This window comes from Musicola paradisiaca NCPPB 2511, assembly GCF_000400505.1.
Classification (GTDB): domain Bacteria; phylum Pseudomonadota; class Gammaproteobacteria; order Enterobacterales; family Enterobacteriaceae; genus Musicola; species Musicola paradisiaca.
The window spans coordinates 1,863,074-1,920,744 of the sequence record NZ_CM001857.1 but is presented as its reverse complement, the minus strand read 5'-3'; the positions used below and the strand labels follow the sequence as shown (position 1 = coordinate 1,920,744).

Sequence of the window (57,671 nt, the reverse complement as noted above, 5' to 3'; positions counted from 1 at the left end):
GGTCTGGTGCGCGGCGGCGCCGGTACGGCGCTAGTGGGCGATCCGCAAACGGTCGCGCAGCGTATTCAGGAATATGCCGATCTGGGCATCGACACCTTTGTGCTGTCTGGGTATCCCCATCTGGAGGAAGCCTACCACGTGGCCGAACTGCTGTTCCCACATCTGGATGTCGCGATCCCTGATATACCGCAACCTCGGTCGCTTGGTGCTACGGGTGAAATCGTCGGTAATGAGTTTGTCCCGTTGCTGAAAGCCGCTCAAAGCTAAGGTCGGCCATATGCGCAAGACAATAACACTCGTCACCGCACGCCTGACACCCTGGTTGCTGCCGCTATTGTTGGTCGCAGGCTGGCAACTGGCGTCCCGCGCCGGCTGGCTTTCTACCCGGATCCTGCCTTCGCCGGAAGCGATTGCCGTCACCTTTTGGCGGCTCACCCGCAGCGGCGAACTGTGGCAGCACCTCAGCATCAGCACCTGGCGGGCGTTGACCGGGTTTGCGATCGGCGGCGCGCTGGGGTTGACGCTGGGTTTTATCACCGGCTTATCCCGTACCGGCGAACGGCTGCTGGATACCTCAATCCAGATGCTGCGCAATGTGCCGCATCTGGCGTTGATCCCGCTGGTGATCCTGTGGTTCGGCATTGACGAAAGCGCCAAGATTTTTCTGGTGGCGCTCGGCACGTTATTCCCCATCTACCTCAACACGTATCACGGCATCCGCCATATCGACAGCGGCCTGCTGGAAATGGCGCGCAGCTATGGTTTGTCTGGTTTCCGGCTGTTTCGCGAGGTGCTGCTGCCCGGCGCGTTGCCTTCGATCATGGTCGGCGTGCGTTTTTCGCTCGGCCTGATGTGGCTGACGTTAATTGTGGCGGAAACCATCTCCGCCAACGCCGGTATCGGTTATCTGGCAATGAACGCCCGCGAGTTTCTGCAAACCAATGTGGTGGTGGTGGCAATCATTCTCTATGCCCTGCTGGGCAAGCTGGCGGACGTTATCGCGCTGGCGCTGGAACGCATCTGGTTGCGCTGGCACCCCAGTTGGCAAACACCGGAGGAACACGCATGACATTCAGTACGGCAACATCCCGCATCCCCACGCCGGCGCGCCTTAATGCCGGTACGCCACTGCTCATCGATAACGTCACCAAGCGTTATGCCCATCGCACTGTGCTGAAAAATATCCAGTTGCGCGTCCCGGCCGGTCAGTTTATCGCCGTGGTCGGGCGCAGCGGCTGCGGCAAAAGTACCCTGCTGCGGTTACTCGCCGGGTTGGAGCAAGCCAGCCACGGGGAGTTGCTGGCAGGCCGCGCGCCATTGCATCAGGCGCGTGACGATATCCGGCTGATGTTTCAGGATGCCCGTTTACTGCCGTGGAAACGGGTGATCGACAACGTTGGGCTGGGATTGCGCGGCGACTGGCGCACGGCCGCGCATCAGGCGCTGAACGCCGTCGGTTTGTCCTCGCACGCTAACGACTGGCCCGCCGCCCTGTCCGGCGGGCAAAAACAGCGGGTGGCGCTGGCACGCGCGCTGATCCATCGACCGGGGCTGTTATTATTGGATGAGCCGCTGGGCGCGCTGGATGCGCTGACCCGTATCGAGATGCAAGGGTTGATTGAATCGCTGTGGCTGCAACAGGGATTTACCGTTTTACTGGTTACTCACGACGTCAGCGAAGCCGTCGCGCTGGCCGACCGGGTGATCCTGATCGAACAAGGCCAGGTTGGGCTGGATGTGGCGATTGACCTGCCGCGCCCGCGCCGCCGTGGCTCCGCCCGGCTGGCAGAGCTGGAAGCGCAGGTGCTGGAGCGGATTTTGAGCCCGAACAGCCAAGGCAAGCCGCCGTTAGCATCGGCATGGGCGGGGGGATAAGACCCGGCGACGGCGGTTTTACCATGCCGTCGTCATGAATGATCGCCGTGTATCAAGCGACAATATGCCCCGTTAAGCCGCTGGATGGCCGGAACGCATACAGGGAGGCGCGTGTTCCGGAAGCCTTTCTGCATAAGAGAAGACCACCGCGCTCAAACCGGTGACGGCCAATAGAAAGACGCACCATGCCATGCACGGGGCGTCTTTTTCTCAACCATCAACAACATCATTCCGTCGTTCAGGCATCCAGCGCTTTGGTGATTTTCTCAAACAGATCGCCGGAGAGGTTTTCCAACCCTTTGAGGGTTTCCAGCGCCTGACGCATCAACGCCTGACGGTTGCTGTCGTAACGTTTGAGGCGAATCAACGGCTCAATTAACCGCGCTGCGACCTGCGGGTTGCGGGTGTTCAAATCGCTGAGCATCTCGGTCAGGAACTGGTAGCCGCTGCCATCGTTGGCATGGAACGCCGACGGATTGCTGGCGCAGAATGCGCCGACCAGCGAGCGCAGCCGGTTCGGGTTGTTCAGGCTGAACGAACGGTGATTCAGCAGCTCGCGAACCCTGGCTAACACATCCGGCGCCGGGCTGGTGGCTTGCAACGTAAACCATTTGTCCATCACCAGGCCATCCTGATGCCAGCGTTCGTCAAACGCCGCCATCAATGTTTGACGGCAAGGCAACTGCGCGGCAACCGACGCCGCCAGCGCCGCCAGCGAATCGGTCATGTTGTCCGCTGCGGTAAACTGCGCGGCGATCAGCGTATCGGCCTGAGTGCGATCGGCAAACGCCAGATAGTGCAGGCAGACATTGCGCAGCGCCCGTTTCCCCATATCCCGCTGCTCAATGCGGTATTCCGTGGTCTTGTTGGCGCGATAAACGGCCAGCCACTCATCCGCCATTTCCTGCGCCAGCGTTTGCGTCAGCGCATGGCGTACCGCGGCAATCGCTTCCGGGTCGATGGTATCGAACAGCTCCGCCATTTCATTTTCGCTCGGCAGCGACAGGATCTGCGCGGCCAGCATCGGATCCAACTGCTCATCCAGCAGCACGCCGCGAAACGCATCCACCACATGCAGCGGTAACGACAACGGTTGCTGTTGCTGATGGCGCGCCACATTCAACCGAATATGCCCCGCCAGCAGGCTTTGCGCCGCATCCCAGCGGGAGAAATCATTGCTGGCATGACGCATCAGGAACGCCAGTTGCGTATCACTCCAGGCATAATTCAGTTTTACCGGCGCAGAGAACTCTCTCAATAAAGACGGCACCGGCTGGACTGGCACCTGTTCAAAAACAAACGTCTGCTCCGCCTCGGTGATATTCAGCACCGATCCCACCGGCTGGCCTTGATGGCGCAGTGGAATGACCTGCCCATCCGCATCATAAAGTTCGATATCCAGCGGGATGTGTAGCGGTAGCTTGGGCTGTTTGTCGGCGCCGACCGGCGTCGTCTGGCTGACATGCAGGCGATACTGCTGGGCGGCGGCATCGTATTCATCACGCACGCTGACCACCGGCGTTCCGGACTGGCTGTACCAACGGCGGAACTGCGACAGGTCGATATTGGACGCATCCTCCATCGCCTGCACGAAGTCGTCGCAGGTCGCGGCGCTGCCGTCATGGCGATCGAAGTAAAGGCGCATCCCGGCCTGGAAGTTCTCCTCACCTAACAGGGTATGCATCATCCGAATCACTTCCGACCCTTTTTCATACACGGTCAGGGTGTAGAAGTTGTTCATTTCGATAACCTGATCCGGACGGATCGGGTGCGACATCGGGCTGGCGTCTTCGGCAAACTGCGCGCCGCGCATGACACGCACGTTATCGATGCGATTGGCGGGGCGGGAGCCCAAATCGGAACTGAATTCCTGATCGCGGAACACCGTCAGCCCTTCTTTCAGGCTGAGCTGGAACCAGTCGCGGCAGGTCACACGGTTGCCGGTCCAGTTGTGGAAATACTCATGACCAATCACCGCTTCAATACCCAGATAATCCTTGTCGGTCGCGGTTTCCGCCTTGGCCAGCACGTATTTGGAGTTAAAGATGTTGAGCCCTTTATTCTCCATCGCCCCCATATTGAAGAAATCCACCGCCACGATCATATAGATATCGAGATCGTATTCGAGGCCGAAACGCTGTTCGTCCCACTTCATGGCGTTCTTCAGCGAGGTCATCGCCCACCCGGCACGGTCGAGATTGCCGCGATCGACATACAGCTCCAGCGCCACGTCGCGGCCGGAGCGGGTGGTGAAACTATCACGTAGCACATCAAAATCGCCCGCCACCAGCGCAAACAGATAGCAAGGCTTCGGGAACGGATCCCGCCATTCCACCCAGTGGCGGCCGTCGTCCAGTTCGCCGTGCGCCACGCGATTGCCGTTGGAAAGCAGATACGGGTAGCGTGCTTTATCCGCAGTGATGCGAGTAGTAAAACGCGCCAGCACATCCGGGCGATCCAGATAATAGGTGATGTGCCGGAAGCCTTCCGCCTCACACTGGGTACACAGTGCATCGCCTGACTGATACAGCCCTTCCAGCGCGCTGTTGGCGGCCGGGCTGATTTCCGTTTCAATCCGCAGCGTGAATTTTTCCGGCAGATTGTTTAGCGTTAACCCATTCTCCTGTACACCATAATCAGCCCAGGGTGTGCCGTCGACACTGACCCCGGTCAGCGTCAGCCCTTCACCATCCAGCTTCAGTGCCGCCCCTTTTTCCCCTTGCAACACGACCTGGCTGGTAGCCACTACACGGGTTTTCTCCGGGTGCAGATCAAACGCCAGTGCAATATCCGTGATGGTGTAATCCGGTGCACGATAATCGTGCCGATATTTTATTTGTGGCTGTTGACTCATCATTCGTTACCTTTATGGCATGAAATAATATTGACAGGCGCGCCTTATTTGACCTGGCGTTAACAACGTGATTACGTTTCATCTGCGCGACGCCGACGCGAAACGCACGCCGACCAGACGACCTGTTCTTCCCCGCGCTTATCGTCAACTGAGGTAAACAGCAGCGGCATCAACCCGGAAGTCTCCCCTTCCAGACAGAGAGTACGCTTTTACGTCATTAATCGCCTGTTTATTACACAGTTCCGTTATATGACAGCCTGTTACGTCTATTAAAGGGAAGAGTATGGCGGATTGCAAACTTTCCCCTTGTCACCGTTCAGCACGCTATTGCTGAGAATTTATCTCATTTACGTGTTTAGTATAAAAAACATTGTTATTCAATGAGTAATGTTAAAACAGCGGCAAAAACAGATACTTTTTTGTCACAATCGCACGATTGAATCTCGCCTTCACCGCCCCGATATGATGTGATAAGCGCCAGTAAACAGATAGTCCGCATCATTGCGCGGGTTGTCATGTCAGTAAACAGTATTAAACAAGGATGCGGTAACGCATTATGACTTCACACTCTTCCCCGATATTGACGTCACTGCTGGATACGGATGCCTACAAACTTCATATGCAACAGGCGGTCTTCCACCATTATTATGATGTCGACGTCGCCGCCGAATTCCGTTGCCGTGACGATGCGCTGTTAGGGAGTTATGCGGATGAAATCCGCACACAAGTCGAGGCCATGAGCCAGCTGGCGCTCAGCCAGGACGAACTTGCCTACTTATCATCACTGCCGTTTTTCAAATCGGATTATCTTGACTGGTTGCGGTCATTCCGCTTCGATCCGCGCCAGGTTCATATTGTCAACCGCCACGGCAAATTGGATGTCCGCATTACCGGCCCCTGGCGTGAAGTCATTCTCTGGGAAGTGCCGTTGCTGGCCGTGATCAGCGAAGTTGTCCACCAGGTACGCTCTCCCGGCGATCATCTCCAGGCGGCAATCAACCAATTGCACAGCAACCTGCAGCGGTTCCGTCAGCTCAGCGAAAATGTGGATCTGCATCGTTTCCGTTTGATGGATTTCGGTACTCGCCGGCGTTTTTCCCGCGACGTGCAACAGCACATCGTCAATACGCTCAAAGATGAATTTCCCTACCTGATCGGCACCAGTAACTACGATCTGGCGCGTCGTCTACAGTTGACGCCGGTCGGTACGCAGGCTCACGAGTGGTTCCAGGCCCACCAGCAGATCAGCCCGATACTGGCCAACAGCCAACGCGCAGCGCTCGAAGCCTGGCTGCGGGAATACCCGAACCAGCTCGGCATTGCCTTGACCGACTGCATCACCATGGATGCATTTCTGCGAGATTTTGACGAATATTTCGCCCGCCATTATCAGGGGCTGCGTCATGACTCCGGCGACCCGGTCGAATGGGGAGAGAAAGCCATTGCCCATTATGAGGCGCTGGGCATCGACCCTCTGACCAAGACGCTGGTGTTCTCCGACAATCTCAATCTGGAAAAAGCGCTAAATCTTTATCGTCACTTCGACCCGCGCGTTAATGTCACGTTTGGCATCGGCACCCGGCTGACATGCGATATTCCCGGCATCAAACCGCTGAACATCGTCATCAAACTGGTAGAGTGCAACGGTCGCCCTGTGGCAAAACTCTCCGACAGCCCGGGAAAAACGATTTGTCAGGATCAGGCGTTTGTCAGCGCATTGCGCAAGGCGTTCGATCTGCCCAAAATTAGAAAGGCTTCCTGACTTCCTTGCGAACACACGCAGAATCTCTCTTCTATAGTAGGAGGCGACTTTGGATGAGACGGCTCTCTTCTCATATCGAGGAGACCTCAGACAAAGTTTCCTTCATCGCTATGCGCCTTCTTTATATATAGAGCAGACCTCGGATGCAGTTTCCTTCTTCTATATATGTATTCTTCCGAACATCCGCATTATCACACCCGGCGTAATGCCTACCGGATTGCCGCTTCACAATATGGCGCCATTATTTAGCGCCGGATTGCGATAGACGCCAAAGCGGCGGCGATTGGGTAATCTTTAAGCCGACACATTGGCAATCACGCAAAACTTGGCGCCTTCCTGCTATTTCTGCTTGTGTCCTGCCGGACGACAAGTAACATATCGAAACGCCCGTTTCTGGGGCACGGATATTTATCAACCTAATTTGCCAACAGAGAGAATGTTATGAGCGTTGTGCCTGTAGTCGACGTACTGCAAGGCCGTGTTGCCGTTGACAGCGAAGTCACCGTGCGCGGCTGGGTGCGTACCCGGAGAGACTCTAAAGCCGGTATTTCTTTCATCGCCGTCTACGACGGTTCCTGCTTTAATCCGCTACAGGCTGTCGTCAATAATCATCTGGACAATTATCAGAGTGAGATTCTCCGCCTGACGACCGGCTGTTCGGTGGAAGTCACCGGCAACGTGGTCGAATCCCCGGGAGAAGGCCAAAGCTTTGAGTTACAAGCCACCCATGTCGCCGTCGTCGGTTGGGTTGACGACCCCGATACGTATCCAATGGCCGCGAAGCGCCACAGTATCGAATATCTGCGCGAAGTGGCTCACCTGCGCCCTCGCACCAATCTGATTGGCGCCGTAGCGCGTGTACGCCACACGTTGGCACAGGCTATTCACCGTTTCTTCCATCAGAATGGTTTCTATTGGGTATCCACTCCGCTGATTACCGCGTCAGATACCGAAGGTGCTGGAGAAATGTTCCGTGTATCCACGTTGGATTTGGAGAATTTGCCCCGTACCGAAAATGGTAAAGTGGACTTCGGCGAGGACTTTTTCGGTAAGGAAGCATTTCTGACGGTATCCGGCCAGCTCAACGGCGAAACTTACGCCTGTGCGCTGTCTAAAATCTATACCTTCGGCCCGACTTTCCGGGCGGAAAACTCTAACACCAGCCGCCATCTGGCTGAGTTTTGGATGATTGAGCCGGAAGTTGCTTTCGCGTCGCTGGACGATATCGCAGCGCTGGCAGAAAACATGTTGAAATTTGTGTTCAAAGCCGTGCTTGAAGAGCGGGCAGATGACATGGCGTTCTTTGCCGAGCGTGTCGACAAAGAAGCGGTTGAGCGTCTGGAGCGTTTTATCCATTCAGACTTCGCCCAGGTCGATTACACCGATGCCATCACAATTTTGCAAAATTCAGGGCAATCTTTTGAAAACCCGGTCTCTTGGGGAATCGACCTCTCTTCAGAACATGAACGGTATCTGGCAGAGAAACATTTCAAAGCGCCGGTGGTAGTGAAAAATTACCCGAAAGACATCAAAGCGTTCTATATGCGAATGAACAGCGATGGTAAAACCGTTGCCGCCATGGATGTCTTGGCGCCGGGCATCGGCGAAATCATCGGGGGCTCTCAACGCGAAGAGCGTTTGCAACAGTTGGATGCCCGCCTGGAAGAAATGGGCCTGAATAAAGAAGATTACTGGTGGTATCGCGATCTGCGCCGTTACGGCACCATTCCACACTCTGGGTTCGGCCTCGGATTTGAACGTCTTATCGCTTATGTTACCGGCGTTCAAAATGTGCGTGATGTGATTCCTTTCCCGCGCACTCCACGTAATGCCAGCTTCTAATGTCAGAAGAAGATAAGAAAAACAAATAGCTGTAAAAAAAAGAAGGGTTCCTTATGGGAGCCCTTTTTGTTATGTCAGAGTACATTCAGAAAGTTCCCGAATATTTACATTTTGACATTAAATTTTTCTAAAATTTACTCGTTTTCGAACTTGGTATCATTTTAACGGTAGATTAACGAACGAGTGAATGGAAAACTGCGTGCAGACACAGGATGACATCTGAACCACATAGAAAGTTCCGTAAGGTTTTTTAAACAGTGGGAAAGATGTCTGAAGAAAACCAATGAGGGTAATGATGATGAAGCGCAATATTCTTGCAGTGGTAATCCCGGCTCTGCTGGCGGCAGGCGCAGCTAACGCTGCCGAAGTGTACAACAAGGACGGCAACAAGCTGGACCTGAATGGTAAAGTTGTTGGTTTGCACTACTTCTCCAAGGATTCTGGCAACTCTGGCGATCAGACCTACGCTCGTTTGGGTTTCCTGGGCGAAACCAAAATCAACAGCGATCTGACCGGTTATGGTCGTTTTGAATATCAGTTCAATGCTCAGAATGCTGAAGACACCAATGCCAGACAAAGCAAAACCCGTTATGCCTATGCCGGTCTGAAATTTGGCGACTTTGGTTCTCTGGATTACGGCCGTAATCGCGCAGTAGGTTATGACGGTATTTCTTATACCGACGTTCTGCCGGAGTTTGGTGGTGATCAGAGTTACACCGATAACCTGACTGGTCGTAACGCAGGTGTTGCCACTTACCGCAACAAAAACTTCTTCGGTCTGGTTGATGGTTGGGACTTTGCTCTGGGTTATCAATCCGCGCATCAAGATTCTACAAACCTTGCCAAACAAACGGGTGCTGGTTGGGCGATTTCTTCCAGCTACACATCACCCATCGGTGTTGGTGTGATCGGTTCATATACCGAAGCACAGCGTACCCAAGCTCAGACTGCTGATGCACGTGGTGAAACAGCTGAAGGGTGGGCGACTGGTCTGAAATACGATGCTAACAACATCTATGTCGCAGCGACTTATGGTGAATACCGCAATCTGTCCTATGTCGGCAACAGTGGTTTCAGCAACACTGCAACATACAGCGCCAGCACTGCATTCGACAAGACCAAAGTCTTTGAAGCGGTTGCTCAGTACAACTTTGATTTTGGCCTGTCACCGTCTATCGGTTACGTTTCAGCCAAAGGCTTGGATGAAACTGCTGCAGTCCATACTGACGATTACATCACCAAATATGTTAGCTTGGGTCTGACCTACGCTTTCAACAAAAACTTCTCAACTTACACTGAATACGATATCAACCTGCTGAAAGACAGCAATCAATACGGCTTAGCAACGAATGACCGTGTTGCCGTTGGCGTTGTTTATCAGTTCTGATTATCCACCAGCCTCTTGAGGCTGTGTTAAGACAAACGTCAGTCGATAGAATCGGCTGGCGTTTTTTATTTTCCTTCCATGACGACAACAACCGCTTACCCTCTGCTCTTTACTACCTACTTCTTTTCTTTACTGCCTATCTGAATGTTGTACGCGCTACCGATCCTGTCATGCATACAATAGTTTCACAGACAAAAGGATCGGAAATTATCGAAAACTTGCACTTGGCTAATTTATTCGTCATTCATGACCAAAATACAGACTTTAGATGAATTATCCGTGTCAGTTATACGTATTTTCTATTACAAGAAAAACTTATAACCATATGATTAAAAATGAATATTACGTGTTTTTTTCTTAAATCAGAGCGTTATCTATAAAACCTCATGTTTTTCGAATGTGACACACCTCAAAATTAATATTTGGATACATATAAAAACATAGTGTTTCACATACTCGACAATGGAATCATTTGTGCGATGGATAAACATCAGTATGAATGGAACACTGCCTTCGGACACACAAGACACCGGCGCATAAAAGAAGTTCCATTAAGAGTTATCTGTTTTAATGCGACCGGGGCAAAACAATACAATGAGGGTATTTATAATGATGAAGCGCAATATTCTTGCAGTGGTTATCCCGGCTCTGTTGGCTGCTGGCGCAGCCAATGCCGCCGAAGTTTACAATAAAGACGGCAATAAGCTGGATCTGAACGGTAAAATCGACGGTCTGCACTATTTCTCCAAGGATTCTAACAACTCTGGCGACCAGACCTATGCTCGCTTAGGTTTCCTGGGCGAAACCAAAATCAACAGCGACTTGACTGGCTATGGCCGTTTTGAATACCAGTTCAATGCATCAAAAACTGAAGAAAGCACTGGTAACGTTGCCAGCAGCAAAACCCGTTATTCCTATGCTGGTCTGAAGTTTGCCAACTTCGGCTCGCTGGATTACGGCCGTAACAAAAACGTTTCCTACGACGGTATCTCTTATACCGACGTACTGCCTGAGTGGGGCGGTGATTCTGGCTACACTGATGGTCTGACTGGTCGTAATTCTGGTGTTGCCAACTACCGCAACAAAGACTTCTTTGGTCTGGTTAAAGGCCTGAATTTTGGTCTGAGCTATCAGTCAGCACACACTGACTCTACTAACGTTGCAAAACAGACTGGCGCAGGCTGGGCAACTTCCGCCTCCTACACCACGCCATTTGGCGTTAGTGCCATCGCTTCATACGCTGAAGCCAACCGCACTCAAACTCAGGTTGCTGATGGTCGTGGCGACTCCGCCGAAGTATGGGCTACAGGTCTGAAATATGATGCAAACAGCATCTATTTAGCGGCAACCTACGGCGAATACCGCAATGTGTCCTATATCGGTTCCAGCGGTTTCAAAAACGGAACAACCCGTACGGGAACAGCAGCCAGTGCTGCATTTGATAAAACTCAGGTTTTTGAACTTGTTGCTCAGTATGCATTTGACTTCGGCCTGAAACCGAGCATCGCCTACGTTTCTGCTAAAGCAAAAGACGACACACTGTCTCTGAACGACTACACCTCTAAATATATCAGCTACGGCGTGAGCTACTCCTTCAACAAGAACTTCTCAACTTATACCGAGTATGACATGAACCTGCTGAGCAGCAGCAATGTCTACAAAATGGCAACCGACGACCGCGTCGCTGTTGGTGTGGTTTACCAGTTCTAATCCAGTTTCACTTACGTGATGCTGTGCAAAGACAGGGCGAGCCCTGTCTTTGTTTTTTCATTATTTGCGTCCACTTTTTACCTGTTCTCCCTTCATATTTTATTCCCCAATTATTTCTACATCTTTTGATGCAAACGGTTGGCAAAGCCAGATACTGGCGGTACCCTGCTAATTCTGCTTACTCTCAGTCAGGGAATTACCTCGCAATGTTTGAAAAAATTTCTGCCGCGCCCGCTGACCCGATCCTCGGATTGTCTGATCTTTTCCGTGCCGATGACCGCCCTCATAAAATCAATCTCGGGATAGGCGTTTATAAAGATGAAACCGGAAAAACCCCGGTACTGACCAGCGTAAAAAAAGCCGAGCAACTGCTGCTGGAAACCGAAACGACAAAAAATTATCTGGGTATTGACGGCTTGCCTGAATTTGCTCGCTGTACTCAGGAGCTGTTGTTCGGCAAACAAAGTGACATCATCGCCAATAAGCGCGCCCGTACCGCCCAAACACCGGGAGGAACCGGTGGGCTGAGAGTCGCGGCAGATTTTATCGCCAAACAAACCAGCGCCAAACGAATCTGGGTAAGCAACCCCAGTTGGCCGAACCACAAAAATGTGTTTTCCGCTGTCGGGCTGGAAGTCTGCGATTACGCTTATTACGACGCAGAGAATCATACGCTGGATTTCGATAGCCTGATTTCTTCTCTCAGCGCAGCGCAAGCAGGTGATGTGGTACTGTTCCACGGCTGTTGCCATAACCCCACCGGTATCGATCCGACGCGGGAACAGTGGTCACAACTGGCGAAGCTTTCACTGGAAAAAGGCTGGTTGCCATTGTTTGACTTCGCCTATCAAGGCTTTGCCAGGGGTTTGGATGAAGATGCGGAAGGTTTGCGTATCTTTGCCGCCAGCCATAAGGAACTTATCGTCGCCAGCTCCTATTCGAAGAATTTTGGTTTGTACAACGAACGTGTCGGCGCCTGTACAATCGTGGCGGAAGATGCCGCTACCGCCGATACTGCCTTTAGCCAGGTGAAGGCCGCTATTCGCGCCAACTACTCTAACCCGCCGTCACACGGCGCTGCTGTCGTCGCCACCATTCTGTCGAACGACGCTCTGCGTGGTCTTTGGGAGCAAGAGCTGACCGCGATGCGCGAACGTATTCATCGCATGCGTCAATTGTTCGTCAATACACTGCAAGAAAAAGGTGCTCAGCAGGATTTTTCCTTTATCACTCACCAGAACGGTATGTTCTCGTTCAGTGGTCTGAATAAAGATCAGGTGATTCGTCTGCGCAATGAGTTTGGTATTTACGCCGTTAATTCCGGCAGGATTAATGTGGCCGGAATGACACCGGGAAATATGGCTCCGCTGTGCGAAGCCATCGTTGCCGTGCTGTAAGGCAGTAGACCGCCTCCTGAACTGGGAGTTAAAAACGGCAGCAAAAAGCCAGCGAGAGTTCGCTGGCTTTTTCTTTTCCACAACCGGGCATATCACTGTCGTTGATAACTATCACATATCCCGGACAAACGGGTTTGTCCGCCTTTCCTCACCGAATGTCGAGGTCGGGCCATGGCCGGGGATAAACGTAATATCATCGCCTAATGGAAACAACTGGGTTTGTATCGAATTAATCAGCGCGTCATGGTTGCCACCGGGAAAATCGCTTCTCCCCACGCCGCCGCGGAAAAGAACATCGCCGACTTGGGCCAACCTCGCCTGTTCATCGACAAAGACTACGTGCCCCGGCGTATGCCCTGGGCAATGCAGCACCGTCATGACACATTCGCCAACACTGATGCGATCACCATCCTGCAGCCAGCGGGCCGGAACCAGAGGCGGACAATCCTGTAGACCAAACATTCGACTCTGCGCCGGCAGCCCATTTAACCAAAAAGCATCAGCCTCCTGTGGGCCAATGACCGGAACCTGATAATGCTCAGCCAGCGTCACCGCCGCACCGACATGATCCAGATGGCCATGCGTCAATAAAATCTGTTTGACGGTAACGCCTACCTGTTCAACACCGCGAATAATCTTTTCCGCTTCCCCGCCAGGATCGACGATCGCCGCCTGAAGGGTTTTTTCACACCATAACAAAGTACAATTCTGGCTAAACGCCGTAACGGGAATAATTTGGTATTTCATACAGCTTTGTTTACCTCAGCGAATAACGATGCCAGCCCCCTGCACATCGCCCTGCTCTCCTACATCACCATTTTTATTACCAGGTACGCGCCGGGCCGGTATCAATATGAACAAAATTGCTTTGCGGATAATACCCCACACCGCCAGCGCCCAGTTTCAACGCGGCCTTACGGATATTGGCCAACTGCACGCCTTCAATATGGAAATCCACGGCTTTCCCCTGCGTATGGTAGCTTTGCTTTGCCACACCCTTACTGCTGGCTCGCAGGTCTTCATTGGTATTGTGAGAACGATAACCAGAGATAAGCTGTACCGGCCGCTGGGTTCCCAACATTACCTGCAACCGATACAACTGCTCGAATAATTTAGGGTCGATAGTTTTTATCTTATTGGCACGATAATCCCGGAAGAAATGGTTCAGTCTGGCAAGCTCATCCTTGTTATAACGGCGTCCGTCAAAAAACTCGGCTTTAAGATGCTCCCCGGTATTGAGATTATTTAAGGTAAGCATACGGGGACGGGACGTGGACAGAGAAGCCAGCGACTGGTCAGGCAATAGTGCAATCCCTAACGCTGCGCCGCCAAGCGCCAACCATTTGCGTCGATGATTATCAATATGTTCCATAAAAGAGCATTACCCTGGGCCAGAAAATAAAAGAAACATAATAATGAAGCGGGGCATTAATGCACCGCAACGAACCTTAACGTCCCCGATAACACCCGTCAACCCGCTTTATTTTCACAATAAAACACTGGGAGCGGCATCACCGCTCCCATCAATCAAACGCTCACTCAGGAATCACTCGAATTCCCGGTACTTACTGCAACAGCAACCCGGCCCGGGATAGCGCCGAAACACCGGATTTGACGGTATCGTCATAATTGTAAATATCTGTGCGAAATTGGGGTTTGCCATCATCTGCCACCCATGCGGTCAGATAATAAAAATTGACCGGTATCCGCTGACGAATGGAAACATACGTCGTATTGCCCTGCTCCAGCGTTGAAGAGATGCGCGCATTATTCCATCCGGCATCCTGCAGCAATAACGCGGCCAGTTCTGATGCTTTGTTGACACGAACACAACCAGAGCTCAATGCCCGGATGTCTTTCTGAAACAGATTATGATTCGGCGTATCGTGCAAATAGATGGCATCGGTATTCGGCATATTGAACTTATAACGCCCCAACGAGTTATTGTCCCCGGGGGCCTGGCGCAGCCGGTAAGGAAAATTGTTCGCGCTCACCATCGGCCAGTCAATCATAGCGGGGTCGATCTGCTGTGCATCCTCGCTCCAGCCGGACAACAGCACATACCCGTGTTTTTGCAAATAGGCGGGATCCTGAATCACCTTGGGAATAATATCCTGCCGCGTCAATGTCGTCGGGACGTTCCACGGCGGGTTCATCACCACATTGCTGAGAGAACTGCTCATCAACGGCGTTTTACGTTTGGGCTGCCCAACGATGACCCGGGACGAGAGAATAACCGATCCATTCAGGTAATAACTCAATGAATAGTTAGGAATATTCACCATAATACCGGTATTCACATTATCCGGCACCAGACGCAGACGCTGAATATTCAGCGCCAACAGGGTCGCGCGGGTTTGCGATGAAACATTCAACCAATCGCGCGTGCGCTTGCCAATCGACCCGTCATCCTGCAACCCTTGCAGACGTTGAAACCGTTTAACGGCCTCAACCAATTCCCCGTCATACCGCAACGCCTCTGGCCCAGAAGGCTGAGCCTCATTGAACAGCGGCATGGAAACATTGCCCTGATTCAGCGCGCCTGTCCGCAACAGAATATCCCGCAATACCGGCAACGCCGGGCTCTCATCACCGGGACGTAACGTCTCGCCGAGCACCAAACGAGGCCACGGACGGTTATCCGTCAGCATGTCCTTTAACGCCTGATGCATCTTGGCATATTGCGAATGCCGGGGAGCCAGCGACGCAACAAATGCCGCGCTACTGCCCTCATGAATGGCTTGCTGCCACTGGGCAACCATGCTGGATGGCGGCGCAGCCAGCGTATAAGACACATTGCCGTACAGCCAATGACTACCGTTCTTCTCCACCCCGGCGACAAATTGCATATAACCAAGCAATGCATCAGACAACACGGCGTCCCGCCCAATCCCCGTCAGTTTGGGATCGGTCAGCCAAGTGACCCAGGTGGTAAATTGAGGTTGAACGCCGGACAACGCCACTTCCGCCAACTGCTGCTGAAACGCGTTGACCGCACGGTGATCGCGCCACAATGGCAACATATGCCGTTGTGCATAGAGCGCATTCAAAGCGGATAGATAATGGAGAGAAACGCCGGCAGGCAACGCTGCAGTCAGTGAGTGGCCGTTGGCCCCAGAACCATCCGTCGGTGCCGAAGCTACGCCGATTGCAGCGGTTTTTGCCGCCTGGACAGAAAACGAAGGAAATAGACTGCTCAGCCAGAGCGCGCTGACCATACCCCAAAGCAGCCCAGGCACTTTTCGTTTAGTCAATAACATCCATTTACCCTCTGTACATCAAACCACATATTCTCTCATCCGGCATAAAGCCTGGTGAAAACAAAATAAACGGCATAAAGCATAAAATAGGTCTGAAAATAGCCTGTCGGAATACACCGGAAAGACCAAAAAATAATCAGCAGCCGCTCTCATTCCCTATCAGACAATAACAATTCAATTGAAGAATATGTCTATTGCTAACTGCCAATATATAAACACAAAAATAAACTTTCCCAAGCTATTTTCAATCTGCTGAAACGAATTATTCCGCCGCCAGACAAGTCATGAATAGTGCATATCACCTGAATAATTCGAGTTGCAGGAAAGCGTTTCAATCAACTTACTTCGGCAAGTGATTAAGGTGATCGGCAAATCTGTCAGCAACAGAGTTGAACGCAGCTGGAGCTTGCGGTCGCCCCAACAGAATTCATCACTCTCGCTCACAGATCCACTATATCCACAATGGCGCGATTAACTGGAACAAGAAATAACCAGATGTTTTCCCCAGTCTGGCGACGGTACCGCCAGATCGGATGCATCAGGCTGTTCGTCATAAGGATGCATCAGGGCCTGATGCAATCGCTGTAGTGGTGCGACATCATCCCGCTCGGCGTGCTCAATAACCTGCTGCGCCAAATAATTACGTAGCGTAAATCGAGGGTTCGCCTGCCTCATCACACGCTGGCGCCTATCATCATCGCAACCATCCGCCGCCAGACGGCGCCGGTAAGCACTGAACCATACATCAAATGCCGGCCTGTCGATAAAAACATCCTGTAACGGCGTCAGCGCACTCTGTTGCTCAGTCTCAGATAACAACCGGAAAACAGAGGAATAATCCGCTGATTCCTTATGCATCAGTTGCAACAGTTCGACCAACAGCGCGTTATCCTGGCTGTCTGCGGTCATAAAACCAAGTTTGGCGCGCATCAATTCGCCAAAGCGCTGCATAAGCGCAGGTTCATAGCCCGCCAGACCTTGCTGCAACTGCGCCACCGGTATCAATTCCGACAACGACTGCGCCAGACGCTGCAAATTCCATAATGCAACCGCAGGTTGGTTATCAAACGCATAGCGTCCCTGATGATCTGAATGGTTGCACACATATCCCGGTTGATAGTCATCCATAAACCCGAAGGGACCGTAATCCAGCGTCATCCCCAGAATCGACATGTTATCGGTATTCATCACGCCATGTGCAAACCCCACCGCCTGCCACTGCGCGATCAACTGCGCCGTCCTCACGACCACCTCGCCGAACCATACAGCATATTTATCCACGTCCGTTTGAAGATGCGGCCAGTGGTGAGCAATAACGTAATCTGCCAGCTGGCGTACACGTTCCGGCTCACGACGATAGTAGAAATGTTCAAAATGGCCGAACCGCACATGACTTTCCGCCACACGCAACAGCATGGCGCCGCGCTCTTCCTGTTCCCGCTGCACGGGATGGTCGCTGGTTACAATCGTCAATGCCCGCGTGGTGGGTATCCCCAGATGGTGTAACGCCTCCGAGGCTAAGAATTCCCGGACTACCGAGCGTAATACCGCACGCCCATCCCCCATCCGGGAATACGGCGTAAGCCCCGCGCCTTTAAGGTGCCAGTCATAGGTGTAGCCATCTTCCCGCCGTTGTTGCCCGAGTAAAATGCCGCGCCCGTCGCCCAACTGCCCGGCCCACACGCCAAACTGATGGCCGCTATAGACCTGAGCCAGCGGCGCCATGCCGGGTAAACTGATTTCTCCTGACCAGATACGCTGGTTGTCACCCTCGAACCAGTGTTGATCGAGCGACAGATCGCGCGCCAGAGGCGCGCTGTGATAGAGAAGCCTCGCGCCCTGCAACGGTGTGGGTTGTAATTCGGTATAGAAACCGGGCAGTTGCCGGTGATAATGATTATCAAACTGCAGATGACGAGACATGCGATCCCCCTTGCCATGTAAACACAGTGTAAAACCGTATTCAGGGAATTAACACGGAATAACCGCAGGGCCTTTACGCCACAGGACGATAAATCAACACATCTCGTTAATATTTATACGTTACCGATGCAAAAAGGCGCGTCTGAAACGCGCCTTTTATCGCGAGGAAGACATCAACTCAACACGAAACGCCTTGCTTATGGCGGGATATCGGCAGCGGTAAATCCAGCGTCTCTTGAGAAAATGCCGGCCACAGGTTGCCCTGAACGGCATTGACTTCAATCTCAAAGGCTTTCTCAAGAAACGATTTATCATCAATGCCTTTTGCCACCACTTTCAAATCAGGGCAATGGCGTCTCATCACACGCAGCATCGGATTGATAATAGAAACTGAAGTCGGTCGGGCTAATAATTTTCCAACAAATCTGACATCCATTTTTACACCATGAATAATGCCGTCATAAAAAGGTTTCAGATTCATTTTCCCGGAACCAAAATTATCCAACCAGAGTGGGAAATCATGTCCGAGCTTATAAAGGTACGAGAAATCCCCCCCTCGTGAAATATCGGAGACGGTTTCATTCATTTCGAGATGTAAAAAGGGAAGCGATTGAAAATCCTCATTCAATACATCGTCTTCAACGAAAATCTCGGCCAGCGAATAATCAATCTTAAGCAGTGCGTTAATGTTGTTATCGATAAACCAGGAAGACTTGCTCTTCAAGATCGTTAGTTGTTCTTTCAGCAAAGCCTTTCTCTGCCTTTGACTTAACGTCCCCGACAAAAACTCCTGCGGCATTGATAAGTTATTGGATTCATTATGAAACCTATTCACTATTTCCACCGCCATCAGCCGGGCATCCAGGCCATAGACAGGAAGAAAACTGTAGTGATTAACATAATCAACTTCAAGCTGGATACGCATAGTGTTATAGCCAGGGTTAAAAGTTAAAAACCCGATAATACGGGCTGTCTGGGCAACCAGACCTGACGCTATTCGCTGCAACAACTCCACTAAAACCCATAAAGATTACTAACGATAACTTCATCCTGGGAAAACGGACAGTCATAACAACCCCCTCCGCGCTCCGAATACACAGTCGAAATTTTTATTAATAATCTCAATCCCTTTTAACGCGAATACCCAATATTACGTTACAAATTCCACTGCTAAGTTATAGTTGAACTTTTTAGCAAAACAATCTGTTTTTCATTTTTCAGACAAAACATCAATATGCTGAACCATCTATTAACGAATGCTTTCCGCTAACCAGACACTCAATGCATCAAAATCCTTACATTGTGCCGGAAATATATTCCCGAGTTCCTTCCCCAAAGCCAAAACCGCATCCGGACGATACGCCACCCCCACCATTTTCTCCGCGAATGTTTCCAGCGGCGTTAAATTCAGGCTATCGGTAAAAAGCTGACAACGGCTGATCACCCCTTTTTCGACATCAAAATGCAGTTCGATACCGCCCCAGTCGAAACGGGTATCCAACACATGGGAGAAATCCGGCGCCTGGCCAAAATTCCATGTCCAACTGCTTTGCCGGGCGAACTGCTCGCGGAATCCCGGCAAATCCGGCAACGCCTCCGGCGATATATACTCCGCGTCACAGCGCTCCTGATAGTGTTCGAAAAACGCCGCGACAATGGCGTTACACACCGCCTCGTGCGAAACGTCAGGCAACAGCTCCGTCAAATTGGCGACACGGGAACGCACGGAGGTAATCCCCTTGGCCTGTAACTTTTTAACGTCCGGATTCAGATAGTTGGCGAGTCGTGACAGGTCGGTATCCAACAACAGCGTGCCATGATGAAACCCACGATCTTTACTTTCACGATAGGCGGAACCGGAAATCTTGCGCGCGCCGTCGGCGGTATTCACCAACAGATCATTACGCCCAGAGGCTTGCGCATCCACGCCCAACATCGCCAACGCCCGCAGAATAATGCCTGTCGATATACCTTTGTCGTAACCCGGTTTGCCTGCCATAAAGGTAAAACAGGTGTTGCCCAAATCGTGAAATACCGCCCCGCCGCCGCTGCTGCGCCGTGCCAGCCGAACGTTATCCTGTTCCATGCGCCCGGTATTGCACTCTTTCCACGGATTCTGCGCCCGGCCGATCACCACGGTATCGGCGTTTCGCCACAAAAACAGCACCCGCTGGGTCGCAGACATCTGACGGAAAATACCGTCTTCCACCGCCAGATTGAACCAAGGATCAACAGACGAAGAAAGCAGCAAACGCAGTGACGACATAACCGACTCCATAACGAAAGCGACAAAATGACCGGCACGTTAAATACGGCGGGCCTGCCAGTAAGCCCGTTTCCAGTACACATTATTCAGGGATGATCGCGTAACGCCACGGCTGGTCGATGCATGGATAAATTCATCATGGCTGTCATAAATGCCGACATGCAACCCGCTGCCGCCACTGCCGGTTCGGAAAAACACCAAATCACCCGGCAACAGTTCATCGCGATCAATCCGGGTACCGACTTCAGTCTGCTCTTCCGTCGAACGGGGCAGCATTAAGCCAAAACGATCCCGGAAGGTGAGATAAACAAAGCCTGAACAATCAATGCCGGCCCGATCCAGTCCGCCATAGCGATAAGGCGTCCCGCGCCATGTGGACAACTGGGCATTCAGTTGCGAACGCACTTCGCCCGAATCGCCCAAGCGGGCATTCTGCTGCGGCCCGTGGCCGCTACACCCCGCCAACGTCAGGCTTATCAACAATAACCAGACCCTCCAGCGCATCATGCCATCACCCTCTATGCGTCAGCAGGCTATTCACTCTCTGGAATGACCCGTCGAACCTTTTCGTCGCTTATCCTATCAACATATTTCAACGCTAATCGCCAGAAAACAGGGGCATTTCACCGCTGTTGACGGGTTGATTTTCAATCACCAACCGCCATCATCCAATAGCGGCCATCCAGGACATACCGCAAGAACGCCACCTCAAAGACCGACGCCAACTGTTCTGGCCGCATGACGTCCTCAGCCGTTCCTTGCGCCGCCAATGTCCCTTTCGACATCAGCCAAACCCGATCAGCATGGTGAAGCGTGTGGTTCAGATCGTGGCTCGACGCCACCACGGTAATGCCCGCCAGGCACAGACCCGCCAACAGCGTATCCAGCGCCACCCGTTGGGCAATATCCAACCCGGTCGTCGGTTCGTCCAACAACAGCAACCGCGCCTGGGGATTGAGCGACGGCCAGACCTGCAACAGCAATGCCGCCAGCCGTACTCGTTGCCACTCGCCGCCGGAGAGCTGGGTCAGCGGCCGGTGCAACTTATCCGTCAGCGACAGGCTGCGCGCGATATGGCTGACGGCGTCGTCGACAGCCGTCTCATCCGCCGACACCGGCTGATGTTGTTGCAAATACTGAAACGCCGGCATACGGGCCAACGCCGGATATTGTTGCGGCAGATAGGCGCGCATTTCAGCCAACACTCCCGCCGACAACGTCGGAAGCGATTGCCCTTGTAACAGGACATCCCCGTGCGGCGTCAGTAACCCCGCCATCACCGCCAGCAGGGTGCTTTTGCCGGAACCGTTCGGGCCGATGATATGCAACAATTCACCGCGATAGCATCGGGCATCCAGGGGATGCAGACGTTGCGGCACCCCCGTCCCCCGCAATTCAAGCAGGACGTCGTCAGGCATAATTATTGTGCCAGCACCTGCTCAATCACTTTCACCAACACACCGTCGTCCGGCGTCATGTCCGGCGAAAAACGCGCGATCACCTTGCCGCGTCGATTGATAAGGAATTTCTCGAAATTCCACAGAATATCTTCCCGGTGCGCTGGCGCCTGCCCGCGGCTCACCCGGCGTTCATAAAACTCGCTGCCGGCAGGACGAACCGCTTCCGGCTGCGCCGCGATCAGCGCCTGATACAGCGGATGGCGGCCGGCGCCATTGACGTCGATCTTGCCGAACATGGGAAACTGCACCCCGAAAGTGCCCCGACAGAACGCCAGGATTTCCTCATTGCTGCCCGGTTCCTGACCGGCGAACTCGTTGGAGGGGAAACCCAGCACCACAAAACCGCGATCGCGATAGGTTTCATACAGATTTTCCAGCGCTTCATACTGTTTGGTCAGTCCGCACTGGGAAGCCACATTGACGATCAGCATGACATTGTTCTGCCAGCTATCCAGCGTCGTGGCGCGGCCATCGATGGTTTGCAGGGGAATTGCGTACAAATCGTTGCTCATTGTCTGTTCCTGTATGGTGAAAAGCCGCTCTTCGGCGGCCGAAAAAATTACGCCCGGCGGCGCAGCAACAGCCAGATAAACCAGGGCGCACCGAGCGTGGCGGTCACGACGCCGACCGGCAACTCCGCCGCCGCCAGCATCGTTCGCGCCACCGTGTCGGCCAGCATCAACACCGCGGCGCCGGCCAGACCACATCCGGTTAATAGATAGCGCTGATCCGTCAGCCCGCACAAGCGCAAAATATGCGGGATGACCAGACCGACAAACCCGATAACACCCGCCAGCGCGACGCTGAGTCCGACCATGTACCCCATCAGCAGCACCAGCACATTACGCCAGTAAAACACCGGGACGCCCAACTGCCGGGCGGCAATCTCACCCAACGCCAGTTGATTGAGAATCTCTCCCCGGCGCGCCAGCCAAAACAACGGCGGCAGCAGCGCCAACATCACGCCCGACTGACGCCAGTCGACGCCGCTGAAACCGCCCATCATCCAGTACATCAATTGGCGCAGGTCAATGCTGGTGCTGAAATAGATACCCCAGGTCATCAGCGCACTGCAGATAATGCCGAATGCCACGCCGGTCAGCAGTAATCTGGCGTTCGATACCCGGGTTCTGGCGATTCGCAGTAGCACAAGCGTAATCAGCATGGCGCCGGCGATAGCACAGAGACTCAATCCCCAGACCGACACCGCGCCTTGACCGACCAGTACCGCCAACACCATAGCGACACCCGCGCCGCTGGAGATGCCCAACAATCCCGGCTCGGCCAGCGGATTATCAAACAATGCCTGCATCACCGCGCCTCCCATCGCCAGGCTGGCGCCCACCAGCATAACGGCGATGGTACGCGGCAGGCGCAACTGCCATAAAAACAGCGACGCATCCGATTCCAGCCACCGTGTCGGCCATATCCAGCGATCGCCCGCGCACAGGCTGACCAACAAGACCAACAACGCGATCAGCGCCAGCCCGAACACACGCTGACGATCGCGTCGACGCTGCCGCTGCTTCAATTGGGAATAACTTACGCCGACTGGCTGCATTGAACGATTACCATCAGAAAGTTTGCAAACAAAAAGGATGAAACCTGATCAGGCGTCAACGATGCCTGCGGATAACCGCTCGCCTCTCGCTACGCGGCATGGTTTGATCATCGTCATATCATGAGGAATATCAAGATCATGTAAAAAATATTCCCTCCTGGCGCCATACACATCCATGGCTCTCGTTGCCGGCAGGGCCAGTCCAGGAAAACAGCCAGTTGCGGGCATCTCCCCCTCTTTTGTGCATCGCCAAGCACATCACGCTTAACCGCATGGCGCTTGGTCAGGCGCAGCACATGAGAGGTTCGTTATCATCAATAATTGACATCTGTCTATTTATTAACCATAACTACCTGCAGACGCCGTCACCTGCGCACTGCTATCCAATATTGGGCGTCGGGCGGACGTTCCGCTCTCGTCGAGGCATAACCGGGAAACACGACGGAGATCCGCACAGCCGCTGGCCGCTACCAGTACAAAGGCACGCATCAGGGAGTATCGTCATGCTGGCATCACTCATCCGGGCATTGTTTACACGTCGCCGCTCACCTCGCGCTTTCCCTCGCACGGACAGCACGGAAAACCTTACCTGTACCGAATGTGAATACTGTCTTTACAGTCACGCCGCCAACCCGCCGTTCGACCAGACGGATGAGTGCCTGCATCCCCTGCAACACTCAACGCCGGAAGCGAAAAACCATGCTTCATAGATCTTGCCTCATGAGTCTTGTCTCTTGAATCTTGCCGCATGAATCTACCGCCGTAGCCAAGGGTACGGCGGTAGTCCAGACGGAGGAGCCATCAGGCGGGCAGTAGGTTATGCCTGGCCAGCCACTGGGTCACAAAGGCAGGAACCACCTTGCTGGCTGGCCCGTAGATATGTTCGTCGAACTGACTTTGCACCTGGCTGGGTTCCAGATTCAACTCTACGGTATGCGCACAGTGGGAGTGCGCTTCATGCACAAACCCTGCGGCTGGATAGACATGGCCGGACGTACCGATGGCGATAAACACATCCGCTTCGCTGAGCGCATGGTAAATGCGATCCATCTCCAGCGGCATTTCACCGAACCACACCACATGCGGACGCAATGGCGCCGGAAACTGACAGCAGTGGCAACGCTCATCTGCTGCGACATCCCCTTTCCATTCAAATACTTGTCCGCTCTGGCTACAGCGTACTTTCAACAGTTCGCCATGCATATGCACGATACGCTTGCTGCCCGCACGCTCATGCAGATTATCGATATTCTGCGTCACCAGCAGGAAGTGATCCCCCAGCGCTTTCTCCATTTCCGCCAGTGCCAGATGCGCGGGGTTGGGCGCAATCTCCGGCTGTTGTAACTGACGACGGCGTTGATTGTAGAAATTCTGTACGGTTTGCGGATCGCGGTAGAAGCCCTCCGGCGTTGCCACATCCTCGACCCGATGCTCTTCCCAAAGTCCGTCCGATGCACGAAAAGTGCGAATACCGGATTCCGCAGAAATCCCTGCTCCGGTAAGTACCACTACACGCGGCGTCTTCACGTTTCTGACCACCAGATAATCAAAATGAAAAATACCGGCACGCAGCCGCTGGCGGCGCAACCGCTCTCGCAGACGAAAACGACGTAACCTCTGACGCGGCTGCATGTCGGCTCCCTATTCGTTACCGCACTAACCTATTCGTTTACCACCGTAAAGTGTAGCAGGGCCGCCCCCCGCACGCCGCCCGCATCGCCATAACGCGCTTTTTCAATCCGCGGCACTCGGGCGATGGGCAACAAGCTGGCGGCGAGGCGCTGCGGCAATTGCTGATAGATTTCGTCAACATTCGACAACCCGCCACCCAGCACAACCAGATGGGGATCGACAATCGTCAGCAGATTGCCCAGACAAACCGCCAATAGCGCCATAAAACGCTCGACATGCCCCACCGCCTTGAGATCGCCCTGTCGATAGGCGGCGATAATCGCGGTAGCAGGCAGGGCCTGCTGATAAAAATGCTGATAAAGCCACTCGAACCCCCGGCCGGACAGATAATTCTCCACGCATCCCCGCTGCCCGCATCCGCACGCCACCCGGGGAATATCCGCCCCCAAGATATCCAGCGCGTCCACCGGCAGACGGAAATGGCCGAACTCGCCGGCGATACCGTTCGCACCGTCGACCAACCGCCCGTTCACCACCAGGCCGCCCCCCATACCGGTGCCGAGAATAATCCCCAAAACCACCGGATACTGCCGGAATTCCTCATCCCAGGCTTCCGAGAGTACAAAACAGTTGGCGTCGTTACTGAGCCGAACATCACGCTGCAATAACCGCCTGAGGTCTGCGCGCAACGAACGTCCCATCGTCGCCGGTAAATTAGCGGTCAACAACGGCCCGTCCACCCCCTGTTCCACACCGGGAATGCCAATGCCGACCGCCCCCACGCCAAAGCGCGCATCCGCCTCATGAGTCAGCGCAGCGATTGTCGCCAGCAACAGGTGGTAATCGTCGTGAGGTGTAGGCACCCGCTTGCGCCATACAGGCCGAAGGCCGGCATCAAAGACCGCCAGCTCAATCTTGGTGCCTCCCATGTCAAAACCGTAGTAGTACATGTACGTCCTCAGAATGGCTGAACGTAGAAAGAAAACGCGCCGCGTCGAACGCAGCGCACAATCATCATACAAGGCGGGTGTTACTGGCCGCTCAATACTCTGGCGGGGTCGATGCGACTGGCGCGCCGCGCCGGATACCAGCTGGCAAGCAGACTCAGTGCCAACGACGTCGCCAGCACCAGCGCCACATCCAGGATATGCAGCTCAGAAGGCAGAAAGTCGATGAAGTAGATGTCGCCGGAGAGAAAACGATGGCCAATCAACGATTCGATCCCACGGATCATAGCGGTCAGACGCAGGGCGGCAATCACCCCGAACACCGTCCCGAGGACGCTACCCAGCAGCCCGGCCAGCAAACCGTACCAGATAAAAATAGCGCGGATCAGACGGTCGCTTGCTCCCAGTGTGCGCAATACCGCGATATCGCCGCTTTTGTCCTTCACCGCCATCACCAACGTCGACACGATATTGAAGCTGGCGACACCGATGACCAGCACCATCGCCAGATACATGATGGTGCGGATCATCTGGATATCACGATACATATACCCGTAGGTGCCAATCCAACTGCGGATATAGACATAAGCACCGGTCGCCTCGCCGGCATCGTGCACCCGATTCCTGGCGTCGAAAACATCCGTCACTTTGATGGCGATCCCCGTCACCGCATCGCCCATATCCAGATATTGCTGGGCATCCGCCAGCGGCACCAACGCCAGGCTGTGATCCAACTGGCCGCTCAGTTGCAGAATGCCGCTAACCTGCAGACGAATGCGTTTGGGCTGTAGCAACTTCATCTGCGGGTCGCTATTGGGGATCATCACCGTTACCCAATCCCCCGCCTTCACGCCCAAGGCATCCGCCACGCCTTTACCGATAATCACCTGCTGCTCGCCGGCGCGAAAACGCGACCAGGCCTGATTCAGCACAAACTGCGGCAACGCGCTCAGCCGGCCCTCTTCTTGCGGCTCCACGCCTTTGAACTGCACCGCGCGTAAACTTGCGCCGTTTTCCAGCAAGCCGGTGAAGCGCACGTAAGGCGCAGCGGCAACGATGCCGGGCACCTGCTCAATTTTGGGGATCAGCGGCTGCCAATGGTTGAACGGCTGTTCGGCCGCCTCGATTTCGCCGTGAGGCACCACCGCCAGAATGCGGCTATTCAACTCACGTTCAAAACCGTTCATCGCACTCAGACCGACAATCAGCACCGCCACCCCCAGCGCAATACCGAGGGTAGAGATGATTGAAATCAACGACACCATCCCGCTACAGCGACGACCGCGACTAAAACGCAGCCCCACCCGCAGCGACAGTGGAGGAAAACTCATCGTGCATCCCCCGTCAGGGTCAATTCCTGTTGTAATTGCCCATCGCGCATCTCCAACTGACGATGAAGACGATGAGCCAGATGGAGATCGTGCGTCACCACCAGAAACGCGGTGCCCTGACGCACGTTAAGCTCGCCCAACAACTCAAAGATTGCGTCGGCGTTACGCTGATCCAGATTCCCGGTCGGCTCGTCCGCCAGCACCAAAGACGGCCGGTTCACCAACGCACGGGCAATCGCCACCCGCTGACGCTCACCGCCCGACAACTCGGACGAACGGTGCTGGCTGCGTTTTTCCAGCCCCACCGCCGCCAGCATCTCCAGCGCGCGCTGATGCGCTTCTTTCGGCGCAACATGGCCGATCAGCAGCGGCATCGCCACGTTCTCCAGCGCGGAGAAGTCCGGCAGCAGGTGGTGAAACTGGTAGATGAACCCCAGTTCACGGTTCCGCAGCGCGGCTTTCGCCGCCGCCGACAGCGAACTCAGCGACTGCCCTTTGAACACCACATCGCCGGAGGTCGGCGTGTCCAGCCCGCCCAACAGGTGCAGCAGCGTGCTTTTCCCTGAGCCGGAACTGCCCACAATCGCCATCATTTCGCCACCCTGCATCTCAAACGTCACATCCCGCAAAACATCGGTGGAGAGTTTCCCTTCCTGATAGCGCTTGCACAGGCGGTGACACTGCAATAAAGGTGAATTATTCATAACGTAAAGCCTCTGCGGGATGGACGGCGGCGGCGCGCCAGGAAGGATAAAGCGTGGAGAGCAACGCCAGCAGCATGGCCACCAGCGCAATGCCAGCCACCTGCAACGGTTGGATCTGCACCGGCAGCGAACCGCCATCGATCAGCAACCCTAACACCGGCATCAGCGTATTGAGCTGACTGGCCAGCGCCACGCCCAGCAACGCGCCCAACAACGCGCCGGTCACGCCGGCGCTACCGCCTTGCACCATGAACACCGTCATGATCTGACGCCGGGTCAGCCCCTGCGTCTGCAGGATCGCGACCTCGCCCTGCTTTTCCATCACCAGCAATCCCAGTGAAGTAATAATGTTGAACGCGGCGACGGCCACAATCAGGCTCAGTAACAGCCCCATCATGTTCTTCTCCATCCGCACCGCCTGAAACAGCTCGCCTTTGCGCTCGCGCCAGTCTTTCCACACCGTCCCCTGCGGCAGGGATTGACGCGCCAGGACATCCACCGCCAGCGGTTGCGCCAGCGACAAGCGCCAACCGGTAATATTCCCCGCCGGGTAGCGCATCAATCGTGAGGCATCCTGCTGATTAACCAACAATTGATAACCGTCTACCTCGCTGTGAGCGTAAAAGGTGCCCGCAACGGTAAACAGACGTTGGCTGGGAATACGGCCCATCGGCGTCAGTTGGCTGGCGCTAGTCACCATCAGCCGCAGTTGATCGCCGCGCTTAACATCCAGTTGTGCGGCTAATTGCTCGCCGAGGATCACCTGATAATCCCCCGGTTTCAGCGCTTGCATACTGGCGTTAACCAGATAGCGCGCCAGCGGCTCCGGCTGTTCCGGATTGACGCCGAGCATCACCCCCACCGCCACGCTGCGGGCGCTCTGCAATACCACGTCGCCGGTGGTCAACGGCGTAATCTGTGTGACGCCTTTGAGCGCATTCAGCGTCGGGGCGGGAAGCGTTTGCGGGTCAAGAAACCCCTGGGGCGTGGTGATCAGCGCCTGCGGCATCAGCCCCAGAATGCTGTCTTCGAGATCCTGTTCAAAACCATTCATCACCGAAAGCACAGTGACCAGCGCCATCACGCCGAGAGTGATACCGATAGCGGAAAGCCAGGATACAAACCGTCCGAAACGATCGGCGGCGCGGCCGCGCATGTAGCGCAAACCGATAAATAACGCGACAGGTTGATACATGAAATCCGTCTGGATGAGGTTGCTAAAGCAAAGTGATCAAGGATAATAATGGGTAGCTCTGCTTTATGGAACCCTAACCCCCTCTCTTCCCGGCTTTTTCTTAGTTGAGACGAGGGCAAGCGCTGATAACTGGATAATGCCTGAACAATATCGCTACTCCTTACCTGCCACTGCAGGCGAACAACGTCTGCTAGGCCAGCTTACCGGCGCCGCTTGCGCCGTTGAATGTGCGGAAATCATTGAACGCCATACCGGCCTGGTGGTACTGATTGCACCAGACATGCAGAATGCGCTGCGACTGCGGGATGAAATCCAGCAGTTCAGCGAATTGCCGATCATGACGTTGCCCGATTGGGAAACCCTGCCCTATGACAGCTTTTCCCCGCATCAGGAAATCATCTCCGCCCGTCTGTCCATCCTCTACCAGTTGCCCACGCTGACGCGCGGCGTGCTGATTCTACCGGTCAACACTCTGATGCAGAAAGTGTGTCCGCATACCTTCCTGCATGGGCATGCGTTGGTGTTGAAAAAAAGGGCAACGGTTATCGCGGGACAAATTGCGCAGCCAGTTGGAACAAGCCGGCTACCGCAACGTCGATCAAGTGATGGAGCACGGTGAATTCGCCACTCGCGGTGCGCTGCTCGATCTGTTCCCGATGGGGAGTGAAGAGCCGTTCCGCATTGATTTTTTTGACGATGAAATCGACAGTTTAAGATTGTTCGATGTCGATACTCAGCGAACGCTGAACGAAGTTGACCACATCAACCTGCTGCCCGCCCGGGAATTCCCCACCGAAAAAAACGCGATAGAGCTGTTCCGCAGCCAATGGCGCGAGCGGTTCGAGGTACGCCGGGATGCCGACCATCTCTACCAGTTGGTGAGCAAAAATATTCTCCCTGCCGGGATCGAATACTGGCAGCCGCTGTTTTTCAGCCAACCGCTGCCAACCTTGTTCAGCTATCTGCCCGCCGGTACGTTGCTGGTTAACACCGGCGATATTCAGAGTAGCGCCGAACGTTTCTGGTTGGATATCCAGCAGCGCTACCAAAGCCGACGCATTGACCCGATGCGTCCGTTACTGCCGCCGGACGATCTGTGGCTGCCGGTGGATGCGCTGTTCGCTGAACTGAAGCCCTGGCCGCGCGTCCAGTTGCGCCAGGAGACCCTGCCAAAAAAAGCGGCTCACGTAAATCTGGGCTATGAAGCCCTGCCCGATCTGGCGATCCGCCATCAAAACAAATCGCCGCTGGATGCATTACGCCAGTTTACCGAACAGTTCGACGGCCAGATCATTTTCTCCGTGGAAAGCGAAGGACGCCGTGAAACGTTGCAGGCGTTGCTATCTCGCATCAAGATCGTACCGGTGGCGATCCCGCGTCTGGCTGCAAGCGCGCGATTCTCGCTGACGATCGGCGCCAGCGAACACGGCTTTATCGATACGCTGCGCCAGCGGGCGCTCATCTGCGAGAGCGACTTGCTCGGTGAGCGCATCAATCGCCGTCGGCAGGATAACCGCCGCACCATCAACGCCGATACGCTGATCCGCAATCTGGCGGAGCTGCGCCCCGGCCAGCCAGTGGTGCACCTGGAACATGGCGTTGGCCGGTATGTAGGATTAACCACCCTGGAAGCGGGCGGCGTGAAAGCCGAATATCTGATCCTGCACTACGCCGGCGAAGATAAACTGTATGTGCCGGTCTCCTCGCTGCACCTGATCAGCCGTTACGCAGGCGGCGCCGAAGACAACGCGCCGCTGCATAAACTGGGTGGCGACGCCTGGGCGCGCGCCCGACAAAAAGCGGCCGAGAAAGTGCGCGACGTCGCCGCTGAACTGCTGGATGTCTACGCCCAACGGGCAGCCAAAACCGGCTTTGCCTTCCGGCACAACCGCGAGCAATACCAGTTGTTCTGTCAACGCTTTCCGTTTGAAACCACGCCGGATCAGGAACAGGCCATCAACGCGGTGCTGAGCGACATGTGTCAGCCGCTGGCCATGGATCGCCTGGTGTGCGGCGACGTCGGTTTCGGCAAAACCGAGGTGGCGATGCGCGCCGCTTTCCTGGCGGTGGAGAACCACAAACAGGTGGCCGTGCTGGTTCCCACCACGCTGCTGGCTCAGCAACACTACGACAACTTCCGCGACCGCTTCGCCAACTGGCCGGTGCGGATCGAAATGCTGTCCCGTTTCCGCAGCCAGCGCGAGCAGACGCAAGTGCTGGAGGAAACGCAGGAGGGGAAGGTTGATATTCTGATCGGCACCCATAAGCTGCTGCAAAGCGACGTCCACTGGCGTGATTTGGGCTTGTTGATCGTCGATGAAGAACACCGGTTCGGGGTGCGGCACAAAGAACGCATCAAAGCCATGCGCGCCAATGTGGATATTCTGACCTTAACGGCGACGCCGATCCCCCGCACGCTGAACATGGCCATGCACAACATCCGCGATCTGTCCATCATCGCTACGCCGCCGGCCCGCCGTCTGGCGGTCAAAACCTTTGTGCGCGAGTATGACAGTTTGGTGGTGCGTGAAGCCATTCTGCGTGAGATCCTGCGCGGCGGTCAGGTTTATTACCTCTACAACGATGTGGAAAATATCGGCAAAGCCGCGCAGCGATTGGGTGAATTGGTGCCGGAAGCTCGCATCGCCATCGGCCACGGTCAGATGCGCGAGCGCGATCTGGAACGGGTGATGAACGACTTCCATCACCAGCGTTTCAACGTGCTGGTGTGCACCACCATTATCGAGACCGGCATCGATATCCCCAGCGCCAACACCATCATCATCGAGCGGGCCGACCATTTCGGCCTGGCACAGTTGCATCAGTTGCGCGGCCGCGTCGGTCGTTCACATCATCAGGCTTACGCCTATCTGCTGACCCCGAATCCCAAGACCATGAGCGCCGATGCCCACAAACGGCTGGAGGCCATCGCTTCGCTGGAGGATCTGGGTGCCGGTTTTGCCCTCGCCACCCATGATCTGGAGATCCGCGGCGCCGGCGAGCTGCTGGGGAAGACCAAGCGCCAGATGGAAAGCGTGGGCTTTCGTTGTACATGGAGCTGCTGGAAAGCGCGGTGGAATCACTCAAGGCCGGGCGCGAGCCGTCACTGGAGGATTTGATCAGCAGTCAGACGGAGGTCGAACTGCGCCTGCCAGCCCTGCTGCCCGACGATTTTATTCCCGACGTCAACACCCGTCTGTCGTTTTACAAGCGCATCGCCAGCGCCCATAGCGACGACGAGCTGGATGATCTGAAAGTTGAACTGATCGACCGCTTCGGCAAACTGCCGGATGCCGCCCGCAACCTGCTGCAAATAGCCGGGCTGCGTCAGCAGGCACAATCGCTGGGGATCAAACGGATAGAAGGTAATGATAAAGGCGGTTTCGTCGAGTTCAGCCCGCATAACCGTGTCGATCCGACGCACCTGATCGGTCTGTTGCAGCGCAACCCGAGCGTCTATCGTCTGGATGGCCCGACCCGTCTGAAATTTATTCGGGAACAAGGCGATAGACAGCAGCGGCTGACATTTGTCGCTGAATTACTTAACGATATGGCGCAGCATACCGGTTCCGCCTAAGCTGATTTTATGCTCTGCTCTAAAATAGAGAGCAGCCACGCCGATATGTAAAAGCGATGAAGATAAAGAAGGCAAGATACGAATGCGCAGATTGATCGCTATTCTGACATTTTTAGCGATGTTAGCCATCGGCTGCGGTGCTATCTATTACCATAATTATCAATCAGATATACAGGATGCCAACGTCAGTGCCGTGAAGGCTGTCAACGATATTGAAACGATCTTTAACGATGCGCAGCGGGTAGTGAATCTTGGGAAAACACTGTTGACGGTGCCCTGCGATACGGTAGTCATCAGAAAACTGAACATGCTGGCCGCTATCGAAAATTATCTCCGTACAATCAGTCTGGTGAGAAACGATATCGTTTACTGTTCATCATTATTTGGGGTTGATAACCGTCCGGCGGCGCTTGAGCGCTTTTACAAAGGTCAACTGGCTTTGCTGCCAGGAAACTCCGTGACCCCCAACAAACCGTTGGTGATGTATATGGAAACCACGGAAAACGGCAGTGTCGCTGCAGGTATTCATGGCATCCACTTGTTCAATATTCTCAATTCGCTGAGTAAACAACGTGATCTGTATTTGCGCGTTGGCGCAACCTGGCTATCCCGGGATGGGATGGTCGCGCCGTTCGACGAACGCACACTCCCCAATTACGTCGAGGTACCTTCCCGGCATTATTATTTTTCCATCCTGTATACCGTCGATGACAATTACACGCTCGTCGACTTCTGGGATCAGGAAAAAATGACGCTGTTGATTGTATTCCTGATTGCGCTGGGTTCCGGCATGCTGGCTTACAAATACACGTCGCGCATTACCTCCCCGGTAGAAGCGCTGAAACGAGCCATTCGTAATCAGGAAATTGTGCCGTTCTACCAACCGGTTATTTCCACCCAATCACGCGAACTCTATGGTTTTGAAGTGCTGGCGCGCTGGTATCACCCGAAAACCGGGTTTATCTCCCCGGATGTTTTTATTCCCCTCAGTGAGCAGAGCGGGCTGATTATTCCGTTAACCCGCCTGCTGATGGAACGTGTGATTAATGATCTTATTTCCTGTCAGGATATCCTGCCCGAGGATTTGCATATCGGCATCAACATCAGCGCCAAACATTGCCAGTACGAAGGGTTTATCGATGATTGCAAGTATTTCATTGATGCGCTGGGCACCCGAAAAATACGCCTGATGGTGGAAATTACCGAGCGCGAAAAAATTGAAATTACCCCCACAACCCTGCGTTTTTTCCAAAATCTCAAGGCAGCGGGAATATTGATTGCGCTGGATGATTTCGGTACCGGGTATTCCAATTTTGATTATCTGCGGCAATTGCAGGCCGATCTGATAAAAATCGACCAATCGTTTATCAGCATGATCGATGAGAATTCCCAGTCGACCCCGCTGGTAAATTGCGTCATCGATCTGGCCCAAAACATGAATCTGAAAACCATTGCAGAAGGCGTGGAAACCGAATTCCAAGCAGAGTTTCTGTCAGAAAAAAATATCGATTACCTACAGGGATACCTTTTTTCGCGCCCCTTACCCTTCGATGAATGCGTGAAAACCTGGCTACAAAAATCGTAGACCGAGACTGATCATCGCCGCATCACGGATAAACCCGCTCAAAATACTCCAGCACCAAATCCGACGACGTCTCAAACTGAACACCGCTCGTTGTGGCGTAGTCGGTAAAAAACGTGAGATGCTCTTTTAGCCACCAGAGATAACTACCATCCCCTTCGCCTTCCAGAGCGGCAAACTCCGGCGTGACCTGATCGAATTGGCACAGACACACATCGGTCATCCGAATAATACAAACCGGTTTTTGCGCCCAGTTCAGCACTACCGTCAACTGGCCGACCTGCGGCAACGGTTGATTGTCATGCTCCCATGCCGCTTTCAGGCTGCAGGAGGCACGTTTTTTCCCTGTCAAAATCAGGTCGGCACATAAATTGGCATGGGTTTTATCGGCACAAAAATGCTCCGCCAGAATACGGGGGATCGCATTGCGCTCATCCGCCGTCAATGTCTGTAAATAGCACGCCAGAAACCGTTGTTGTTCGTCATTCATCGTCAGTTGCTCCATAACAGAAATCGTGCGCGATTATACTCCCGCCACAGGTTCAACGCTGGGGTATGACTTTATTTCCCCAAAATTGGCGTCGACATTCCGCATCGCCCGTTCTCCAGTCAGTTTCCATCCCCCGGCAACGCGGTTGCGCCGTTCTTTCCGGCAAACAACATCCCGTGCGAACACAGGTTTTTACCGCTCAGCATCTTTACAACCCCTGCGCCAGGCGCTAAATTCCGCCCCCTTCTCTATTGGCATGGGGATTTTATGATGTTTGTAGGTTTTGACTACGGAACCGCCAACTGCTCGGTGGCGGTCATGGAACAGGGTATGCCGCGGTTGTTGCCGCTGGAGGGGCCGTCGCCCTATCTACCCTCGATGCTGTGCGGGCCGGGACGCGAAGCTATCAGCGAATGGCTGTGGCGCAGCCATCAGGTACCGGCAGACGGTGAAAACGCGCAGTTGCTGAAGCGCGCCATCGCACACAACCAGGAAGAGGATATCCGGGTAACGGCCGACAGTGTGAAGTTCGGCCTGAGCGCGCTGGCGCACTATATGGATGATCCGGAGGAGGTTTGGTTCGTCAAATCGCCCAAGTCTTTTCTGGGGGCCATTGGGCTGAAAACGCAGCAGGTGGCGCTGTTTGAGGATCTGGTGTGCGCGATGATGCTGCATATCCGTCAGCAGGCGGAGCAGCACCTCGACCAGCCGATCGAGCACGCCGTGATTGGGAGGCCGATAAACTTTCAGGGGATGGGCGGTGAAACCTCCAACCAACAGGCTCAGGGCATTCTGGCCCGCGCCGCCGCACGCGCCGGTTTCCGGCAAGTCGCTTTCCAGTTCGAACCCGTGGCCGCCGGCCTGGATTTTGAAGCGACGCTCGAACAGGAAAAACGGGTGATGGTGGTGGATATCGGTGGCGGAACCACCGACTGCTCCATGCTGCTGATGGGGCCGAACTGGATGAATCGGCGCGAGCGCACCGAAAGCCTGCTGGGCCACAGCGGCTGCCGGGTCGGCGGTAACGATCTGGACATCATGCTGGCATTCCGACAGTTGTGCCCATTGCTCGGGATGAACGGCATCACGGAAAAAGGCACTGCGTTGCCGGTGTTGCCATGGTGGAACGCGGTCGCCGTCAACGATGTACCGGCGCAAAACGAATTCTACAGCGCCGCCTGCGGTAAACTGCTGCGCGAACTGGTGCAAACGGCGCGGGAACCGGCGCAGGTGCAACATCTGTTGACGGTATGGCGGCAACGGCTGAGTTACCGGCTGGTTCGGCTGGCGGAAGAGCAGAAAATCGCGCTGTCGGAACAGCCGCATTCACAGGCCACGCTGTCTTTCATCAACGATGCGCTGAGCACGCAAATCAGCGTCGGCCAGTTGCAGGACGCCATCGAGCAACCGCTGGAGCATATCCGGCTGCAATTGGAGCGCGTACAGGAAACCAGTCACACCAAGCCGGACATCATCTACCTGACCGGCGGCAGCGCCCGTTCACCGCTGCTGCGCACCGCCATTACGCAAAGCCTGCCGGGCGTACCGCTGGCCAGCGGCGATGACTTCGGTTCCGTTACCGCCGGGTTGGCCCGCTGGGCACAAACCCTCTTCCACTAATGTTACGCCTGCGGCGTTACCACGCCGCAGCGTTCAAACCATGCCGGCAGGTTGTACTCCGCCGGCAGTTCAATACCAAAGCGTTCCCGCAGGCAACAGACGTACTCGTCGACGCTGCCCACGCTCTGTTCCGTTTTTTGCCCGTACCGCGTGACGATCAATTTATTATCGGACAGCGTTATCCGGCCTTCCGGCGTCAACCGGGTGCACAGCGCCTTGCTGGTGAACGGCGAGGCAGGCGAATGTTGGTGATAGGCCAGCATCTCGTCGAACTCATGTAACTGTCTCGGTTGCAAAGAAAATTTGTACAGCGGTTGCCACGCCTGCGTCGGCGAACGCTTCAACAGCCGATATTCGCCATAACAATCCTCAACCCGGAAGCTGACGTCACGCTCGTGCGAGACCTGCCCGTCGATCGGCAACGGAACACTGAACGCATCACCGAAGCTGATATCCGCCAGCACCGTTTCCTGCGGCAGTTTTACCAGCACAAACAGATGATCGAACGGCCGCCCGTAAAACCCTTCCTCATTCCAAACCTGCCCGGCCAGCATCTGGACGTCAAACCCCAGCGACTTCAGCAGCACATAAAAACAGTAGTTCAACTCAAAGCAGAAACCGCCGCGGCGCCTCTCGACGACTTTGTCGTAAGTGGCCGGCAAGCCGGGGATAATGGTCTTTTGGAAAATAACGTCGAGGTTTTCGAAAGGAATGTGCCTAAGGTGCGCCAGATGGAGAGCATCAAGCCGGGGGCGCGGCGCCTCTGGCAAGGTTTCCACCCCAATACGTAAGAGATAACGATGAATGTCCGAATGATTCAGCATAAGTATTCCCGGTGCCCGCAATAAACGTCCAATCTATCCGACGGCATCCGGGCCTGATCCCACTGGCAAAACCGAATGCAGTCAACAGGATAATACCCTTTCATTACCTGTTGATAAACGCAATATCGGCGTCGGGTTAACCTGGCCACATCAAGGAATAAAATGCAAAAAATTCAACAATGACAGACAACGCCGTCGCACTGGCGTACCGGAACGATGCCGATGACGTCGGGGTTGTCGACGCCATCGGCATCCGGCCATGATGGACTGCCCGGCAGGCCGTGTCTGCCGGGCATAACGGTATGTTATTGCTACCGTTTATCGCTACACATCATAGCGACAGTTCATAACGACAAGCCGGCTTACCATTGATGTACAGCGCCCGGGTTTCACCCTGGGGTAAACGCAGGTCAACGGATTGCCATGCCGGGCGGAAACGGCCCTGCGGGGTAAACGTCACCTCGATGCGTTGCGCATCGCAGCGCATCTCCCAACGCAGCCACAACGCCTGACCTTCACGCCACCCATGGGTTTCGCCATCATCCTCGAACAGCATCCCCTGATGGCAACCTTCCTGCGACGGGAAGACCAGGAAGGCACGCTGGTCGTCTGCGGCCTGATCGACAAACGCCTCGCGTGCCGATACCGGGATCATCGCCCCGGCCCGGGCCAGCAGCGGCAAGCGATCCAGCGGCGCGTCCAGTTCGACCATCTGACCGCCCGGATACCAGTCGCCGCAGTAAAAATCGTACCAACCGGTGTGGTTATCCGGCAGATAAACCTGACGTCGGCGCTGTCCCGGCTCCATCACACTCGCCACCAGCAAATCCTGCCCCAGCATGAAGTCGTCGCTTTCGTCAAAAGTCCGCGCATCCTGCTCGTGGTCGAGGAACATCGGGCGTAGCATCGGCTCGTCGTCCGCACTGGCTTGCCACAGCAGCGTGTAGAGATAAGGCAGCAGACGATAGCGCAACCGGATGGCGTCCCGGATCATCGGCGTCACCTCCGGATACATCCAGGGTTCATTCACTGAACCGTCGTCATGCCAGGAATGGATGGTAAAACGCGGATGCATCACGCCGTTTTGCACCCAACGCACAAACAGCTCCGCATCCGGTTTATTGCCGGCGAAACCGCCCACATCATGCCCGACGTTATACAGCCCTGACAGGCTCATCCCCACGCCCATCCGGGTGTTGTAACGCAGCGTCTGCCAGCTGGTGCGGTTATCACCGCTCCAGGTTTGAACATAGCGCTGCATCCCGGCGCTGCCGGAGCGGGAAATCAGGTAAGGACGCTGCTCCGGCGCGAAACGCTGCTGCGCTTCCATCGACGCCCGCATCATCAACAACGGCATCAGCGGCCGAATATGCTTAATGGTGATCGGTTCGCCAAAACCGTGACAACGCGCTTCACCGTCCCAGATTTCAAATTCGTTGTTATCGTTCCAGGTGGAATCGATGCCTTTCTCCAGCAATTGTCGGGTGACGTTTTCCTGCCACCAGGCAACGGTTTCCGGGTTGGTGAAATCCAGATGCGAGCCTTCGTCATCCCAAAAACTGGAACGTTCCGGCTGACCGGACTCCGAATCCTGCACAAACATCCCCCGCTCCGCCACTTCCGCGTAACGCGGGTGATCCTGCAACAGACAAGGCTTGATGTTAGCCGCCAGCTTCATACCGGCATCGTGGAAGGACTGCGACATCCGTTCCGGCTGCGGCACCTTGTCGTAGTTCCAGTTAAAGACATAACGTTTATTGCCGATCGAGGTATAGCCGGACGACAGTTGGAATGAATCGCAAGGGATCTCATGCTGACGGCACAGCGCGATAAACTGCTGCAATTGCTGCTGCGCGTCCGGCGCATCGGTGTAGTGCATGGTGGAACCGCTATAACCGAGGCTCCATTTCGGGCCAAAGCAGGTCTTCCCGGTCAGGCGCACGAATGCTTTGGTGACATCGGCGATTTTCGGGCCGAACAGGAAGTAATAATCCAGATCCCCGGCCTCCGCCTGATAACGGCGATAAGGCTGGTGATAATTGTCGATCTCATTGCCCAAATCCATCCAGGTGGAGCTCAGGTTGTCGTAAAACAGCCCGTAGCTGACGCCATCATGATTGACGATGGTAAACGGCAGATGCTTGTACAGCGGGTCGGTCGTCGCCGCGTTATACCCCATGGCATCCAGATTACGGAACTCGAAACGCCGTCCCGAACGGTTGAGATCGCCGGCCTTTTCCCCCAGACCGTAGCAACGCTCTTCAGCGAAACGCCGTTGGTAGTGCGCCACGCCGTCGCCATGCGCATTCAGCTGATAGGCGCTGGTCGGGCGATCGGCCGCCAACGTTTTCCAGGTACCGTCCTCAGCCTGGTATTGCCACTCCAGCCACAGCGGCTGATGGATCGCCACTCGTAGCCGATCCGCCGTGACCCACAGCGTTTCTTCCTGCCAGTCCAGTTCATAGCCCGGCAGCGGAAACCCTTCGGCACTGTCCCGACGACGCCCTTCCCAGGGCACATCCGCCTCGGGCGCAATGCTCCAGGTGCGGTTCAGCCGCAGCATACCGTGCTGTTTGATCAGCACCCGCATCAGCCCCGGCGCCAGCACATACAGTTGAAAGATATGTTTTCCTTCGACGCACAGCTCGATGCGATCGGCTGTCTGCTGATGGAACTCCCAGTTTTTCAATGTTTTCATACGCGGCTCATCCGTTCCGTATTTTCAATATCAGTGCGCGCGTTGACGACGTTCGGCAATGAACGTAATCAGGAAAATCGCGCCAAACAAATCAAAGAACCCCATAGCGATAAACAACGGGTTATAACCCACTTTGTCGGCGGTCACGCCGATCACCAGCGAGAACAGGAAACTGGCGATCCAGGCACTGGCGCCGCGCATCCCGTTAACCGTCGCCATCTGGCCTTTATCAAAAGATTCAACCACTACCGCGCTCAGCATGCAGGAGATGATCTGATGCCCAAACCCGCCGATGGAAATCAGCGCAATCGCCAGGTACGGGTCTTTCGTCATGCTGACCATCGCCAGCGAAATCATCATGAATGCGCCGGTGACGGAACTGGCCACCACCGAATTGATGCGGGAGCAGCCGAACAGCCGGGTGTACAGCTTAGTCAGGTAGCCGCTGGCGATACTGCCGAAATCCGCCGCCAGGAACGGCAACCAGGCAAACATGGCGATTTGCTTCAGATCCATACCGCGTTCATTGGCCAGATAGAGCGGCACCCAGAAGCTCAGCATCGCCCAGGCAGGTTCCGCCATAAACGCCGGGATGGCGATACCATAGAAACGGCGATTCTTCATCACGTTTTTTAACGCGGTAAGGAACGGCTGTTTTACGGGTTCGGGTTCATTGTCCTGACGGATAAAAGCCAGTTCAGACGCACTCAGATTGGGGTGTTTTTCCGGCTGGTGGTAGAAAAACGCCCACAGCCCTACCCACAGCAGCGCCAATACCCCGGCGAACAGGAAGGCGCCCTGCCACCCCAACGCAGTATGAGCAACCACGATGATCGGCGGCGCCAGCATCGCGCCGATGGAGAACCCCACCCCGGCCCAGCCGGCGGCGACCGGACGCTCCTGACGCGGGAACCAGTCGCCGATGGTCTTGGCGTTGGCCGGCGTTGCGGCGGCTTCCGCACCGCCCATCATGAAGCGCAGGATGGCCAGATGGATCCAGCTTGACGCCCCGGCATGCAACAGACACATCAACGCCCAGATGGTGGCGCAAATCATAAAGCCCAGCTTGAGCCCGATGACATCAATCAACCATCCGCACAGCGGCTGGAACAGGGTATACGCCAGTTGGAACGCGCCAACGATCCACGAATACTGTTCAGTGCTGATGTGCATCACACTTTTCAGTTCAGGGGCCAGAATACCGAGCGAGTTGCGTGTGATGTAGTTCACCGTCACGCCTAACAGAAACAGCGCCAGCATCCACCAGCGCAGGTGCTTGAATTTACGTTTTTGGTTAACAGCGGAAGTCGAGGAATTTACATCGAGACTCATAACGTTTTCCTTGCGGCAGATGATAGTGAAACGCGATCGTCGTTCACCATCCAGATGTTCTAAATTTTTCAAACGCGCCTGAATGTCTATTTTTTATTTCTTCAGACAATACGAGAGCCGTGCACTTGCCCGTCCTATTGCCCGGCTCAGACTAGAAAAATTGAAAAGCCGGAGATACTCACTTTTTTGCAAGGATTTTCATGGTAGCGTCCAGAATGTCATTTTCAGACGCTCACCTCCCGTACTGAAACGATTTTTGATTGATGAAAATTTTTTCATTTCTCAAATTGAGCCGGATCACAAAATGAAAAAGAACCTCAAAATACGAGAAATTGCCCAGCAAACCGGCTTCTCCATCAGCACGGTATCACGGGTGCTGGCTGGGAAATCCAACACCAGCGAAACCGCCAGAACCCGCATACTGACCTCGGCCCGGCAGCATGGCGTGATGGACGATCTGGTCAGCGGTCGGCTCTTTATGAACAGCCTGACGGTGTTCGCGCCGGAACGCGCGTTCAACAGCCGCACCGATATTTTCTATCACAAGGTTTTGCAAGGGATTCACGATGCGCTCGATGCCTACGACGTGCGTTTGAAATACTGCGGGCTGGCGGAAAATGACAGTGATGTCACGCTGTTTCTGGAAAAAATGTCCTCACCGGACGCTGAAGGCGCCGTGTTGATCGGTATTGATGATCCCTACATCCATGCACTGGCCGCTGATTTGGGCAAACCCTGTGTACTGATCAACTGCTTTGACCGCAAAATGAAGCTCGCTGGCGTTTCGCCGGCTCATCGGCTCATCGGCGAATTCGCCGCCAACTATCTGGTTGAACAGGGGCATCGGCAGATCCTCACGCTGCTTTGTCTGCGCCGCTATACCATGGAATGGCGTCTGGCGGGGATCCGCGATGCCTATCAACAACATAACCTGCCATTTTCCGATGATGCCTGCCTGCTTACGACCCAAGGGTTTAGCACCTCCGAGGCCGAACTCGCCGTTAGCCGCTATCTTGCCGATACGCCGCAGGATTGCTGGCCGACGGCCCTGTTGGTCGGTGGTGATTTTATGTGCGTGGGCGCGGTCAATGCGCTGCTGAAAGCCGGGTTGCGCGTCCCGCAGGATATTTCCATCATGAGCATGGACAGCGCTAACCTGGCCGCCGTACAGGATATCCCCCTCACATCCGTGTTGGTGCCGCGGGAAGAGTTGGGGCGCGAAGCCGTGCGGCTGCTGCAATTGCAACTGCTGCAACCGGGTCGCCCCGCAGGAAATATGATGCTGAACGGTACGCTCATCGTTCGGGAGTCGGTAAAACGGATCCGCGCCAGCAAACAGCATTGCCCGGTGCAGGATTACGATCTCTATGACTGAGGCGCCGTCGTCGACTGAACACAGGTTCCGCGATGAGATATGACGAACAGCAGCAGTGAAGGCATTGCGCGTGATGATTCACGAATGACGGGAATAAGGTGACTCATACCCCTGTGTGCAGGTATGAGTCTGAAAGATAGAACATCATCCAGCCTGATTCAGCACCAGTTGGCCATTGCGATCCAGCGGAATACGGGTTCCGGGATCGCGCTCCATCCTGACTTTGCCTTCCTGGTCGCCGATACGGTAAGTGACGTCATAGCCGAGCACTTTCTGCGCTTTGTCATAAACCGTCTGGCAACGCTGCTGGGTTGATGTATAGGTATCATTATCCTGCATCTGCCCCTGCACCTGATTGCCGGCATACCCTCCCGCCAGCGCACCGGCGACTGTCGCCACATCGCGACCGCGGCCGCCGCCGACCTGATGCCCCAACACGCCGCCAGCCACCGCACCGAGCAGCGACCCGGCCAACCGGTTTTCATCCTGTACCGGTTTACGATGTGTGACGGTCATATTATTGCACTCCTGCCGCGGCGTTCTGACCGTTTCCCTGATCGGCGTTGCTGTCAGCACCTGCGCGAACTGCGGTTTGGATTCCAACATATTCAAACTCGCCACAGCCGCTACGCCCAGTGATGTAGCAATACCGATGCCTACACCTGCCAACATTGACTTGTTCACAGGAAACCTCCTGATATGGATAGCTACACATTTATCCCGGTTGGCGAATGGCTCCGCGCCGCTTACCGCAAACGCGCCAATCCGCCACCGAAACAAACAGGACGGATGTGCCACACCGCCTGTCGCATGCAGTCTGCCCAATCATCTCGGGTCGCTCAATCGGATTAGTCGCCCAAAACTGGGGACAGATAACATAAATGTCACATTTGGGAGTTTTCTTACCTGATTTCGCTGTTAGTTCAATATGTTACGCTGTCAAACAGTGAAAAATATTCAAGAAAAATCAGGAAATTGCCCGCCGGACGGCGGGCAAGGCAAGCGTAGAACTCAGTGCAATTTGAGACGCGGGCGAATCACCCGGTTGATGCTGCCGACCAGCATCATCAAGCCGGTCTTGATATACCCATGCAGCGCGATCTGGTGCATGCGGTACAGGGAAATGTACACAATACGGGCGATGTGACCTTCCACCATGACAGAACCCCGCATCAGGTTGCCCATCAGGCTGCCGACGGTGCTGAATTTGGACAGCGACACCAACGAGCCGTGATCCTTGTACACATAAGCTTTCAGCGGCTGGCCGTTCATCAGCGCCAGAATGTTGCTGTAACAGCGAGACGCCATCTGATGCGCCGCCTGCGCACGGGGCGGTACCAATCCACCGGCGGGCTGCGGGCAAGATGCGCAGTCGCCGATAGCGAAAATAAACGGATCGCGCGTGGTTTGCAGCGTCGGCTCAACCACCAGTTGATTGACGCGATTGGTTTCCAGGCCGGCGATCTCTTTCATTTCATCAGCCGCCTTGATACCCGCAGCCCACACCATCAGATCCGCGTTGATAAATTCGCCGTCCTTGGTGTTAAGCCCCTCGGCACTGGCGCTAGTGACCATGGTTTTGGTCAGCACACGCACGCCGATATTCGTCAACTCCTGATGCGCGGCGGCGGAAATACGCGGCGGCAGCGCCGGCAAAATACGCTCGCCAGCCTCCACCAGCGTGACGTTGAGCGTATCGTTACTCACCCCATCGAACCCATAACTGTGCAACTGTTTGACTGCATTGTGCAGCTCAGCCGACAGCTCTACCCCCGTCGCGCCGCCGCCCACGATAGCGATGTTGACCTTGTCTTTTTCACCGTGGCTGGCGGAAAAACGCAGGAACAGGTTGAGCATTTCATTGTGGAAACGACGCGCCTGTTTAGGGCTATCGAGGAAAATACAGTGGTCTTTAACCCCCGGCGTACCGAAATCATTCGAGGTACTGCCCAGCGCCACCACCAGAATGTCGTAGGCCAGTTCGCGTTCAGCCACCAGCAACTCGCCCTGGTCGTCACGGATCTCCGCCAGACGGATGTTTTTCAACTCACGATCGATGTGGGTCAGGGAACCCAGCTGGAAATTGAAATGATGATTACGGGCATGGGCCAGGTAGCTCAGCGCGTCCATATCATCGTCCAATGAACCGGTGGCGACTTCATGCAACAGCGGTTTCCAGACGTGGCTGTGATTGCGATCCACCAGCGTAATTTCAGCTTTCTGCCTGCGTCCCAATTTATGACCCAGACGAGTCGCCAGCTCCAGACCACCGGCGCCGCCGCCAACCACTACGATTCTTTTCAATGATACTGATGTCAAAACGACCCCCTGAAAATTTGTGAACCAATAGTTAATGGAAGGTGAAAAAATAATATCCTTGCATTACATAGGGTTCCAATAATACAAACCAGATACTGCGGCCAGAGTATCACGTAAGGTCATTTGGTCATACCAAAATTGATTTATATCAATTTACTTTAGTTACGCATCCTGACGGGATTTTGATTACTCATTGAATGTGCTGAGTTTTATAAAAAAACAGGGTGAAAGGCATGGGACAACCGTCCCGTAGCATGGCGGTAACATCCATCGAGCCAGAGCGCGCTGGCGAGAGAAGGCATAACACCAAGGTAGAGGCGATGCCGGAAGATTCATGCCGGGAAAAAACGATGCCGCCGACGGAATCGGCGGAACCCACGATGATAGGGAAGACGTAAAGGCCGTGGCGGGAACGGGCCGGGCAGAGGATCACCTCCGACGGCGACCTTAACACTTAATCAGGATGGGCCGCCGCGTCCTCCGCTTTAAATGTCTTGATACGCTGGAGATGCGGCGCAATATTTCTGAACTTGTGGGTTTCGGTTTCATCCCAGACCACATTGTAAAAATCACCGAGCAACCGGGCGCTACGCGCACTGTCCAACATTTCATCATTCCTGGACAACACCACCAGACAGCGTTCGCGGTTTTTTTCACGGAAATTTTCGATGCACTTGGTCGCGATATCCACATACTCTTCCGGGCGATCAATTTTGCCGCTCATGTTCTCCTGCGGGAAAAGATTCGGATTGAACACCACCTGCCGGATGCCGCACAAAAAACCGATGCGTTCCGCCCAGAAGCCCCCCAGCCCGACCCCGCAAATCAATGGGCGTTCGTCTTCACCGCGCTGCAACAGCTTATCCGTCTCTTTGAGCAGGTGTTGCATATCATGACGAGGATGCAGCGTACTGTAACTGAGTAACCGGACATCCTGATCGATAAACTGCAGCTGCAGTATTTTTTCATGGTTCCCCGGACTACTGGAATCGAAACCGTGTAAATAGATAATCATCTGATAACCTTCCCCTGATACCGACGTCTCCTGATACCGACAACCCCTGATACCGACGTCCCCTGATACCGATAGTTCGGTGGCCGACGCGCATGTTAGACGTTCAGCGCGTGGCCTTATAGGCCAGCCAACGTTCACTGAGTGTAGTCAATGCTTGACTCGACTGCTTCCAGCGTGATGAATCAAGCAATTCACGACGGGTAAACCTGCCCTGATGATAAAGCCGCGCCAGACGGTCTACATTGATCAACGGCAGGTTATCCAGCACGCTGATAGCTCCTTGCCGTTGATTACACACCAGAATCATGTCGCATCCGGCATCCAGCGACGCCTGCGCGCGATCCACATAATTTCCCATCACCGCCGCGCCTTCCATGGAAAGATCGTCGGAAAAAATGATGCCGTCAAAACCCAGCGATTGTCGCAATACCTGCTTCAGCCAGTATGGCGAGCCGCTGGCCGGGCGTGGATCGGCGTCGGAATAAATGACGTGAGCCGGCATGACGGCATCCAGCAGATTGGCGTCGTTCAACGCGCGGAAAATGTGCATATCCCGTTTCTGGATAAGCGCCAACGGGCGATCATCCCTCGGCGTCTCTTGGTGGGAATCCGCACTGACCGCGCCGTGACCGGGGAAGTGTTTACCGGTGGCTTTCATCCCAGCCTGACGCATTCCCTGAATAAAACCACCGGCCACCGCCAGCAACGTATCAGGCTCATCGTGAAACGCACGATCGCCAATGGCCGCGCTCTGATGTCCAACATCCAACACCGGTGCGAAACTGATGTCGATATCCATGCTGATCATCTCGGCCGCCATCACCCACCCCGCCTCTTCCGCCAATTGCTGCGCCTGCGGCAGATCGTTAAGTGCGGCAAAAGACTGCGCGGCCGGTAAAGCGGTAAACCCCTGGCGGAAACGTTGTACCCGTCCGCCCTCCTGATCCACCGCTACCACCAACCGCTCCCGGGAGGCCTCACGAATCTGCCGTACCAACTCGGCTAATTGATCGGCATCGTGAAAATTACGGCTGAACAGGATCACGCCCCCGACCAGCGGATGTTCCAGCACGTCCCGATCTTCCGCATCCAGCGCGTAGCCGGCGACATCTAACATTAATGGGCCCACAAACACCTCTTGATTCTTCATACTGCCGGCTCATTGCCGGCAAAACACGGCCTACTCTACTGCCGGTGCGTTACCGGCAAAACACGATCTACTGCCTACCGGCAAAACACTACCAGGGCAACCCCATCCGCTGGCGCAGAGACTGCGCCGAACACCGGCACGCCGGCTCACCGGTTTGGCGCCAGCGAACTTCAAACCACATCAGCATCAGATAATCCACCCAGGGTAGCCACTGCCCGATACGGCGCGTCAGCAACGGCAGCGGGATACCTCGCCAGTGGCGGCAATAGTCCGTCAGAAATGTCGGCCATAATGCCGCCTCCGATGCCATCGCCCGAGATAGCGCCGCCAACTCCAGCGCAATATCGCCGTCCGCCGCGTATTCCCAATCGATCAGCCGGCAACCGCCCTCAGTCGCCAGCACATTGTCGGCATGAATATCCAGGTGCAACGGCGATAAGCGCAGCGTCGGCGGCAACGGTGAACGCATGAACCGACGATGCAGGCGCAACAACGCAGGAGTACGGCGCGCAGGCGACATGTGCCGCCAGTGGCTATCCAGCAGCGCCTTCAACGGCAGCGGATAACCATATGCCGGCAGATGATGCAACCGCGCCAGCATGCCGGCCAGCGTTCCATCCGCCAGTCGCGCCGGGATATCGGACGGCGTCAGGGGAACGCCGGGGATCCAGGCGACAATCAACCAGCCGTCGCGATATGCCACCGGCGACGGTGCCAGAGATTGACCGTCGACATGCCGCAGAACACGAAACTCGCGTCGACGACATACCCCCATCAGCCGGCCTGCGCCAGAGTCCGAGCGCGCCAGCCAACTGCCGAGCGGCGAGTCAATCCGCCAGCTCTCGCCGCTCAACCCACGTACCGGCGCCAAATAAAAACCGGCGGTCGACGCCGCCGGAAGGATCTGCCCGATAAGCGCGGTCAGCGCATTATTGTTGATGGACGGAGCCACTGCCGGACCACACGATTTCCCCCGTCTGCACCAGCATCAGCTGCATCGATAGATCCGGGGATTTCACATCGCCGCTCGCATCGGCATACAGCACATACTGCGCCCCGACATAGCGAGCCAAACCGACCGCCTTGCTGCGGGATTGCAGACTGTCTTCCTCAGACAGCCCCAGCGACTGGCGCGCTACGGCTAACTGCTCACGGGACACCAGCGTGAATGCGCCAGCAGACGACAGCGCATCATAAAGCGCAGTCGTCGCCGCCGCCGTTTGCAATGTACCGTTGGTGTTATTTTTCACCCGGTTCAGCATCAATATGCTGCCTTTGGCGATGCCGTCGCTCTTCAACATTTGGGCCACCATCGGCGATACCGCCGCTGACCAGTCCAGGGTCGACACCTGGATTTTAGGCGGTATGGGCAACGGTTGATTTTCGGCGGGTTGCGACGGCAACGACGGTTTTTGCGGCCTGACGGGTTCGATCCTGACCGGCGGTTGCTCCGGTTGGGGCGCGCGACTGCTACAGCCTGCGATCAACAGCGCCATCAACACCATGCCAAGATATTTTTTCATTTTCATCCTCTTGGGAACGCTCAGAGAAAAATGTGAAGACGCACACGGTTTATCGTCGGATCGACCCGCTCAGAGATCAAGGTCACGTCCTGCCGGGCAGGAACCGTAATCTGGTGGTCGCTGTCGTAGGGCAACCGCTCTAATCCCTGCTCATCGTACCAGTAAAAACGATAATGCAGGGTAACGGCCCGGTCGGACTGGTTACGAACCCGAGCCGTTGCCCGAACCCGTTCCCGCGGTGTAGACAACGTAGGCGCCGTCGCCTGTAGACCGGCGGCGATAACGGCGTCGTCGCACACCAGCGTCTGTTGTGGATTGATGGGCAACGACACGGCGCGGCCGCCGCATCCCGTCAATACTGCGAGCGCCGTCAGTATCCAGACCGACCCCGACAAACCAATACGCATCATCATCAACCTGCCAACAATGGCCCCAGAGCGCGACCACCCAGCAGGTGCATATGGATATGATAGACTTCCTGCCCGCCATGACGGTTGCAATTAATAATCAGCCGATAACCGTCATCGGCGATACCTTCATCCGCGGCGATCTTCGCGGCAACGGTAATCATGCGGCCCAGTGCAGCTTCATGCGCCGGTGTCGCGTCATTCACGGTAGGAATCAGCACATTGGGAACGATCAGTACGTGCGTCGGCGTGCGCGGAGCGATATCGCGAAACGCCGTAACCAGATCGTCCTGATACACGATGTCAGCCGGAATTTCCCGGCGGATGATTTTACTGAAAATGGTTTCTTCAGCCATGATACGGATCCTTCATAAGTAAGTGCTCTCAGGCAAAGTGGTGGCAGTATGAGTGATAATTCCCATGATTTTCAACTCTCTTTGCCGCCGCGACACAGCCCCTTCATGGCAGTTGAAAATCCTGCTCCGCCATCCCCAACGATATACCTGCCGCCACTATTTTCTGCCATTCCCCGTCGGAAAGCGTTACCCCCTGCGCTAGCCGTTGCTGACGCATCTGCCGCTCCGGTTCACCAGCAATCAGGATCGGCGACGCCGGATTCGGTGCTTTTGAAGACCGAACATACGCCAGCATGGCATCGTATTCTTGCTGCAACCACGCCATGTCCACCAGTTTGCCGGGGTCGATCAGAATCGTCGTCATGTTGTTGACGATCGCCCCCTCACGCGGATTCTCCGGCTGAATCGTACCACCGCCGGACAGAATCCCCGCCAGCAGCTCCGCCGCCAGAATCAGCCCGCCGCCTTTGTGACGAGCAATCGGTAACAACGCACCGGTTTTATCCCCTTCCCACATCACTTTAGGATCGCCAGTGGGATTCCCCGCGCTATCCAGCATGACGGGCTCGTCGAAGGTTTTGCCCGCCAGCCAGGCTACCCGGGTCTTACCCAACGCCACCAGACTGGTGGCGAAGTCCAGGATAAAAGGCGGCTGAGTGTCACTGCCCGGAAAGGCGATACAGATCGGGTTGGTGCCAAACCGGGCCTCACTGCCGCTAAACGGCGCGACCAGCGGTGCGATATCGGATACGTTAACGAAATGAATGGAGATCAGCCCGGCGTCCGCCGCCATTTCACCGTAAGTACCGATGCGCCCAAGGTGGCAGGTTGACGCCAGCGTCATCAGGCACACTCCCGTGGTTTTTACTCGCTCGATCGCCGCCTGCATGGCATCACGCCCCGTTCGCTGCCCGAACCCCCGATCGCCCGCAAACTGCAAGATAGCGCCGGCATCTTGCACCTGTCGCGCCGGCGTATTGGGGTGCATGATCCCCTGGCTGATGAAGGTGACATATTCCGGCAGCATGCCGACGCCATGGCTGTCGTGCCCTTTCAGGTTGGCGGATACCAGGTGATCCGCTACACAGCAAGCCTCGCTCTCGTCACATCCGGCTTTCTGCAACAAAGCGCGGGCGATCTGCGTCAACCGTTCCGATACGATCTGCATATTCTTTCCTTATCAAATACGTGATGTTGTGATGATTTTTATTGTTATCCGTATCCTACCGCCAAATTTCCCTGTCAGGGAAACGGTTATCCTGCAGAAAGACAGCGGCAATAAAAATTGGCGACGTCAAGTCATTTGTGAAAATGGTTTGACGGCTGGATGCCTATGCGGGGTGCGGAGTCAATACTACTTCAGTCCGCTTTACAGGACTGTGGCCTGGTGAACCAGGAGCCCCATAAGCGCGTCGGGAGAAAAAACCGGGGGGCACTTGGTCGTGCTGGATTGCCGAGAGGCGGCTGTGCCGGCGCCGACTCATCGAGCGAAATGGACGGCGGCGGCTTGCCCTGCGGGGCGCAACCAGCAAGGGCCCACAGGATCAACCACAAAACGGACGATGCCGGAGATCCATCGCGCGTCTTCTTCTCGCAGCCCGCCGGTCATTGCGTTCTGACCGGCGTCCAAAACGCAATGATCAGTGAGAATATTTTTGATTAAAGGCCTCTGTCGCATATGGACAGAAACAGAATATTCTGGCCCGGCGCATAACGACTATTTCAGCGTCAGGAGCCAAGCCATCATTCACTTCGCCTGTAGCCCGCCATCTACACTGAGGATATGCCCGGTTACGAAGCTCGCACCGTCCGAGAGCAGCCACGCGACCGCATCGGCCACTTCTTCCGGTCTTCCCAGGCGCTGCATCGGGTGCATGGTTCCGACCACTTTTTCGTCCATGTTGCTCGCCCGCAATCTTTGGGCCAGGCGTTCGGTCAGGATCGTTCCCGGCGCAACCGCATTGACACGGATCCCTTGCGTGGCGTTTTCAAGCGCGGCCGTCTTGGTCAAGCCGACCACAGCATGCTTGGTCGCACTGTATGCCCCCACCGTTGGCATACCGTTGAGCCCTGCGGCTGAGGCGACATTGACGATGGCACCGCCGCCCTGGCTCAGCATCTGTTTGAGTTCGTATTTCATGCAGTGATAGACGCCCATGACATTGACATCCAGCATTTGTCTGAAGGCATCCGAGCCGCTTTCAGCCAACACCTTGGTCTCCAGGCCGACGCCCGCGCTGTTGACGGCGTAATCAATGCGGCCAAACTCCGTGACGACGCGGGCAATCAGCGACTCGACCTCCGCTTCATTCGTCACATCGTTGCGGATGAACGCAACCCGTATACCGTCGGCCGCATCGGCGCTCGCATCGCGCGCAGCCGCTTGCCCTTCTTCTTCTCGGCGCCCGGTGATGACGACGTGCGCACCATGGCGCGCCAGCTGCTGTGCAACGGCCTTGCCGATGCCACTGGTTCCACCAATGATGAGTGCAATTTTCTCTGACATAGGAAGTCTCCCAATAAGGTTTGAAATAAGCGACTGGAAATAGGAGCCGCGATCAGGGTGCAGGTGGCAGTCCAGGATCGATGCCTGTCATCGAAACAGATAGATCCCACAAGCGGCGCGCCTGCGCGGGATCCGTGGCTTGAGGCGCGCGTGAGGCCTCGCCAGAAACGCCGCGAATTTCTTTGAACCCTTGCGGGCCGTAATAGCCGCCCGGGTGAACGGGGCCCGTTGCCGCGTGCAGCGTGGGCCATGCCCCCATGGCTGCCGTGTTGGAGATAAGACCAAAGAGCGGCTGAAGCAGCTTGATGCCCGGAATATGCCGACCCAGATCCGTGGTGGCGAAGCCCGGATGGCAGCCCACTGCAGTGACTGTCGATCCTGCCGCGCGCAGGCGTCGATCCAACTCGAACAAAAACAGCGCGTTGGCCAGCTTGCTCGTGTTGTAGCGTGGCCGTTTCTCATAGCCACGCTCGGCGTTGATGTCCGACCAGTCGATCTGACCGGTCTTGTGCGCCAAACTGGCCGTGATGACGACACGGGCATTTGGCCTCACGGAGAGAAGCGGCAACACCAGCGACGTCAAAGCAAAACTGCCCAGATGATTGACACCAAACTGCAATTCAAATCCTTGCTGGGTGCGCGCAAGCGGCGGATTCATCACGCCAGCATTGTTGACGAGCACGTCAATGCGCGGTTCGCTCTCCAGTTCGCCAGCGGCCCTGCGGATACTGTCAAGATCGGCTTGGTCATAGTGCAGAAAAGCCAAGTCCGCAGCGGGCGTGAGGCTTCGAATCCACTCCATGGCGGCGAGCGTTTTGTGCTTATCGCGGCAGGCCAGAATCACACGTGCGCCACGCGCAGCCAACACGCACGCGGCTTCGAAGCCCAGCCCGGTGTTTGCGCCTGTCACGACGAAGCAACGCCCTGATTGATCAGGGACGTCCGTCTCGGTAAAGCCGGTATGTGAGGACATTACGCTAACCTCCTTAATGCGCGAGTACGCACTCATTTAAATTAAAAAAAAGCTCACGGCTTCACGCCCTTCCACCACAGATCGATGCTGGCCTGTGTCAACCGTGCTTGCTGCTGTGGCTGCGCGGCAATGGCCTCGATGGCCACATCCGCCAAGCCTGGCAGCACCGTCACCACATAGAACGACGCAAGATCAGGTTCTATACGTCCTTCAAGAATATGGAGCAACCGCTGATGCGATTCCCGAAACAACTGCGCCCCCTGAGCACGGGTTGCCGGCGTGATGCGCTCCGAGACCTTGAGCTGGTTCTTCGCCTGGTACCTGGCTGGGTTTTGGACACCCCACGCGATCAACTGCCCGAGAATGTGCGTGACCACTTCGCGAGGATCATTGGCAGGCACATACGCCAGGGACTCCGCCAAATGCTCGGACAGCCGCAGGTACAGCTGATTCAACAACACATCCTTGTTGGTAAAGTAGGTAAACAGCGTGCCTTCGGCGACCTTCGCCATCTTCGCAATCGCCGCCGTCGATGCCCCCACACCGTTGGCGGCAATCAGCGTCGTTGCCGCCTCCAGGATGGCGTCTTGTTTTTCCTCGCTCAACGGTCTGGCCATTGATTGTGCTTTCCTGACAGAATTTTAATGAGTGTGTACTCAATCATACACAACAACTGCCGGAGATCAAGAGAGGCCAGTGGCACGCCTATCTTGATAGTCCTTTCTGCCGCCCAATCCCCCGCCCACCGCCGATCAGTTGCGGTTCGAGCCAGGTGGCCCCGATTGCGCCGGCTTCCCACTCGATCGGCTGGCGCGATTTCAGCTCCACGAACACGCCACCCAAGCGCTGGGGGTCGTACTGGCGGCATGCTCGGCCAGAAGCATCGCGATCACCCGCATGATTTCCTGGCGCCGCAGTGGCGTAACATCTATGCGCAGGACTCGGAGTACCACAATGACATGACTGCCACGCAGCATGGTTTGAGCGGCTACAGGGCACCGACACGGCACTGGGCTATGCGGTATCGCTGTTGCCCAAGGTTGGCATAACCCAAGGTTGGCATAACATAGTGCGGCAACGTTGGGCTGGATACGCTGGGCTTTTCAACTGGGCGAGACCACTGCCGCGACTGTTTTTTTGTCTATAGAAACAATCACCACCTCCCGAGGAGGTGGTTTAAAGCTGACAAAAAAAAGGGGCTGTTAAGCCCCTTTCTACCGTTCATGGTGCGATATCGTCAGTGACTGCGGATATAGTCATCCATATCGGTTTTCAGGTTGTCGGACTTGGTGCCGAAGATAGCCTGAACGCCGGAACCCGCGACAACCACACCGGCTGCGCCCAATTTTTTCAGACCGACCTGATCCACTTTGGCAACATCGCCGACGCTGACGCGCAGACGGGTGATGCAGGCATCCAGGTTGGTGATGTTCTCTTTACCGCCGAAAGCAGAAACCAACGCAGCCGCCATTTCCGTATTGCCTTCGGCTGACTGTTCGGTAGCGGACTCTTCACGACCCGGCGTTTTCAGATCCAATTTGGCGATCAGCACGCGGAAGACGGTGTAATACAGCGCGGCATAGCACAGGCCCACAATCGGGAACAACCACAGTTTGCTGCCGTTGCCGCTCAATACGATAAAGTCGATCAAACCGTGCGAGAAGCTGGTGCCGTCGCGCATACCAAGCAGAATACAGATCGGGAAAGCCAGACCTGCCATGACCGCGTGGATAGCGTACAGAATCGGTGCGACAAACAGGAAAGAGAATTCAATCGGTTCAGTGATACCGGTCAGGAACGATGTCAACGCCGCGGAGATCATGATCCCCCCGACTTTAGCGCGGTTTTCCGGTTTAGCGGAGTGCCAGATAGCAATAGCGGCAGCCGGCAGACCGTACATTTTGAACAGGAATCCGCCGGACAGTTTGCCCGCCGTCGGGTCGCCCGCCATATAGCGAGGAATGTCGCCATGGAACACCTGGCCCGCCGCGTTGGTAAACTCGCCGATCTGCATCTGGAAGGGTACGTTCCAGATATGGTGCAAACCAAACGGCACCAGGCTGCGTTCAACGATACCGTAAACACCGAAGGCAACGACCGGGTTTTGATACGCCGCCCATTGAGAGAACGTTTGGATAACCGTACCAATCGGCGGCCAGACGAAAGACAGCACCAGCGCGGTCAGAATGGCAGCCAAACCGGAAATAATCGGGACAAAACGCTTACCGGCGAAGAAACCGAGATACTCCGGCAACTGGATGCGGTAGAAGCGGTTAAACATGTAAGCGGCGATCGCACCGGCGATAATGCCCCCCAGTACGCCGGTATCGGCCATGTGATTGGCCGCGATATCTGCCGGCGACATATGCAGTACCAGCGGCGCAACTACAGCCATGGTTTTCACCATGATGCCGTAGGCGACAACCGCAGCCAGGGCGGAAACGCCATCGTTATTAGTAAAACCAAGCGCCACGCCGATCGCGAAGATCAACGGCATATTGGCAAATACCGAATCGCCCGCCTGTGCCATAACGCTGGATACAACAGCAGGCAACCAACCAAAGTTGGCCGATCCGACGCCCAGCAGAATACCTGCGATAGGCAGTACGGAGACCGGCAGCATTAGCGATTTACCTACTTTCTGCAGGTTTGCAAATGCATTCTTGAACATATAAAGAGTGCTCCTGAGTAATAGTGCTTGAAGTTCTTTCTGATACATCACTGGAAGGAGGGGAGATTGTCCTTCACGCCATTGGATGCTATTAACATCCTTTTAATTTTTACGCAGAGTAAAATAAATGAGCCGCCTAATGTTTGATAGCAATCACGTTTCAAACTAAGAATGCTAAGTACCCACATCACATACACGATACTTTGTGATCCATCGCCAAAAAAAACCTGTTGCTTCCAGTTTTTATCCTGAAAACAGCAGGCGATCTCATTGATTAATTACGAGGCTCAAAAAAACCCGGCTATTCTTCACCACTATCGGGACAGGGTCAACCGTGCCGAGTCAATGTGAAACAGACGGGCGAAATTCTCGGTTGTTGCGGCGGCCAACGTTTCAAGACTGACCTGTTTGAGAACGGATAAATATTCGGCGACATCGCGCACATAAGCCGGTTGATTTTCTTTGCCGCGATGCGGAACTGGCGCCAGCCAGGGGGAATCGGTTTCAATTAACAGACGGTCAAGCGGTACATAACGCGCCACATCGCGCAGCGCCTCAGCGTTGCGAAAAGTGACGATACCGGAAAATGAAATGTAGAACCCCATATCCAATAATGCTTCAGCCGTAGCACGATCCTCGGTGAAACAATGCAGCACGCCGCCACACTCCTCAGCCAGCTCTTCTTTCAGGATCGCTAACGTATCCTCGCGGGCTGAGCGGGTATGTACGATAACCGGCTTGTTCAATTCACGACCGATTTGAATATGCGCACGAAAAGACGCCTGCTGACGGGCGATCGTCTCTTGCTGGTAGTAATAATCCAGCCCGGTCTCCCCCAGCGCGACTACCGACGGCGCCGCCGCCAGCGCGCGCAGCTCGGCAAAATCATAAGGTTCATCCTGACTGAGCGGGTGAACGCCGCAGGAAAAAGCCACATCGTCGCGCTCGCCGATAAGGTCGGTCATGCCGCGAAATCCGGACAACGTCGTGGCGACGGCCAAAATAAAACCGACGTCGCGCTGACGGGCTTTGGCCAGTACATCGGCCACATTCTGGTGCAAAGACTGATAATCCAGCCCATCAAGATGACAATGGGAATCGACTAGCAACATAACAATTTCCGGTATTTAAACAGAGAAAGGATGAGGATGAAGCTGCGCGCCGGACGAGAATATTTTTTCCCAGTCCAGCAACAGTTCCGTTAACAGCAATTCGCGATTAACCCCAGTGATCGAGAGCAACTGATGCCGACATTGCAGCCCGCGGCGAGCGCCTTGCTGCAGCTTATCATCGCCGAACGCGGCCAATTGCCGAACCAGCTCAAGTTGATCCTGATTGACCCGTGCCGCGCCTGCCTGATGGCGGAGCTTCAACGCATCAAGGAACAATGTCGCGACCCAGTACAGGCGAACGTCGGCATCTTCATGGTTAAACGTCGATAACATCGATAACCAATCTCCTGACGGCAATGCCTGCAGCACCCCCTGGCACACAGCCTGGCGCGCTTGCCACCGGGCAGGTTGCAACAACGTTTCCGCCGCCAGCGGCGCGCCGCCGTACAATCGCAATGCGGTGCTCATAACGGCGTTATCATACTGACCACGGCCTTGCAGCCACTGCATCCCCTGTGGTTCCGCCGGAGCCGACAAATGATGGTGCAGGCAGCGGCTACGCAGGGTTGCCAGTAATCTGCCAGGCTCACGGCAAGCCAGCAAAAAATAGGTTTGCTCAGGCGGCTCCTCCAGCGTTTTTAGCAGCGCATTAGCCGCGGCCTCCGTCAATATTTCCGCCTGGGGGATCCATACCACCTTCGCCCCCCCCTGCCTTGAACGCTGATGAACGTGTTCCAGCACCTCACGCACCAGGTCGATGCCCAGCGCGAGTTTCCCTTTTTCCGGCGTCAGCACATACCAGTCCGGGTGGGTTCCGGCGCTCATCAGCGCACAGGAGTGACATGTTCCGCAGCTTTTGACGCCATCCGGCTGCCGGCACAGTAGCCAACGGCCGAAGGCATACGCCAGCGAGGCTTCGCCCATGCCGTCTATGGCATGCAGCAGTATCGCATGGTGCCCGCGTCCGGCCTGATGCCATGACAGCAATTGCCGGTAGGGCGCGTTAAGCCACGGATACCATTCCATCAGCCGTTG

Annotated in this window: 47 protein-coding genes and 1 pseudogene (1 of these 48 cut by a window edge); 13 read left to right on the top strand and 35 right to left on the bottom strand. The window is 55.2% G+C overall.

Translation table 11 applies throughout. From position 1 onward, the window contains the following. The 3 genes in view from ssuD to ssuB are tightly spaced (at most 10 nt apart) and all read left to right on the top strand, a layout consistent with a single transcriptional unit that may run on beyond the window. On the top strand, positions 1 to 267 hold the end of the coding sequence (gene ssuD / locus DPA2511_RS08465; RefSeq protein WP_012765257.1) for an FMNH2-dependent alkanesulfonate monooxygenase. The gene continues 882 nt to the left of window position 1, outside the view; only the last 267 of its 1,149 coding nucleotides appear in the window; the start codon falls outside the window, past its left edge; it ends in the stop codon at positions 265 to 267. 10 nt (positions 268 to 277) lie between these two features. After that, positions 278 to 1,069 carry an aliphatic sulfonate ABC transporter permease SsuC gene (gene ssuC / locus DPA2511_RS08460; RefSeq protein ID WP_012765256.1) on the top strand — a complete coding sequence of 264 codons (792 nt, stop codon included), beginning with the start codon at positions 278 to 280 and terminating at the stop codon, positions 1,067 to 1,069. Further along, positions 1,066 to 1,875, top strand: coding sequence for an aliphatic sulfonates ABC transporter ATP-binding protein (gene ssuB, locus DPA2511_RS08455; protein WP_012765255.1), 810 nt, complete (start codon positions 1,066 to 1,068; stop codon positions 1,873 to 1,875). Before ssuC ends, ssuB begins: the two co-directional genes overlap by 4 nt. A gap of 238 nt (positions 1,876 to 2,113) precedes the next feature. On the opposite strand, the gene pepN is transcribed toward ssuB, so the two are convergent. Beyond that, entirely contained in the window at positions 2,114 to 4,729 is a 2,616-nt protein-coding gene (gene pepN, locus DPA2511_RS08450) for an aminopeptidase N (RefSeq protein ID WP_023638256.1), read from the bottom strand. A gap of 556 nt (positions 4,730 to 5,285) precedes the next feature. On the opposite strand from pepN, the gene pncB reads away from it, so the two are divergent. The 5 genes from pncB to DPA2511_RS08420 all read left to right on the top strand — a co-directional run bounded on the left by pncB (position 5,286) and on the right by DPA2511_RS08420 (position 12,827). Continuing rightward, on the top strand, positions 5,286 to 6,491 hold the full coding sequence (gene pncB / locus DPA2511_RS08440) for a nicotinate phosphoribosyltransferase (protein WP_012765253.1): 1,206 nt from the start codon (positions 5,286 to 5,288) through the stop codon (positions 6,489 to 6,491). A gap of 441 nt (positions 6,492 to 6,932) precedes the next feature. Beyond that, positions 6,933 to 8,333: an asparagine--tRNA ligase gene (gene asnS / locus DPA2511_RS08435; RefSeq protein ID WP_012765252.1), complete on the top strand. Its 1,401-nt coding sequence runs from the start codon at positions 6,933 to 6,935 to the stop codon at positions 8,331 to 8,333. 295 nt (positions 8,334 to 8,628) lie between these two features. Beyond that, positions 8,629 to 9,720 (top strand): porin, encoded by a 1,092-nt coding sequence (locus tag DPA2511_RS08430; RefSeq protein WP_012765251.1) that lies wholly within the window; start codon positions 8,629 to 8,631, stop codon positions 9,718 to 9,720. A 609-nt stretch (positions 9,721 to 10,329) separates the two neighbouring features. Continuing rightward, positions 10,330 to 11,430: a porin gene (locus DPA2511_RS08425; RefSeq protein WP_012765250.1), complete on the top strand. Its 1,101-nt coding sequence runs from the start codon at positions 10,330 to 10,332 to the stop codon at positions 11,428 to 11,430. 206 nt (positions 11,431 to 11,636) lie between these two features. Beyond that, entirely contained in the window at positions 11,637 to 12,827 is a 1,191-nt protein-coding gene (locus DPA2511_RS08420) for an amino acid aminotransferase (RefSeq protein ID WP_012765249.1), read from the top strand. 111 nt (positions 12,828 to 12,938) lie between these two features. Here DPA2511_RS08420 and DPA2511_RS08415 read toward each other — a convergent pair whose 3' ends face one another. From DPA2511_RS08415 to btuC, 10 genes are all read right to left on the bottom strand, one after another. Further along, entirely contained in the window at positions 12,939 to 13,574 is a 636-nt protein-coding gene (locus tag DPA2511_RS08415; RefSeq protein ID WP_012765248.1) for an MBL fold metallo-hydrolase, read from the bottom strand. 76 nt (positions 13,575 to 13,650) lie between these two features. After that, on the bottom strand, positions 13,651 to 14,199 hold the full coding sequence (locus DPA2511_RS08410; RefSeq protein WP_012765247.1) for a YcbK family protein: 549 nt from the start codon (positions 14,197 to 14,199) through the stop codon (positions 13,651 to 13,653). Positions 14,200 to 14,392: 193 nt separating this feature from the next. Beyond that, the gene (gene ldtD, locus DPA2511_RS08405; RefSeq protein ID WP_012765246.1) at positions 14,393 to 16,087 is read right to left on the bottom strand and encodes a L,D-transpeptidase; all 1,695 of its coding nucleotides are present in this window, start codon (positions 16,085 to 16,087) and stop codon (positions 14,393 to 14,395) included. Between the two features lie 471 nt (positions 16,088 to 16,558). After that, a complete protein-coding gene (locus DPA2511_RS08400; RefSeq protein WP_012765245.1) occupies positions 16,559 to 18,010 on the bottom strand; it encodes a protein adenylyltransferase SelO in 1,452 nt (483 codons plus the stop codon). A 178-nt stretch (positions 18,011 to 18,188) separates the two neighbouring features. Continuing rightward, positions 18,189 to 19,025: an EAL domain-containing protein gene (locus tag DPA2511_RS08395; protein ID WP_226376639.1), complete on the bottom strand. Its 837-nt coding sequence runs from the start codon at positions 19,023 to 19,025 to the stop codon at positions 18,189 to 18,191. Positions 19,026 to 19,259: 234 nt separating this feature from the next. Then, positions 19,260 to 20,276, bottom strand: a complete 1,017-nt coding sequence (locus DPA2511_RS08390) for a lipoate--protein ligase A (RefSeq protein WP_012765243.1) — start codon at positions 20,274 to 20,276, stop codon at positions 19,260 to 19,262. A 39-nt stretch (positions 20,277 to 20,315) separates the two neighbouring features. Further along, positions 20,316 to 20,783 carry an NlpC/P60 family protein gene (locus tag DPA2511_RS08385; RefSeq protein ID WP_012765242.1) on the bottom strand — a complete coding sequence of 156 codons (468 nt, stop codon included), beginning with the start codon at positions 20,781 to 20,783 and terminating at the stop codon, positions 20,316 to 20,318. Positions 20,784 to 20,923: 140 nt separating this feature from the next. Next, positions 20,924 to 21,694: a vitamin B12 ABC transporter ATP-binding protein BtuD gene (gene btuD, locus DPA2511_RS08380; protein WP_012765241.1), complete on the bottom strand. Its 771-nt coding sequence runs from the start codon at positions 21,692 to 21,694 to the stop codon at positions 20,924 to 20,926. A gap of 2 nt (positions 21,695 to 21,696) precedes the next feature. Beyond that, positions 21,697 to 22,248, bottom strand: coding sequence for a glutathione peroxidase (locus tag DPA2511_RS08375; protein WP_012765240.1), 552 nt, complete (start codon positions 22,246 to 22,248; stop codon positions 21,697 to 21,699). Positions 22,249 to 22,295: 47 nt separating this feature from the next. After that, entirely contained in the window at positions 22,296 to 23,297 is a 1,002-nt protein-coding gene (gene btuC / locus DPA2511_RS08370; RefSeq protein ID WP_012765239.1) for a vitamin B12 ABC transporter permease BtuC, read from the bottom strand. Positions 23,298 to 23,800: 503 nt separating this feature from the next. Between btuC and DPA2511_RS23405 the strand changes: the two genes are divergently transcribed. Next, positions 23,801 to 24,007 (top strand): hypothetical protein, encoded by a 207-nt coding sequence (locus tag DPA2511_RS23405; protein ID WP_012765237.1) that lies wholly within the window; start codon positions 23,801 to 23,803, stop codon positions 24,005 to 24,007. A gap of 91 nt (positions 24,008 to 24,098) precedes the next feature. On the opposite strand, the gene cobB is transcribed toward DPA2511_RS23405, so the two are convergent. From cobB to lolC, 5 genes are all read right to left on the bottom strand, one after another. Then, entirely contained in the window at positions 24,099 to 24,929 is an 831-nt protein-coding gene (gene cobB / locus DPA2511_RS08365) for a Sir2 family NAD+-dependent deacetylase (RefSeq protein WP_012765236.1), read from the bottom strand. Positions 24,930 to 24,958: 29 nt separating this feature from the next. Then, positions 24,959 to 25,879 carry an N-acetylglucosamine kinase gene (gene nagK, locus DPA2511_RS08360; RefSeq protein WP_012765235.1) on the bottom strand — a complete coding sequence of 307 codons (921 nt, stop codon included), beginning with the start codon at positions 25,877 to 25,879 and terminating at the stop codon, positions 24,959 to 24,961. A gap of 80 nt (positions 25,880 to 25,959) precedes the next feature. After that, positions 25,960 to 27,207 (bottom strand): lipoprotein-releasing ABC transporter permease subunit LolE, encoded by a 1,248-nt coding sequence (gene lolE / locus DPA2511_RS08355; protein ID WP_012765234.1) that lies wholly within the window; start codon positions 27,205 to 27,207, stop codon positions 25,960 to 25,962. Further along, on the bottom strand, positions 27,204 to 27,911 hold the full coding sequence (gene lolD, locus DPA2511_RS08350) for a lipoprotein-releasing ABC transporter ATP-binding protein LolD (protein WP_012765233.1): 708 nt from the start codon (positions 27,909 to 27,911) through the stop codon (positions 27,204 to 27,206). Before lolD ends, lolE begins: the two co-directional genes overlap by 4 nt. Next, the gene (gene lolC, locus DPA2511_RS08345; protein WP_012765232.1) at positions 27,904 to 29,106 is read right to left on the bottom strand and encodes a lipoprotein-releasing ABC transporter permease subunit LolC; all 1,203 of its coding nucleotides are present in this window, start codon (positions 29,104 to 29,106) and stop codon (positions 27,904 to 27,906) included. The genes lolD and lolC overlap by 8 nt, the downstream gene beginning before the upstream one ends. Before the next feature lie 136 nt (positions 29,107 to 29,242). On the opposite strand from lolC, the pseudogene mfd reads away from it, so the two are divergent. Next, positions 29,243 to 32,683 (top strand): annotated as a pseudogene (gene mfd, locus DPA2511_RS21340) (transcription-repair coupling factor). An 82-nt stretch (positions 32,684 to 32,765) separates the two neighbouring features. Beyond that, positions 32,766 to 34,268: an EAL domain-containing protein gene (locus DPA2511_RS08335; RefSeq protein WP_012765230.1), complete on the top strand. Its 1,503-nt coding sequence runs from the start codon at positions 32,766 to 32,768 to the stop codon at positions 34,266 to 34,268. Between the two features lie 22 nt (positions 34,269 to 34,290). Here DPA2511_RS08335 and DPA2511_RS08330 read toward each other — a convergent pair whose 3' ends face one another. Beyond that, positions 34,291 to 34,770: an ASCH domain-containing protein gene (locus DPA2511_RS08330; RefSeq protein WP_196805857.1), complete on the bottom strand. Its 480-nt coding sequence runs from the start codon at positions 34,768 to 34,770 to the stop codon at positions 34,291 to 34,293. Positions 34,771 to 35,025: 255 nt separating this feature from the next. On the opposite strand from DPA2511_RS08330, the gene yegD reads away from it, so the two are divergent. Beyond that, the gene (gene yegD / locus DPA2511_RS08320) at positions 35,026 to 36,375 is read left to right on the top strand and encodes a molecular chaperone (RefSeq protein ID WP_012765228.1); all 1,350 of its coding nucleotides are present in this window, start codon (positions 35,026 to 35,028) and stop codon (positions 36,373 to 36,375) included. A 2-nt stretch (positions 36,376 to 36,377) separates the two neighbouring features. Here the strand turns inward: yegD and DPA2511_RS08315 are convergent, their stop codons facing one another. From DPA2511_RS08315 to DPA2511_RS08300, 3 genes are all read right to left on the bottom strand, one after another. Then, a complete protein-coding gene (locus DPA2511_RS08315) occupies positions 36,378 to 37,199 on the bottom strand; it encodes an arylamine N-acetyltransferase family protein (RefSeq protein WP_012765227.1) in 822 nt (273 codons plus the stop codon). A 331-nt stretch (positions 37,200 to 37,530) separates the two neighbouring features. Further along, positions 37,531 to 39,897, bottom strand: coding sequence for a glycoside hydrolase family 31 protein (locus DPA2511_RS08305; protein ID WP_012765226.1), 2,367 nt, complete (start codon positions 39,895 to 39,897; stop codon positions 37,531 to 37,533). A 30-nt stretch (positions 39,898 to 39,927) separates the two neighbouring features. Beyond that, positions 39,928 to 41,229 carry an MFS transporter gene (locus DPA2511_RS08300; RefSeq protein WP_012765225.1) on the bottom strand — a complete coding sequence of 434 codons (1,302 nt, stop codon included), beginning with the start codon at positions 41,227 to 41,229 and terminating at the stop codon, positions 39,928 to 39,930. A gap of 304 nt (positions 41,230 to 41,533) precedes the next feature. Here DPA2511_RS08300 and DPA2511_RS08295 point away from each other — a divergent pair, with 304 nt between their 5' ends. Then, positions 41,534 to 42,604, top strand: coding sequence for a LacI family DNA-binding transcriptional regulator (locus DPA2511_RS08295; RefSeq protein WP_012765224.1), 1,071 nt, complete (start codon positions 41,534 to 41,536; stop codon positions 42,602 to 42,604). Between the two features lie 144 nt (positions 42,605 to 42,748). Here DPA2511_RS08295 and DPA2511_RS08290 read toward each other — a convergent pair whose 3' ends face one another. The 15 genes from DPA2511_RS08290 to holB form a co-directional block, all read right to left on the bottom strand. Then, positions 42,749 to 43,288 carry a glycine zipper 2TM domain-containing protein gene (locus DPA2511_RS08290; RefSeq protein WP_012765223.1) on the bottom strand — a complete coding sequence of 180 codons (540 nt, stop codon included), beginning with the start codon at positions 43,286 to 43,288 and terminating at the stop codon, positions 42,749 to 42,751. A gap of 327 nt (positions 43,289 to 43,615) precedes the next feature. Beyond that, a complete protein-coding gene (locus tag DPA2511_RS08285; RefSeq protein WP_012765222.1) occupies positions 43,616 to 44,923 on the bottom strand; it encodes an NAD(P)/FAD-dependent oxidoreductase in 1,308 nt (435 codons plus the stop codon). Positions 44,924 to 45,377: 454 nt separating this feature from the next. Continuing rightward, entirely contained in the window at positions 45,378 to 45,938 is a 561-nt protein-coding gene (gene ycfP, locus DPA2511_RS08275) for an alpha/beta hydrolase YcfP (protein WP_012765221.1), read from the bottom strand. Positions 45,939 to 46,041: 103 nt separating this feature from the next. Continuing rightward, positions 46,042 to 47,067, bottom strand: a complete 1,026-nt coding sequence (gene nagZ / locus DPA2511_RS08270; protein ID WP_023638253.1) for a beta-N-acetylhexosaminidase — start codon at positions 47,065 to 47,067, stop codon at positions 46,042 to 46,044. Between the two features lie 109 nt (positions 47,068 to 47,176). Continuing rightward, positions 47,177 to 48,040: a phosphotransferase gene (locus DPA2511_RS08265; protein ID WP_012765219.1), complete on the bottom strand. Its 864-nt coding sequence runs from the start codon at positions 48,038 to 48,040 to the stop codon at positions 47,177 to 47,179. Next, on the bottom strand, positions 48,018 to 48,611 hold the full coding sequence (gene lpoB / locus DPA2511_RS08260) for a penicillin-binding protein activator LpoB (protein WP_012765218.1): 594 nt from the start codon (positions 48,609 to 48,611) through the stop codon (positions 48,018 to 48,020). Before lpoB ends, DPA2511_RS08265 begins: the two co-directional genes overlap by 23 nt. A 20-nt stretch (positions 48,612 to 48,631) precedes the next feature. After that, positions 48,632 to 49,024 (bottom strand): YcfL family protein, encoded by a 393-nt coding sequence (locus DPA2511_RS08255; RefSeq protein ID WP_081636756.1) that lies wholly within the window; start codon positions 49,022 to 49,024, stop codon positions 48,632 to 48,634. Next, on the bottom strand, positions 49,024 to 49,374 hold the full coding sequence (gene hinT / locus DPA2511_RS08250) for a purine nucleoside phosphoramidase (RefSeq protein ID WP_012765216.1): 351 nt from the start codon (positions 49,372 to 49,374) through the stop codon (positions 49,024 to 49,026). The genes DPA2511_RS08255 and hinT overlap by 1 nt, the downstream gene beginning before the upstream one ends. A 103-nt stretch (positions 49,375 to 49,477) precedes the next feature. Beyond that, entirely contained in the window at positions 49,478 to 50,542 is a 1,065-nt protein-coding gene (locus tag DPA2511_RS08245) for a malate/lactate/ureidoglycolate dehydrogenase (RefSeq protein WP_012765215.1), read from the bottom strand. Positions 50,543 to 51,121: 579 nt separating this feature from the next. Continuing rightward, positions 51,122 to 51,880 (bottom strand): SDR family NAD(P)-dependent oxidoreductase, encoded by a 759-nt coding sequence (locus DPA2511_RS08235; RefSeq protein WP_012765214.1) that lies wholly within the window; start codon positions 51,878 to 51,880, stop codon positions 51,122 to 51,124. Between the two features lie 52 nt (positions 51,881 to 51,932). After that, the gene (locus tag DPA2511_RS08230) at positions 51,933 to 52,853 is read right to left on the bottom strand and encodes an oxidoreductase (protein ID WP_012765213.1); all 921 of its coding nucleotides are present in this window, start codon (positions 52,851 to 52,853) and stop codon (positions 51,933 to 51,935) included. A gap of 53 nt (positions 52,854 to 52,906) precedes the next feature. Continuing rightward, on the bottom strand, positions 52,907 to 53,470 hold the full coding sequence (locus tag DPA2511_RS08225) for a TetR/AcrR family transcriptional regulator (protein ID WP_012765212.1): 564 nt from the start codon (positions 53,468 to 53,470) through the stop codon (positions 52,907 to 52,909). 620 nt (positions 53,471 to 54,090) lie between these two features. Continuing rightward, on the bottom strand, positions 54,091 to 55,524 hold the full coding sequence (gene ptsG / locus DPA2511_RS08220) for a PTS glucose transporter subunit IIBC (protein ID WP_012765211.1): 1,434 nt from the start codon (positions 55,522 to 55,524) through the stop codon (positions 54,091 to 54,093). 314 nt (positions 55,525 to 55,838) lie between these two features. Beyond that, complete coding sequence (locus tag DPA2511_RS08215) at positions 55,839 to 56,636, bottom strand: metal-dependent hydrolase (RefSeq protein ID WP_012765210.1); 798 nt, start codon at positions 56,634 to 56,636, stop codon at positions 55,839 to 55,841. A 15-nt stretch (positions 56,637 to 56,651) separates the two neighbouring features. Beyond that, a complete protein-coding gene (holB, locus tag DPA2511_RS08210) occupies positions 56,652 to 57,662 on the bottom strand; it encodes a DNA polymerase III subunit delta' (RefSeq protein WP_012765209.1) in 1,011 nt (336 codons plus the stop codon). Positions 57,663 to 57,671: the final 9 nt, after the last annotated feature.

Excerpts from the sequence above, each read along its gene's own strand:
- ssuC (WP_012765256.1), top strand. The coding sequence starts at position 278 with ATGCGCAAGACAATAACACTCGTCACCGCACGCCTGACACCCTGGTTG.
- ssuB (WP_012765255.1), top strand. The coding sequence starts at position 1,066 with ATGACATTCAGTACGGCAACATCCCGCATCCCCACGCCGGCGCGCCTT.
- pepN (WP_023638256.1), bottom strand. The coding sequence starts at position 4,729 with ATGAGTCAACAGCCACAAATAAAATATCGGCACGATTATCGTGCACCG.
- pncB (WP_012765253.1), top strand. The coding sequence starts at position 5,286 with ATGACTTCACACTCTTCCCCGATATTGACGTCACTGCTGGATACGGAT.
- asnS (WP_012765252.1), top strand. The coding sequence starts at position 6,933 with ATGAGCGTTGTGCCTGTAGTCGACGTACTGCAAGGCCGTGTTGCCGTT.
- DPA2511_RS08430 (WP_012765251.1), top strand. The coding sequence starts at position 8,629 with ATGATGAAGCGCAATATTCTTGCAGTGGTAATCCCGGCTCTGCTGGCG.
- DPA2511_RS08425 (WP_012765250.1), top strand. The coding sequence starts at position 10,330 with ATGATGAAGCGCAATATTCTTGCAGTGGTTATCCCGGCTCTGTTGGCT.
- DPA2511_RS08420 (WP_012765249.1), top strand. The coding sequence starts at position 11,637 with ATGTTTGAAAAAATTTCTGCCGCGCCCGCTGACCCGATCCTCGGATTG.
- DPA2511_RS08415 (WP_012765248.1), bottom strand. The coding sequence starts at position 13,574 with ATGAAATACCAAATTATTCCCGTTACGGCGTTTAGCCAGAATTGTACT.
- DPA2511_RS08410 (WP_012765247.1), bottom strand. The coding sequence starts at position 14,199 with ATGGAACATATTGATAATCATCGACGCAAATGGTTGGCGCTTGGCGGC.
- ldtD (WP_012765246.1), bottom strand. The coding sequence starts at position 16,087 with ATGTTATTGACTAAACGAAAAGTGCCTGGGCTGCTTTGGGGTATGGTC.
- DPA2511_RS08400 (WP_012765245.1), bottom strand. The coding sequence starts at position 18,010 with ATGTCTCGTCATCTGCAGTTTGATAATCATTATCACCGGCAACTGCCC.
- DPA2511_RS08390 (WP_012765243.1), bottom strand. The coding sequence starts at position 20,276 with ATGTCGTCACTGCGTTTGCTGCTTTCTTCGTCTGTTGATCCTTGGTTC.
- DPA2511_RS08385 (WP_012765242.1), bottom strand. The coding sequence starts at position 20,783 with ATGATGCGCTGGAGGGTCTGGTTATTGTTGATAAGCCTGACGTTGGCG.
- btuD (WP_012765241.1), bottom strand. The coding sequence starts at position 21,694 with ATGCCTGACGACGTCCTGCTTGAATTGCGGGGGACGGGGGTGCCGCAA.
- DPA2511_RS08375 (WP_012765240.1), bottom strand. The coding sequence starts at position 22,248 with ATGAGCAACGATTTGTACGCAATTCCCCTGCAAACCATCGATGGCCGC.
- btuC (WP_012765239.1), bottom strand. The coding sequence starts at position 23,297 with ATGCAGCCAGTCGGCGTAAGTTATTCCCAATTGAAGCAGCGGCAGCGT.
- DPA2511_RS23405 (WP_012765237.1), top strand. The coding sequence starts at position 23,801 with ATGCTGGCATCACTCATCCGGGCATTGTTTACACGTCGCCGCTCACCT.
- cobB (WP_012765236.1), bottom strand. The coding sequence starts at position 24,929 with ATGCAGCCGCGTCAGAGGTTACGTCGTTTTCGTCTGCGAGAGCGGTTG.
- nagK (WP_012765235.1), bottom strand. The coding sequence starts at position 25,879 with ATGTACTACTACGGTTTTGACATGGGAGGCACCAAGATTGAGCTGGCG.
- lolE (WP_012765234.1), bottom strand. The coding sequence starts at position 27,207 with ATGAGTTTTCCTCCACTGTCGCTGCGGGTGGGGCTGCGTTTTAGTCGC.
- lolD (WP_012765233.1), bottom strand. The coding sequence starts at position 27,911 with ATGAATAATTCACCTTTATTGCAGTGTCACCGCCTGTGCAAGCGCTAT.
- lolC (WP_012765232.1), bottom strand. The coding sequence starts at position 29,106 with ATGTATCAACCTGTCGCGTTATTTATCGGTTTGCGCTACATGCGCGGC.
- DPA2511_RS08335 (WP_012765230.1), top strand. The coding sequence starts at position 32,766 with ATGCGCAGATTGATCGCTATTCTGACATTTTTAGCGATGTTAGCCATC.
- DPA2511_RS08330 (WP_196805857.1), bottom strand. The coding sequence starts at position 34,770 with ATGGAGCAACTGACGATGAATGACGAACAACAACGGTTTCTGGCGTGC.
- yegD (WP_012765228.1), top strand. The coding sequence starts at position 35,026 with ATGTTTGTAGGTTTTGACTACGGAACCGCCAACTGCTCGGTGGCGGTC.
- DPA2511_RS08315 (WP_012765227.1), bottom strand. The coding sequence starts at position 37,199 with ATGCTGAATCATTCGGACATTCATCGTTATCTCTTACGTATTGGGGTG.
- DPA2511_RS08305 (WP_012765226.1), bottom strand. The coding sequence starts at position 39,897 with ATGAAAACATTGAAAAACTGGGAGTTCCATCAGCAGACAGCCGATCGC.
- DPA2511_RS08300 (WP_012765225.1), bottom strand. The coding sequence starts at position 41,229 with ATGAGTCTCGATGTAAATTCCTCGACTTCCGCTGTTAACCAAAAACGT.
- DPA2511_RS08295 (WP_012765224.1), top strand. The coding sequence starts at position 41,534 with ATGAAAAAGAACCTCAAAATACGAGAAATTGCCCAGCAAACCGGCTTC.
- ycfP (WP_012765221.1), bottom strand. The coding sequence starts at position 45,938 with ATGATTATCTATTTACACGGTTTCGATTCCAGTAGTCCGGGGAACCAT.
- lpoB (WP_012765218.1), bottom strand. The coding sequence starts at position 48,611 with ATGAAAAAATATCTTGGCATGGTGTTGATGGCGCTGTTGATCGCAGGC.
- DPA2511_RS08255 (WP_081636756.1), bottom strand. The coding sequence starts at position 49,024 with ATGATGATGCGTATTGGTTTGTCGGGGTCGGTCTGGATACTGACGGCG.
- hinT (WP_012765216.1), bottom strand. The coding sequence starts at position 49,374 with ATGGCTGAAGAAACCATTTTCAGTAAAATCATCCGCCGGGAAATTCCG.
- DPA2511_RS08245 (WP_012765215.1), bottom strand. The coding sequence starts at position 50,542 with ATGCAGATCGTATCGGAACGGTTGACGCAGATCGCCCGCGCTTTGTTG.
- DPA2511_RS08235 (WP_012765214.1), bottom strand. The coding sequence starts at position 51,880 with ATGTCAGAGAAAATTGCACTCATCATTGGTGGAACCAGTGGCATCGGC.
- DPA2511_RS08230 (WP_012765213.1), bottom strand. The coding sequence starts at position 52,853 with ATGTCCTCACATACCGGCTTTACCGAGACGGACGTCCCTGATCAATCA.
- DPA2511_RS08225 (WP_012765212.1), bottom strand. The coding sequence starts at position 53,470 with ATGGCCAGACCGTTGAGCGAGGAAAAACAAGACGCCATCCTGGAGGCG.
- ptsG (WP_012765211.1), bottom strand. The coding sequence starts at position 55,524 with ATGTTCAAGAATGCATTTGCAAACCTGCAGAAAGTAGGTAAATCGCTA.
- DPA2511_RS08215 (WP_012765210.1), bottom strand. The coding sequence starts at position 56,636 with ATGTTGCTAGTCGATTCCCATTGTCATCTTGATGGGCTGGATTATCAG.
- holB (WP_012765209.1), bottom strand. The coding sequence starts at position 57,662 with ATGGAATGGTATCCGTGGCTTAACGCGCCCTACCGGCAATTGCTGTCA.